The sequence below is a fragment of the Noviluteimonas gilva genome, assembly GCF_009740395.1.
GTDB lineage: Bacteria > Pseudomonadota > Gammaproteobacteria > Xanthomonadales > Xanthomonadaceae > Noviluteimonas > Noviluteimonas gilva.
In genome coordinates this window covers 1-53,636 of sequence record NZ_WOXT01000006.1, presented here as the reverse complement: position 1 = coordinate 53,636, position 53,636 = coordinate 1, and the positions used below count along the sequence as shown (strand labels likewise).

The window sequence follows — 53,636 nt, the reverse complement described above, 5'->3', positions numbered from 1 at the left end:
TGGTGTCGGTGTCGATGTCGTATGCGGTGTTCATGGCGTGGTTCCTGCGTGTAATGCGATGAGTCGTTCGAGTGCTGCCACCGCGATGGCAGGTCCATTTTCTGCCTGCATGCGTTCGCCCAACGCCCGTGACTTTGCGCGCACGTCGCTGCGACTGGCAAACGCGATGCCATCCGCGAGTTCGCGCGCGCTGCAGCGATGCCCGTTGAGCGGCCTTGGGGCGACGCCCGCGTTTGCCAAACGGTCGCCCCAGAACGCTTGGTCGCCGGCGAAGGCGAGCACGACCGATGGAACGCCCGCACGCGCGGCCGAGTGACTCGTCCCCGAGCCGCCGTGGTGGATTACGGCCGAGACGCGCGGGAACAGCCAATCGTGCGGAACGTCGTCGACGACGAAGAAATTGGCGGGGAGTGTCGCGTCGTGTCCCGCCCAACCCGGGTGGAGGAGCACGCGTCGACCGCCGACGCCCTCCACGACGCACCGCATGAGCCGGTCGCGATCGAACCCGACCATGCTTCCGAAGCCGACATACAGCGGCGCCTCGCCAGCGTCGAGCCAGGCGCGCAGCGCATCCGGCGGCAACCAGTCCTTGCTCGGCGCGATCCACTGCCCGCTGACGAACGTGGTGTCCGGCCAATCCGGCGCCGCGGGCACGAGCGAGGGCGACACGCCGTAGAGCATCGGATGCGTCGTCCAGGCAGCGTCGCGACGCGGCATGTCGAACGCTTCGGCGCGCGCGCGATTGGTGGATCGCTTGAACGCACGCCAGAGCACTTCGTTGATGAGCAGATGGCTCGTGCGATTGAGGACTCGCGGAACGAAGCGCGAGGGCACGAAAGGCGCGGGAAACGCGGAGGTCGGGGAAAACGGAATGAAGCCCACCCCGATGGCAGGGCGCCGCAGGTACTCGGCCGCGGACAGGCCCGTGAATGCCGCGAGGCCGGACACGAGGATCGCGTCGGCATCGCGCGCCGCGTGCACGATTTCGCGCAGCCATGCGGTCGCATGCGTGTTGGCGATGTGCGCCAGCGCCTTCGCCATGCCCTGGACGCCACGATCGTTCGCGACGACGGCGTCGATTCCCGCCTGCGGATCGTCGACGCCCTTGATGTCGCCGGAGAGCGCCGAGGTTGGCACGCCCAGCGCATCGGCGTGCCGCAAGGTGGAACGGTCGGCGAGCAGGTGGACCTGGTGTCCGGCGTCGATGAGCGCGCGACTCAGCGCCGCCAGTGGGCGCACGTCGCCTTCCGTGCCGTAAGTGGCGATGACGAGCTTCATGGGTGGGGGAGACTTCATGATGGAGTCTAATAGTGGAAGCAAAAGGTGGTCCCCAGCACTACTGAGTGCGAGCCAAAGCTAGTTGTGCAGAAAAAACAGAGGCAAGCTCTTCCAATGCAAGTTGGGCGGGCGCGAGCTTCTTAAAGCGTGCTCTCATCTTCCTCATTGACGGCGAGTAACTCTTGGTCATGGAAGCGACCTGCTCTCCGGTGTTCAGGTCCACTGCTTGGATTTCGACTGAGGCACCGCCTCGATCAAACGGCAAGAACAGCAAGAGGGCCGAGGCAGTGTTCAGGGCTGGCGAGACGGTATCAACGGCAGTGATATGCGCTCGGATCTTCAGCGGACGCACCGCGGGTTGGTCATTGGGCAGCGCCGCTAATAGTGCTAGGCGCAAGTGCTCCAACAAGGCTGTCTTTTCGGCTTCACTGATTTTTTTGGACGGTTCTACCGACCACTCGACCTGCACCAGGTTGTCTGCTGGCTCCCCACCGATTGCAGTAGCACCTAAGGGAGTCGCTTGGGTCGTAAAACTGCTGACTAGCAATAGGGACAAGAGGGCGCGCAGCACCAGAGGTTTAATCTTCATGCGTCCTCCAAGGACCTAAGTTGGAAGCGGATCAGGAATGGTCAGGCTCGAAGAGGCTGTCGAGGCGGCCTCGGGCATAGCGACAAATGCGGACGACGAAGCTCCGATGGCGTCACGAGCGGGAACTCCAGGGCACCCGCTAAGGGTCCGCCAGGCCGCCAGATTTATTGCCTACGAATTGGCGACGCGCTCATCCGCGGATGGTCTGGTACAGCCGCTCGCTCGTGCAGGACGGCTGCCGGCCAGCGTGATGAACAGGATCTGGCGCAGGCGCTGGTAGGCCGCGATGGCTTCGCTGCAGCCTCTCAGGCCGGTCGTAGCGCGCATCAGGCCTTTGGGAGATCGACGCGGGTCGGGCATTGATACCGCTCATGAGCGCGGCAATGACCGCCGCGTGCGGGCGCCCGGCCCATCGATGCGGAGCGGCCATCCCCGGCTTGTCGTCCGGCCTGTTCGACGCACGAAGGCCACGAACCTGAGGGTGTGCCCCCGCGCCGCGCTTCGATGGGACATCACCCCAGGTAATCAGCGAACTCCCTCTACGCACGGATGGACAATGTCCGCTTCTGGCCCATAGCAGTCGGTCATGGGGTGACCGCTAACGACCCAAAGCGGACATTCCCGACCACGCGGCTCAGCCAGTCTCGTTCCCGGGAGACCTCATTTGATGCTGATGCCTCTGCGTTCCAACTCTTGCAGCAACGAAGCTACTCCCGACTTCATCTCGTGCATGCGCACGTACCCACGAGTGGTTTCGATTCGATGCCACCGTGCCATCTCGGAAAAACTTACGCCGCGTAGTTCGTCCCAAGCGAAGGATCGATTCTTGCGCCACGGCGAAAACGCTTCGATCCCACTGTCCGAATAGACAATGCGGACGCCGAAGCTCTCAAAAAGTAGGTAAAGGGCCGGGAATCCGAAAGTGGCGGCGATCATGAGCATCGCAATCCGGTCCTTGGGCTCCACGAAAAACGACCCAACGAGCGGAGCCAGCGTGACCAGTCCAGAAAGAACAGCAAAGCTCCTGACTCCCACGCCGTAGCCGATGGTCGTTCTGCCGTCGACGGAAATTGCGTGCGGGGATGCAAGCCGCAGTAGCAATGAGATGACGGCTGTAACGGCAATTGGGATTAAGAGGGCTGTCAGGTCCATTGGGAGATTGTAATGGGCATGAAGGGGCGATTCGGGGAGTCTCCGGCGATGTCCGCTTTTGGCCGAAAGCGGACATCGCGCTTGGGGAGAGGGTCGTGAAGCAACGAGAACCCCGACCAATGCATTGCGAACTTCGACTGAGATGTCAGCGGACGTCTCGCGAAGGACCGCGAACGACTACGAAGGCTGGATGGATGTCTCCGGAGAGATCGCGGACGCCTGCGAAGAGAGCAATGCATGTCTCCTCAGAGATCAGTGACTTCGACCGAGAGGTCAACAGACTTCTCCATAGAGATCGTGGACGTCTACCAAGATGTCCCTTGACGTCTCGGGAGAGGTCACGAAGGTCTTCGGAGAGGTCGCGGATGCCTTCGAAGAGGTCGGTAGCGTCTCCCGAGACGTTGCGGACCTGGAGCAACGCTTTCCGACAGCGTTCGCACTCCTGCAGGACGCGAGATTTGTCCCGCATCCGGACGAGCATTCGTCTGATTGGTTGCCCGCAAAGACGATTGCAGGATCGCCCACAGAGCCTGAGAAACTCTTGATTGGCGGTTGCCTCTGGCGGCCGTCCTTCGACGTTGCGGTTCTGCGTCGGGAGGGGGCGGAATACCAGACCCCAATGGGGGAATAACGCCCGGCCGAATCATCCGGTTTTCTCAGCCTCCCGACTCCTTCGTGCCGCTAGTTCAGCACGAAGGCCTCAACGCTGATCGACGGAGGTTCCCATGCGCCCTCAAAAGCCGACCGTGTTGGTCGTTGCCGAGTCATCCCAGCTCACGCTCATCCAGATGCGCGATCACATGCGCTTGCTCTCTCGCCTCACCGAAACCGGCACCGCGGCGAGTTCCTATGACAATTTGTTCCGTCCGGATGCACTGGCGTGGTGGTTCTCGCGCCTCGCACGAGACCTGGAGGAACTCCTCAAAGGGATCCGCTACGACCACGAGCTTGCGTCAAGGCATGCAGCAGCCCCCGCTCTCAACGATCGGCGAGTGCGAAGCGCGCTTCGCACCCCCCAAAGAACGCTCGAGCGAAAGCCCCTTGATCGAAGCGACCCGCAAGGTGATGCCCCAGCGTGGTGTGTTCCGAACTCTTTCCCAAAAAAGTTTGGAACACACCACGTTCGGGCGGCGCGCTAACGCTGGTGTAGCGCGCTCTCGCAGCGAAACCTATTCGCGCGGCGGCGTAACCTTCTTCGCCTCGCTACCAAAATCCCCCTGCGCATCCGCCGCCAGATAAGCGAACACCGCATAGGCCGCGACGTTCTGCGCGAGCGCCTTCGGATCGATCTTGTCGAGCGTGTCGTCCGGCGTGTGGTGGTAGTCGAAGTAATCCGTGCCGTCCTGGCGCAACGCGGCCCACGCGAGACCATTGCCAGCGAACGGGCTGATATCCGGGCCCGGGCCACCTTCGCCCGGCGTGTACGCGATGCCGAGCGGCGCGAGCACGTCGGCGATCTGCTTCACCGCACCCAGCGCACGCTCCGGCGCGCCCGTGCTGAACGCATAGATACGGCCGGCACCGAAGTCGCTTTCCGCGCCGATCTGATGCTTGCGCACGTCGGGACCATGCTTCTCCGCATACGCACGACCACCGTACAAACCCTGCTCCTCATTGGCGAATGCAACCACACGAATCGTGCGCGCCGGGCGCTGCTTCATGTCGCCGATCAACTTGCCCGCGCCCATCGCGATGGCCACGCCCGCGCCGTCGTCGATCGCGCCGGTGCCGAGGTCCCACGAATCCAGGTGACCGCCGATCACGACGACTTCGTCGGGCTTGCTGCGGCCGCGCATTTCGCCGATGACGTTGTACGACGTCGCCTCGCCGGTCCAACCGACATCGAGCGCGACCTTGACGCGGATCGGCTTGCCGAGCGCGACCAGGCGCGAGAGTTGTTCGGCATCCGGCGTCGCCAGCGCGGCCGACGGAATCGGCGTCAGGCCGTCGTCGAAACGCGTGATGCCGGTATGCGGATTGCGATGCGAATCGGTGCCCGCCGAACGCATCAGATACGCCGACGCGCCAGCCTTCGCTGCCGCCGACGGACCACGTCCGCGGATCTGCGAACCCATGCCGTAACCGCTGCCGTCCTTCGCGCGTTCCATCGGCACGTCGATGAAAGCGATCTTGCCTTTCAGCGAACCGGCGGGCGCTTCCTGCAGCGACTTCAGATCGGCGAAGCGCACGACCTCGCCTTCGACCGTGCCACCGGGGCTGCCGCCGAGCGCGGTAAGCGTGAGCGGCTGCGCGTGGTCGCCGAGGACCTGCGCGTGTTCGCTGGTGCGCACCCACTTCGGGAACGTCACCGGCTCGGTCCACACCTTGTCGTAGCCGAGCGACTTGAACTTCGCGACCGCCCACGCGACTGCGCGCGCGTCGGCTTCGCTGCCCGCCATGCGCGGGCCGACTTCGGTCGTCAGCGATTCGACGATCTTGTAACCGGTGTCGTCGGCGACGGCCTTGTCGCGCAATTGCGTGGCGTGCTGGATCGCCGCCGGAGAAATGGTTGTCGTCTGTGCCGCGGGCGTCGCGGCCTGGGCGGCGGCGATCGAGGCGGCGAGGACGGTGGCGAGCATCGTCGGGACAAGGCGCATTGCGGACAGACCCCAGGCTTGCGGAAAGACTGCGAGCGTAGCAGCGGACCCCTGCGATGCAGGGGTGCTGGTGGTCATGTTGGGGGGGTACTGCCTCGCGTTATCCCCCCCAATCGCGCGGTGCGCGATTGACCCCCCTTGGAAGGGGGGTGACTGCTCAACGCGTCTTCAGGGAATCGCGGATTTCGCGGAGCAACAGCACGTCTTCGGGCGTCGCGGCTTCGGGCGCGGGTTCGCGCACGCGGTTGTAGGCCTTCAGGACGAGGAAGATCACGAAGGCGATCAGCAGGAAGTCGATCACCGTCTGCAGCACCAAACCGTACTTGAAGGCGACTTCGGCGGTGAGGACCTTGCCGGTGGCGTCGGTGACGCCGGGCGTGACGACGTACTTCCACGCGGCGACGCTCGCACCGCCCGTGATCATCGCGATGATCGGCATGACGAGGCCTTCGACCAGCGCGGTGACGATCTTGCCGAACGCCGCACCGATCACGACGGCGACCGCGAGGTCGACGACGTTGCCGCGTGCGATGAACGCCTTGAACTCCGTGAGCATGCCCATGCGCAGTCCTCCCCGGCGACAGGCCGGCGACCACGAGGTTAGCGCAGGGGCGGGTCGATGCGACCGTGAAGGGCCAGCACGTCGTCGACGCGGGCCGTGAAGACGTCGCCGGGCTGCAGCGGGCCGACCCCCGCGGGCGTGCCCATGAAGACCAGGTCGCCTGCCTTCAGCGCGTAGAGGTTCGACAGCTCCGCGAGGATCTCCGGCACGTCCCAGATCAACTGGTCGAGCGTGGAGGCCTGGCGCTGCGTGCCGTTCACTTCGAGCGAGATGCGGCGCGGGGCGAGGGGTTCGAGGGTATCGGCGCGCACGAGCTCGCCCACCGGTGCTGAGAAGTCGAAGCCCTTGCCCGTATCCCACGGCAGGCCCTTGGCCTTCGCGGCCGATTGCAGGTCGCGGCGTGTCAGGTCCAGGCCGACGGCGTAGCCGAAGACTTGCGCGTCTTCGCCGAGTGCGACGACGAGTTCGACTTCGTGGTGCAAGTCGTTCGTGCCCGGCGGATACGGCACGACGCCATCGAGGACGACGGCGTCGGCGGGCTTGGCGAAAAACACGGGCGTGCCGCGTTCGGCCTTCGATGCGGGAACCGCGGCGCCCATTTCCTTCGCGTGGTCGGCGAAGTTGCGGCCGACGCAGTAAACGCGACGCACGGGGAACGTACCGCCGCCGCGCACCGGGATGCGCACCGGCGCGGTCGGCGCGACGACGTCGCTCATGCGGAGGGGAGGGCGTGCTTGTCGTTGCGGACGGCGCGATATTCGCCGTCGATCACGCGCGGATCGCGCTGCACGCGCGACGCGCTGCGCGACTTCCACAGCTTGATCAGCAAGCCGGCGGAAATCATCGCGACACCGACGACGACGCTCACGGCGACCAGCGCGACGAGCAATGCGACGCCAACCAACCCGAACAACACGCGCAACCACGGGCGACGCGGCTTGCGCGGCGCGAACGCGTTGCGGAATGCGGTGGAGTCGAAGCGGTGCGTGAATGCGATCATCGTCGGGGGCCGTGACACAATGCGGCAGTGCCGGGGCGGCGAGTATCCGGCCCCCATTCGCCAAGCGTGTGAGGACTTCGTTAAATCGTGACCTCCGCCGACGAACAACGCGACGCACTTCTCCGCTTCGACCAACTCGAAGACGGTGGACTGCATGAAATCGAGGCGCGCCTGGAAGGCAACGACGCCGAATCGCTGATCGTCCTGCGTGAAGGCGACGCCGTGCGCGCGTGGCTCAACGTGTGTCCGCATGCGGGCCGTCGCCTCGATTGGGCGCCGGGTCGCTTCCTGAAGGACAAGCAGGGCCGCCTGGTGTGCGCGGTGCATGGCGCGACATTCGAGTTGCAGGGCGGCGAATGCATCGCCGGGCCGTGCCGGGGTGCCGCATTGCGCACAATTCCCGTCGTCGTGGAAGACGGGCTCGTGCGCGTCGTCAGAACATGACCCGCTTCAGAACATGATGTTCACGGCTGCGACGATCACGATCAGGTAGACCAGCGACAGCGGCGCACCCAGCCGCCACAGATCGCGCGGCTGGTAACCGGCGGGGCCGGTGATCATCGACATCACCGGATTGGACGCGGTCATGAAGTTGTTCGACGCCGACAGCGCGACGAGCAACGCGAACGCAGTGGGATTGCCGCCCGCGGCCAATGCGAGGTTGATCGCCATCGGCACCATCACGATCGTTGCGCCGACGTGCCCGATGACCAGCGAGAACAAGGTCGTCAGCAGGCACAACACGATTTCGACGATGACCAATGGCAAATCTTCGGGCAGCTGTTCGATCGTGTGCCCCGCGATCCACGCCGCCGCGCCGCTGGAATCCATCGCCCATCCCAAGGGAATCAGGCAGGCCATGACGAAGACGGTCTTCCAGCTGATCGCCGAATAGGCTTCGTCGATGTGCAGCACGCCGGCGACGAGCATGCCCGCCACGCCGGTCATCAGCGCGATCGACACCGGGATGCGCGTGGACAGGGCGAGCAACATCGTCACCACGAAGATGCCGATCGCGAGCTTGAACTTGTGCGGACGCTGCTCGCCCTTCGGGTAGTCGGTGACCACCACGAAGTCCTTGTTTTCGGCGGCCTGCGCGAGGTCCTGCCAGATGCCGTGCAGCACGAGCATGTCGCCGGCGCGCAGGCTGAGCTGGCGCACGTTTTCGCGATGCACGGTCTTGTCGCGGTTCACCGCGAGCAGGCTGATGCCGTATTGCTTGCGCAATTGCAGTTCGGCCTGCGACTTGCCGATGTATTGCGAGGTCGGCGGCACGACGGCTTCGGCGATGCCCGCGCGGCTGGGATTGAACAGATCGCCGAAGGTGCGCAGGCGCGTGCTCATGCGCATGAAATTGTTCTGCGCGAAATCCGCGACGACCTGGCGCTCGCCCATCGCACCGATCACGCTGCCGACCCAGATGCGCGCATCGGCCGGCGGTGCCAGGCGCGATTCGTTGCCGGTCTTCAGCGCGAGCAGCAACGGTGCGCCGCGCAAGGCTTCGGCTTCGCCCAGCGACATGCCCACGAGCGGGCTGTCGGCGGAGACCGTGAGTTCGTACACATCGCCTTCGATGCCGTAGGCCTGCGCGAAGTAACTCTGCGTGCGCGCCGGCGTGACGCCGCGGTCGATGTCGTACTGCTCGAGTTGCTTGTCGCCGAAGTAGCGGAAGTACAGCAACCCCGCGCCGAGCAGCGCCAGGCCGATCGGCATCGGCGCGAACATGTGCAGCGGTTCGAGCGTCGCGGCACCGGAAGGCAGGTTGGCGTTCGACGAGACCAGCAAGTCGTTGAGCAGGATCAGCGGCGAGGTACCGACCATCGTCAGCGAGCCGCCCATCACGATGGCCACGGCCAACGGCAACAGGAAGCGCGACAAGGGCAGGCCCGTGCGCGAACTCAGGCGCGAGGCGACGGGCAGGTAGAGCGCCATCACCGACGGGTTCTGCATGAAGGAGGAGTTGAGGCCGGCCACCGAGTTGGTGAGCAGGAGCAGGCGCTCCTCCATGCCTTTCGAACGCCGCAACAACCAGGCCGCGAGGCGATTGAGCGCGCCGGTGCGGTCCAGGCCCGCGCCGAGGATCATCGTGGAAATGACCGAGATGACCGCGTTGCCGGAGAAACCGCCGAACAGATCTTCCGGCGCGACGAGCCCGGTGAGGCCGAGCAGCACGAGGACGACCAGCGCGACGACGTCGGCGCGGATGCGCTCGAACAGGAACATCACCATCGTGAAGCCCACCAGCCCGAGCACGAGCTTCATGTCGGTGGTGAGCATCAACGCGGTGTCGTTCACGCGTTCGTTTCCCCTGGCCCGCCGGTCGCGGGCACTGCGTCGTACAGAAGGTCCCACACCCCATGCCCGAGCTTCTGGCCGCGCGTCTCGAAATGCGTCTGCGGACGCCATTCGGGGCGGGGCACCGTCCCGCGCGGGCCGGCGCGATTGGCCAGCCCGGGGGTCGCATCGAGCACGTCCCACATCTGCTCGGCATAGTCCTGCCAATCGGTCGCAAGGTGCAAGCGCCCCGTGGGCGCGAGCTTGCGCACGAGCAGCGCGGCGAACTCGGGGTTCACCAGGCGACGCTTGTTGTGGCGCTTCTTGTGCCAGGGATCGGGGAAGTAGATGCGCACTTCGTCGAGGCTGGCGTCGGCGATCTCGTGCTGCAGGACTTCGACGGCGTCGTGGTGATAGACGCGCGCATTCTTCGCATCGTCCGCGGCCAGCGCGTTGAGCAGGCGGCCTACGCCCGGGGCGTGGACTTCGATGCCGATCAGGTCGCGGCCCGGGTCGCGTGCCACGGCGTAACGAAACGCCTCGCCGTTGCCGAAGCCGATTTCGAGCACGCGCGGCGCCTTGCGGCCGAAGGCGGCGTCGAAGTCGCGCGGCGTGCCCGTGTAGTCGAGACCGAAGCGCGGCCACTGTTCGTCGAACGCGCGCTGCTGCGCAGGCGTGAAGCGCCCCTGCCGCAGCACGAAGCTGCGAACCTTGCGGTTGCCAGGTTCCTTGGTGAAGGGCTTTTTATCGACGGGATCGGCTGGCATTGATCAGGCAATCAACCGATCAGGCCATCGACGGGGCTCGAGGCCGAGGCGTAACGCTTGCGCGGAATGCGGCCGGCGCGGAACGCGGCGCGGCCCGCTTCGACAGCGAGCTTCATCGCATGCGCCATCAGGATCGGATCCTTCGCGCCGGCGATGGCGGTGTTCATCAGCACGCCGTCGCAGCCCAGTTCCATCGCGATCGCCGCATCCGACGCGGTGCCCACGCCGGCGTCGACGATGATCGGCACCTTCGCGTTCTCGACGATTTCGAGCAGGTTGTATTTGTTCTGCACGCCCAGGCCCGAACCGATGGGCGCGGCGAGCGGCATCACCGCGACGCAGCCGATGTCTTCCAGGCGCTTGGCGAGGATCGGATCGTCGGAGGTGTAGACCATCACGTCGAAGCCGTCGGCAACGAGGCGCTCGGCGGCGGCGAGGGTCTGCACGACATCCGGATACAGCGTGCGCGCATCGCCGAGCACTTCGAGCTTGACGAGCTTGTGGCCGTCGAGCAGTTCGCGCGCAAGGCGGCATGTGCGAATCGCGTCGTCGGCGGTGTAGCAGCCCGCGGTGTTGGGCAGCAGCGTGAATTGCTCGGGCGGCAACGCATCGAGCAGGTTCGGCGCGTTCGGATCCTGGCCCAGGTTCATGCGACGGATCGCGACGGTGACGATTTGCGCGCCCGCTGCATCGGTTGCGCGGCGGGTCTCGTCGAAATCCTTGAACTTGCCCGTGCCGGTGAGCAGACGGGAACGATAACGGCGGCCCGCGACGACCAGGGCGTCGTCGGCCGCGAAGGCGGAGGTGTCTTGCATCCGTGAATGGTAACGCCGTTCGTCGGTCAGGGCGTTCCGAAGATCGTCAATCGTGGGGATTTGCGCACGGGGTGTCCTGTGTTCACCGGGGGGTGCGTAAGGCTGGAGGAGCGGCACCGATTACGAAGACGGGCTCACCCCTGACCCGGCCGACGCAATCACACCGCTGCGCGCGATGCCCATCGCGCGGTACGCCACGGCACACCCGCGCGAAAGCCGGGGTCGCAAAGCTACGGGTCCTCCGGCACTCCCCCTGCCGCGGACAGCCGGGTTCCCGATACCGCACGATGGTGTCATCGCGCGTCTTTTTTCTAGCCGCCGCCGAGCGCGTGGACCACTTCGACCCGGTCCCCTTCGACGAGCGCATGCGTCGCGTGCACACCTCGCGGCACGATCTCGCCGTTGACTTCCACCGCCACGCGGCGGCCCGCGAGGCCTTCGGCCTCCAGCAATGCGGCGATCGTGGCACCCGAGGCGAGGGTCCGCGTCTGTCCGTTGAGCAGAATGTCCATGCGCGCATTCTCGCTCGGGGCGTGGCAGAGTTCACGCACCATACCCAACCGTGTGCCCTGGAGCGTTCGATGAAGCAGACCCACCGGGCGTTCAAGCCCGTCCGCAGTCTCCTTGCTGCCGCCCTCGCGCTGGCCGCGCTCCCCGCCGCCGCGCAGACCTACACGCAGACCGTGTTCTTCGGCGACAGCCTCACCGACTCGGGGTGGAACCGCCCGGCGCTGGTGCAGATCGGTGGGCCCGCGGCCGCGATCACGGGCAAGTTCACCACCAACCCGACGCTGGTCTGGTCGGAGTGGCTGGCCGACTACTACGGCACCAACGCGGCCAGCGGCAACCAGGGCGGCACCAACTGGGCCGTCGGCGGCGCGCGCACGGGCACCGACAGCGCGAGCCCGCTCGGCGCGATCCCGTCGCTCAGCACGCAGATCACCAACTATTTGACGGCCACCGGCGGCGTCGCCGATTCGCATGCGCTGTACACGGTGTGGGGCGGCGCGAACGATCTGTTCGCGATCGCCGGCGGCGCACCCGCGCAGACGACGATGCTCCAGGCGGTCGGTTCGCAGGTCGGCAATGTGGCCGCGCTGACCGGCGCCGGTGCGAAGTACATCCTCGTGCCGACGGTGCCGGACCTGGGCGCCACGCCCGCGTTCGCCGCGCAGGGCCCGGCCGCATCGGCGGGCGCCACGCAGTTGTCGGTGACCTACAACAACGCGCTGTTCTCGACGCTGTCCTCGCAGGGCCTGCGCGTCATTCCGCTCGATACGTTCAACCTGCTGCGCGAAATCATCGCCTCGCCGCAGGCTTACGGTTTCACCAACACCACCGGCACCGCGTGCCAGCCGCAGATCACCGCGCAGTCGCTGACGTGCAACCCGGGCACGCTCGTCTCGCCCGATGCCGCGTTGACCTACGTGTTCGCCGATGGCGTGCATCCGACCGGCGGCGCGCACGCGATCCTCGGCCAGTACGCGATCTCGGTGCTCGAAGCGCCGCGCCAGATCGCGCTGCTTCCGTACACCGAGCAGTTGATCGGCAAGTCGCGCGCGGAGATGGTCGCCTCGCACATGCCGGTCAAGCCGGCCGAAGACGGCGCGCACTGGTGGGCGAACCTGCGTGGCGACACGCAGCGTTACGACGCACCGGGCGATTACGACGGCACGGGTCCGGCGCTGTTGTTCGGCGTCGACTGGGCCAGCGGCGACTTCGTGTACGGCGGCTTCGCCGGTTTCGGCCGCAATGACTTCGACTACGGCGGCCGCAAGGGCGACTTCTCGCAGGACGACCTGACCATCGGCGGCTTCGCCGGCTGGTTCTCCGGCAACGTGTGGGTCAACGCGCAGTTGAGCTGGACGAGCGTCAGCTACGACGTCACGCGCAACGTGCAGCTCGGCCCGGTCGTGCGCGTGTACGAAGGCTCGCCCGATGGCGAGAACCTCACGTTCGGCGCATCGGCGGGTTGGGATTTCCACTCCGGTTCGCTGACGCACGGCCCGGTGGTTTCGGTGCTCGCGCAGCGCATCGACGTCGATGGTTACACCGAAAACCGCATCGACGCCGCGGGCCTGGCCTTCCCCGACCAGAACTACGATTCGCTCGTCGGCGCCGCCGGTTGGCAGGCGCGCTTCGAGGTGTCGCCGACCGCCGTGCCGTACGCGAAGTTCACGTGGGAACACGAGTTCGAAGACGCGCCGGAAGAAGCGTTCGCGCAATCGCTGACCATCGCCGGCACCCTGCCGTACGCCGTGCCGAACACCGAGCACGACGAAAACTACGGCACGCTGGTGCTGGGCGTGCGCACGGAGCTGTTCGGCGTCGACACCGACATCGGTGCGACGGCGAGCGTCGGCCAGGAAGCCGGCGACAACGCGACGGTGTTCGTGAGCGTGGGCAAGCGGTTCTGATCGCAGCGACATCGCAGGTAACGACGAGGCCCGCGCAAGCGGGCCTCGTTGTTTGAAGCGTGCCCGCTGTGCGGAAAACGATGGGCTAGTGCGAAGCTGGCTTCGCACCCACCAATGAAGCACATGCGAAGCGCCCGATCGAAGCGGCCCGCAAGGTGATGCCCCAGCGTGGTGGGTTTCGGATTTTTTCCCAAAAAAATTCGGAACCCACCACGTTCGGGCGGCGCGCCAATGATTTCCCGCCGCCTGAAACGAAAAACGACGGCGCAAGGCCGTCGTTCCGATGTGTGGAGCGGGTGATGGGAATCGAACCCACGCTAGCAGCTTGGGAAGCTGCAGTTCTACCATTGAACTACACCCGCGTCAGGCGCGAGTCTATGCCCGGCGGCAGGCGGCTGGCAACGCGCGGGGCCGGGGATTCCCGTTCGTCGCGGACTGCCGACGGTCCTTCATTCCGATAACGCTCGCTCGTTTATGCTGCGCGCCCTCGGTCGGGTAGAGCGCCTGACCGCATTCTTTCCCCCGGAGGCCAGGTGGCCGCACGCGTCGTGCTCGGTTGGCGGGAGTGGTTGTCGTTGCCGGCGCTCGGCATCGTCTCCATTCGCGCGAAAGTGGATACCGGCGCGCGCAGCTCCTCGCTGCACGTGGACAACCAGTGGCGCTTCGTCGAAGGCGGCGTGCCATGGGCCGGCTTCCGCATCGCCACGGGCATGATCGGCGGGCAGGTCATCGAGGCGCAGGGGCCGATCAGCGACGAGCGGGAAGTCACCGACTCGGGCGGCAACCGCAGCCGGCGCGTGTTCCTGCGCACACCGCTGGTGCTGGCGGGCGTCGAACGTGAGGTGGAAATCAACCTGACCGATCGGCGTGGAATGCTGTTTCCGATGCTCCTCGGCCGCACGGCGCTCGCCCGTGCGTTCACCATCGATCCCGCCCGCTCTTTCCTGCACGGAAAACCCCCCGCATGAAACTCGCGATCCTCTCGCGGAACACGAAGCTGTATTCGACGCGGCGCCTGGTCGAGGCCGCGCGCGAGCGCGGGCACAGCGTGCGCGTGCTCGATCCGCTGCGCTGCTACATGCGCATCGCGGTCGACGGCTTCGCGATGCACCACCAGGGCAAGCCGCTCACCGGCTACCACGCGGTCATCCCGCGCATCGGCGCATCGGTCACGCGCTACGGCACGGCGGTGTTGCGCCAGTTCGAACTGATGGGGACCACCACGCCCAATCCGTCGGACTCCATCCTCAAGGCGCGCGACAAGCTGCGCTGCCACCAGATCCTCGCCGCCGAAGGCCTTGCGCTGCCGGCGACGGTGTTCGGCGACAACCCCGACGACACCTCCGACCTGCTCGCGATGCTCGGCCCCACGCCGCACGTCATCAAGCTCAACGAAGGCACGCAGGGCGCGGGCGTGATGCTCACCGAAAAACTCTCCGCCTCGCGCAGCGTGATCGAAGCCTTGCGCGGGCTTTACGCCAACTTCCTCGTGCAGGAGTTCGTCGCCGAAGCGAAGGGCGCGGACTTGCGCTGTTTCGTCGTCGGCGATCGCGTCGTCGCCACGATGAAGCGCCAGGCACCGAAGGGCGACTTCCGTTCGAACCTGCATCGCGGTGGCTCGGCGAAGGCGGTCACCGCCACGCCGCGCGAGGAAGAGGTCGCCCTTCGCGCCGCCAAGCTCCTCGGGCTGGGGGTGGCGGGCGTGGACCTCATCCGGTCCCGCCGCGGCCCGCTGATCCTGGAGGTCAACGCTTCGCCGGGTCTGGAAGGCATCGAGGCCGCCAGCGGCGTCGATATTGCAGGCAGCATCATCGAATACGTGGCCAACGGCGGCAAACGGTCGGGAACGCACAAGCGGGCGCCCACCACGCGGGCCGCCTGAGGATCAGCGGATTATCGAATTTTTAACGCCATTCGACCGCTGGTTTTAACGCCGGTTTAATCGCCCCCTGCGTAGCCTTTCCCTACCGCGAATCTGTCGTAGACCGCTCGGCCCGCCGCATCGGACGAAGCAGATTACGGTCATCGGGGCTTGATTTGGCCCAGGCACGCAAAACGTGCCTGGGCCTTTGTTTTTGGGAAGATGCGCCCAACATCGACACTACCGTCGCTTGCCGCTCTGGCAGAATCGCGACGGCCCCCCCGCCGAACCTGCAGGACAAAGCCCGGATGCGCATCCTCGTCATCGAAGACAACCAGGACATCGCCGCGAACCTCGGGGACTATCTCGAGGACCGCGGGCACACGGTGGACTTCGCCGCGGACGGCGTCACCGGCCTGCACCTGGCGGTGGTGCACGACTTCGATGCGATCGTGCTCGACCTCAGCCTGCCGGGCCTCGACGGCCTGGAGGTCTGCCGCAAGCTGCGCAACGAAGCGCGCAAGCAGACGCCGGTGCTGATGCTCACCGCGCGGGACTCGCTCGACAACAAACTCGCCGGCTTCGACTCGGGCGCCGACGACTACCTGATCAAACCCTTCGCGCTGCAGGAAGTGGAAGTGCGCCTCAACGCGCTCGCCCGCCGCGGTCGTGGCGTGCAGACGCGCGTGCTCAATGTCGGCGACCTGGAATACAACCTCGACACGCTCGAAGTGCGCCGCGAAGCCAAGCTGCTGCAACTCAACCCGACCGCGCTCAAGATCCTGCAGGCGCTGATGGAAGCCTCGCCGGCGGTGGTCACGCGCCAGGAACTGGAGACGCGCGTGTGGGGCGAGGAATTGCCCGATTCGGATTCGCTGCGCGTGCACATCCACGGCCTGCGCGCCGTAGTCGACAAGCCCTTCGGCACGCCGCTGATCCAGACCCGCCACGGCATCGGATACCGGATCGCCGCACCCGATGCCAGCGCCTGAGATAACGCGACGCCCGCGCCGTTATCGGCGCCAGCTCCGCAGCCGCATCATCTTGTCGTTCGTCCTGCTCGGGTTCGGGCTGACGGCGCTGTTCGCCTACGCGGTGGACAAGGTGCGCAACCAGGTCGAAGACAAGCTCGTCGTCGACCTGATGAACCGCAACATCGATCTGTACGCGCAGCAGTACGCGCGCGATCCGCAGAACCCGAGCCTGCCGGTCGACCAGATTCGCGCGTTCGCGTTCACGCCCGACAAGTTCGAGAGCGTGCGCCAGAACCAACCGCAATGGTACGAACTGCCCGACGGCATCCACCAGCTCAGCGGCGTCGACGACGACGGGCAGGCGTTCTCCTACAAGCTCGCGGTGCGCAAGACGCCGACGGTCTGGTTCTTCCTCGCCTACGACATGACGCAGACGATGCGCGGCGCGGAGCAATTCAACCGCGGCATCTACGGCGCGGTCGTGGTGTTCACGCTGCTCTCGTTGCTGGTGGGCTGGTGGGCGGCCTCGCGCGTCATGAGCCCGGTGTCGGAACTCGCCAATCGGCTCAAGGGCTCGGGCCGCAGCAGCGAACCGGTGTCGCTGGCCGAACACTTCCCGAACGACGAAGTCGGCCAGCTCGCCTCGGCGCTGGATGACTACGCCGCGCGCCTGACCGAAGTCGTGCAGCGCGACCGCGAATTCAACGCCGACGTGAGCCACGAGTTGCGTACACCGCTCGCGGTGATCCGCGGTGCCACGGAGTTGCTGCTCTCGCGCCCTGAACTCGACGAACGCATGCAGGCGCGCCTGCGCCGCATCCAGCGCGCCGAACAGCAATGCACCGATCTCATCAGCGCGCTGCTGCTGCTGTCGCGCAACGAGCGCGGCCACGGCGCGACCGACGTCAGCAAGGTCGCCGAGCAACTCCTCGACATGCATCGCGCGCAGTTGGGCGGCAAGGCGCTCGTGCTGCGGATGGAAGGGCAGGGCGGCCTGGTCGTCGATGCGCCGGAAGCCGCGGTGGCGGTCGCGCTCGGCAACCTGATCGGCAACGCGGTGAAGTACACGCTGGAAGGCGAGGTCATCGTGCGCATGCGGCCCGATGGCGTCGAAGTGATCGACTCCGGTCCCGGGCTCAGCGCGGAAGAAGCCGCGCGGCTGTTCGAGCGCGGCTATCGCGGCACGCACGCCGAGCATTCGCAGGGCGCGGGCATCGGCTTGTCGATCGTGCGCCGGCTGTGCGCGCTGTACGGATGGGATGTGCGCGTGGTGCCGGGGGAGGTGCAGGGGGTGATTGCGACGCTTCGGTTTGGGGATGTGGTGCGGTAACCCCCCCCCGACGCGCGCCTTGCGCGCGTCACCCCCCTTGCACGGGGGGTATCAGCAGGGACGCTTACGCGTCTACATATTCCAACCAACCGTACTTGTCTTCGGTCTTGCCGTTGAACAGGCCGAAGAAGAGTTCCTGCATGCGGCGCGTCACCGGGCCAGCGCGGCCGATGCCGACCTGGCGGCCGTCGACGGAACGGATCGGCGTGATTTCCGCCGCCGTGCCGCACATGAAGAGCTCGTCGCACAGGTAGAGGTATTCGCGCGGGATGTCGCGCTCGACCACCGGGATGCCGACTTCGCGCGCGAGCGCCATGATCGTGTTGCGCGTGATGCCGTTGAGCAATGCGGCGCTGATCGGCGTGGTGTGCAGCGCGCCGTCGAACACCAGGAACAGGTTTTCGCCCGCGCCTTCGCTCAGCAAACCGGTCGACGCCAGCGCGATGCCTTCGCCGAAACCGAGGCGACGCGCTTCGCGTGCGACCAACTGGCCCGACAGATAATTACCGCCAGCCTTCGCGCCCGCGGGAATCGTGTTGGGAGCGAAACGCTGCCAGCTCGACACGCATGCATCGATGCCTTCTTCGAGCACGCCGTCGCCGAGATACGCGCCCATCTTCCATGCAGCGACCGCGACGTCGGTCGGCGTATCCGCCGAAAGCCCGAAGCCACCGAGGCCGCGGAACGCGACCGGACGCAGGTACGCCTTGCCCAGGTCGTTCTTCTTCAACACTTCGCGGCACGCGGCGTTGATCTGATCGACCGAGTACGGCATCGGCATGTCGTAGATGCGCGCGGAGGCCATCAGGCGACGGTTGTGGTCGGTGAGGCGGAAGATCGCCGGGCCCTTGGGCGTGTCGTACGAACGGATGCCTTCGAACACCGACGAGCCGTAGTGGATCGCGTGCGACATGACATGCGTGGTGGCGTCTGCCCAGGGCTTGATGGCGCCGTTGTGCCAAATCCATTCGGGATAGACCATCGTCATGCCGGCAGCTCGCTTGCGTGGGGAACCGCAATTGTAAGCGGCCGGCGGCCTAGAGGCTCACCCACCAGCAGCCGTAATGGCGCCGCAGGCCCAGCACGGTGCGTGCGGGTGTGATGCTCTGCGGCAGCGTCTGTTCCAGGCGCAGGCCGACCGGCGGGCGGCGGACGGTGGTGCGCGGCACGTCGCCGGCATCGCCCGTGAGGGCGCCCTCGGATTCCGGATCGGCCGAGATCGGCTGGATGTCGAGCAGCGGGCGATGCGCGATCTTGTCCAGGCGCTCCATGATCGACAGGGCCGTGGCATCGGAGACGCCGACCCAGTTGTAGATGCCCGATAGCCGGTTGGCGTCGCCCTGTTCGATCGCGGTGCGGATTTCGAAGACGAGGTCCTGCAGCGTTTGCGTGCAGCCGCCCATGTAGAGGCGATTGCTCTTGGAGACCTCTGCCGCCATGCTGGGGTTGAGCGTCGGCGGCGCCGGCGGTTCGGTTGCGCCGAGTGCTTCGCACTTCTGGTCGGTGTAGAGCGGGCGACCGTCGGGCGAAATGCATTTGCGCACTTGCCCATGCGCCGCGTGCGGCCACAGGCACGCGAGGGCGAACAGGGAAAGCAGGAGCAGCATGCGCATCGCGACAGCCTACCCCCGGCGGCTGGGCCGCGACAGCCTAGAAGCGCACGAACCAGCACCCGCCATTGGGAACTACGTCGAAGTCCTCGATCGTCGCGTGCATTCCGTCGCCGAATTGCAGCTGCATCACGCCGCCCGACGAGACCGGGGCACCGCGACCGGCGTCCGCGGTTTCCATCCAACCGCCGATCTGCGCGTCGTAATACTGCACGTCGACCAGGCTGCGTTTGGTCAGCGCTTGCAGGCGCTTCATCGTCGCATTGGCACTGCGCTGCGACATGCCGACCCAATGGAAACTCTCGGCGATGCGGTTTACGTCGCCTAGTGCGAATGCGCCGCGCAGGTCCATCGCCAACTGCGTCGTCGTGCGCGCGCAGCCGCCCTGGTGGGAGCGACGGCCAATGGCTTCGCGCGCTGCGCGCATCGTGGCGGTGGGTGCGCGGGGTGCATTTCCGTTCGAAATGAAGGCGACTTCCACGCCCGTGTAGCGCGCTTCGGTCGCGCTTTCGCGCACCAGGCGCGTCGCGAGTTCGCCGCGCATCGCCACTGCGCGCGCGCCGATGCTGCGACACGGTTTATCGGTATAGAGCACGTTGCCGTCGGCCGTGATGCATTGCTGCACGGCCGGTGGTGGCGCGGCGCGCGCGACATTCGGCGCGACGGCCGCTGCTGCGCACGCAAGCGCAAGACACATCCCTGTGTTGATCGATCGAAGCATGGCAGCCGTGCCCGCGTGGAAATCCACGCGCAGCATCTGCGTGCCTGCGTCAACGCATCGTTGCTGAACACGCCAAAAAACGGCGCAATCGTCGAAACTCAGTCGAGCAGTTCGATGACGTTCAGCGTCGGCTTCGAGAGATTGAGTGTGTAGAAGTGCAAGGCCGGTGCGCCGCCGTCGATGAGGCGTGAACACAACTGCGCCACGAACTCCGCCGCGAATGCACGGATGCTCTCGCTGTCGTCGCCGTAGGCCTGCATGCGCTTGCCGATCCAGCGCGGAATCTCCGCGCCGCAGCTTTCCGAAAAGCGTCGAAGCTGCGTGAAGTTGGAGATCGGCATGATGCCGGGCACGATCGGAATGGTGATGCCGAGCTTGCGCGCATCGTCGACGAAGCGGAAATACGCATCGGCGTTGTAGAAATACTGCGTGATCGCACCGTCGGCGCCCGCGTCGGCCTTCGCCTTGAAGTGGCGCAGGTCGGCGAACGGATCATCCGCTTGGGGGTGCATTTCCGGATAGCAGCCGACTTCGATGTGGAAGAAGCCGTCGTGCTCGGCGCGGATGAATTCCACCAGGTCCGAGGCGAAGCGGAAGTCGCCCATGCGCGCCATGCCCGAAGGAATGTCGCCGCGCAATGCGACCACGCGCTTGCAACCCAACGCACGGTAGAGCTTGAGCAGCGAGCGCAGTTCCTCGCGCGTGCCGCCCATGCAGGAGATGTGCGGCGCGGCGTTCAACCCGTGCGCTTCGCGCAGGCGTTGCACCGTTTCGGGCGTGTACGACAGCGTCGAACCGCCGGCACCGAAGGTGCACGAGACGTAGTCGGGCGAACGCGTCTTCAACCGGCCCGCGGTGCGGTCCAGTTGCGTGCGTTGCTCGTCGGTCTTGGGCGGGTAGAACTCGAAGGAGATCGGAACGCGCAGGGCCATGTGTGGATCCGTGCCGAGGGTTTGAAACGAAGCGGGCGACCCTTGGGCCGCCCGCTCGCGCGACTCAGTAGCGGTAGTGCTCGGGCTTGAACGGGCCCTGCACCGACACGCCGAGGTAGTCGGCCTGTTCCTGCGTGAGCGTGGTCAGCTTGACGCCGATCTTCTCCAGGTGCAGGCGGGCGACTTCTTCGTCGAGGTGCTTCGGCAGGCGGTACACCGTCTTTTCGTAGGTGTCCTTGTTGGCCCACAGGTCGATCTGCGCCAGCGTCTGGTTCGAGAACGAATTGGACATGACGAAGCTCGGGTGGCCCGTGGCGCAACCCAGGTTCACCAGGCGGCCTTCGGCCAGCAGGAAGATCGCGTTGCCATTGCCGAAGATGTACTTGTCGACCTGCGGCTTGATGTTGATGTGCTGCGCGCCGGAGGCATACAGCGCGTCGACCTGGATCTCGTTGTCGAAGTGGCCGATGTTGCAGACGATCGCCTGGTCCTTCATCGCCTGCATGTGCGCAAGCGTGATGACGTCCTTGTTGCCGGTCGTGGTGACGTAGATGTCGCCGCGGCCGAGCGTGCTTTCGATCGTGTTGACTTCGAAACCTTCCATCGCGGCCTGCAGGGCGCAGATCGGATCGATTTCGGTGACGACCACGCGGGCGCCGTACGCGCGCAGCGAATGCGCCGAACCCTTGCCGACGTCGCCGTAACCGCACACCACCGCGACCTTGCCCGCGAGCATCACGTCCATCGCGCGCTTGAGGCCGTCGGCCAGCGATTCACGGCAGCCGTAGAGGTTGTCGAACTTCGACTTGGTGACCGAGTCGTTGACGTTGATCGCCGGCACCAGCAGCTTGCCCTGTTCGGCGATCTGGTAGAGGCGGTGCACGCCGGTGGTCGTCTCTTCGGAGACGCCCTTCCAATCCTTGACCACGTTGGTCCAGAAGCCGGGGCGCTCCTTGGCCACGCGCTTGAGCAGGTTCTTGATGATCTGCTCTTCGTGCGAACCCGAGGCGGTGTTCACCCAGTCCGAACCCTGTTCGAGCTCGTAACCCTTGTGGATCAGCAGCGTCACGTCGCCGCCGTCGTCGACGACCAGCTCCGGACCCTTGCCGCCCGGGAAGGTCACCGCATCGAGCGTGCAGTCCCAGTATTCCTCGAGCGACTCGCCCTTCCACGCGAACACCGGCGTGCCGGTGGCGGCGATCGCGGCGGCGGCGTGGTCCTGCGTCGAGAAGATGTTGCACGAGGCCCAGCGCACGTCGGCGCCGACGTCCTTCAACGTCTCGATCAGCACGGCGGTCTGGATGGTCATGTGCAGCGAACCGGTCACGCGCACGCCCTTCAGGGGCTTGGCGGCGGCGTGCTTGCGGCGGATGGACATCAGGCCCGGCATCTCGTGCTCGGCGATGTCGATTTCCTTGCGGCCCCAGTCGGCGAGCGAGATGTCGGCGACCTTGTAATCGTGGGCTTGCTTGACTTGCGCGTTCATGGCGTTTGCTCCGTAAATCGAGCGGGCGCCGTTGCTTGGTGCACCCCGTCGAGCCTGGCCGTGCCTATCCACGGTCGCAGCGCCCCTCGACGAAGCAGGACGCGCGGCATCGCGCCGCGCGCCCGATTTTCGTGTCACTTACTTCTTCAGGCCGCCATCCTTGCGCAGCTCGTCGGCCTTGTCCGTCTTCTCCCAGGAGAACGCGGTGGCCTTGTGCTTCTTGCCGTTGCCGTCGACGTACTCGACCTGCGTGGGCTTGCGGCCGAAGTGGCCGTACGAAGCGGTGGCCTGGTACACCGGGTGGATCAGGTCGAGCATCTTGACGATGCCGTACGGGCGCAGGTCGAAGTGCTTGCGGATCAGCTTCTCGATCTTGTCGTCCGAGATCTTGCCGGTGCCGAAGGTGGTGACCGAAATCGACGTCGGCTCGGCCACGCCGATGGCGTAGGAGACCTGCACTTCGCACTTGTCGGCCAGGCCGGCGGCGACGATGTTCTTGGCGACGTAACGCGCGGCGTACGCGGCCGAGCGGTCGACCTTCGAGGGATCCTTGCCCGAGAACGCGCCGCCACCGTGGCGGGCCATGCCGCCGTAGCTGTCGACGATGATCTTGCGGCCGGTCAGGCCGCAGTCGCCCACCGGGCCGCCGATCACGAAGATGCCCGTCGGATTGATGTGCACCTTGTTCTTCGGCAGCTTGTCGAGCCAGTTCTTCGGCAGCACCGGCTTGAGGATGTGCTCGTACACGCCCTCGACCAGGTCCTTCTGCTTGATGCCCGGATCGTGCTGCGTGGACAGGACGACGGCATCGAGGCCGACGATCTTGTTGGCTTCATAGCGCAGCGTGACCTGCGACTTCGCATCGGGGCGCAGCCACGGCAGCTTGGAATTCTTCGCCTTGCGCACCTTGGCCTGCTGTTCGACCAGGCGGTGCGAGTAATAGATCGGGGCCGGCATGAATTCCGGCGCCTCGTTGCAGGCGTAGCCGAACATCAGGCCCTGGTCGCCCGCGCCCTGTTCTTCCGGCTTCTTGCGATCCACGCCCGCGGCGATGTCCGGCGACTGCTTGCCGAGCATGTTGATGATCGCGCAGGTGTGGCCGTCGAAGCCGACGTCGGAGTTGTCGTAGCCGATGTCGTTGATGACCTTGCGCGCGAGCGACTCGATGTCGACCCATGCGCCGGTCGTGACTTCGCCGGCGACGATCGCCGCGCCCGTCTTCACCATCGTTTCGCAGGCCACGCGCGCGCGCTTGTCCTGCGCGAGGATCGCGTCGAGGACGGCGTCGGAGATCTGGTCGGCGATCTTGTCCGGGTGGCCTTCGGACACCGATTCGGAGGTGAAGAGGTAGCTGGAGCTGGTCATCGCTGCGTATATCCTTTAATGCGGATGAAAGGATGAGGGCGCGCATTGTACAGGCGCGCGGACCGGATTGGGGAGTTTGCGCCCCTCCCGCAGTTAAATGAACACCATGCTTTGACGGGAAGGAGACAGGCGGCGGCAGGCTAGGATCGCCGCCATGGATTCCATCACGCATCTTTTCATCGGCGGCGCCATCGCCGCGGCCCTCGCACCGCCCACGCAACGCCGCGCCGCCCTGTTGGCGGGCGCCGCGCTCAACTCCTTGCCCGACATCGATGTCCTGCCGCTGCTGCTCACCGACGACCCTGTCGTTCGACTGACCTGGCATCGCGCGGCGACGCATTCGCTGCTCGTACTGCCGCTTGTGGGATTGCTGCTGTGGGCGTGGTTCCGGTCGCGGGGCGGGCGCGTGGCGGCGGCGCCGATGCGATGGTTCTGGATCATCCAGCTGTGCCTGATCACCCATCCGTTGATCGACGCATGCACCGTCTACGGCACGCAATTGTGGTGGCCGCTGCCGGTGCCGCCGACGATGTGGTCCACGCTCTTCATCATCGATCCGATGCTCACCGTGCCGTTGGTGATCGGGTGCCTGGTTGCGGCCTGGTTCGGCGCGCGGCCGCAGGCGCAGCGCGCGGTGGTGGCGTCGCTCGCGATCGCGGTGGGGTATGTCGGCTGGTCGTTCGTCGCCAAGGCGATGATCGAACGCGAGGCGCAGTCTTCGCTCGCCGCGATCGGGCTGGGCGATGCGCGGCGGTTCTCCGTGCCGATGCCCTTCAATACGTTGCTGTGGCGCGTGGTGGCGATGACGCCGGACGGATTCGTCGAAGGCGAGCGCTCGCTCGTCGCCGACCGCGGGCCGATCCACTTCACGCACTTTCCCTCCGACACGGGCGCGCTGGATGCGGTGCGCGATGCACCGCAGGTCGCGCGGCTGTTGTGGTTCAACCATCACTTCGCGAAGGCGCAGGTGCGCGACGGCAAGCTCGTGCTCAGCGATCTGCGGATGGGCTCGGAGCCCGATTACAGCTTTCGCTTCGCCATCGCGAAGCTCGACGGGGATGAGTGGCGCGCGATTCCCGCACAACAGATGAAGTGGCCGTGGGAAGCCTCGCGGCGCCTGGGCACGATGTGGACGCGCATCTGGCGTGCGCCGCCGACGACCGCGTCGGCGCCGGCGCATGTGCAGGGCAGCGACTGACGCTGCGCGTAAGAGCGTTCGCGTTGTCGACGGGATGGATCGTGCAGACATCGGATGCACGCGTTGCGCATGCTCGCGCCGTGGTCGACGTCAGTGTGCAGCCGCCCGTCGTGAGACGCGCCGACGAACACATTCCCCTGCAAAGACCTGTGACTCCGTAGTTTCGGACGTCGCGCACGACGCCAACCACTTCTCCCTCCCCTGCGAAGGCAGGGGAGGGCCGGGGAGGGGTTTCATCGGGTGGAGGCGTCGCTAGGCGGCCACGAGCCAACGGGCGGAATCACCTGCAATCAACGCATCAAAGTAATCACGCGTCAGCGCCACCTGCATCTCCGCGCTTTCCGCGCGGTTCACCACGTGGCGGAAGGCGTGGTTTTCCGGACGGTCCTTCGCATACCAACCCAGGTGCTTGCGTGCGATGCGCACGCCGGAGAGTTCGCCGTAGAAGGCGTGCAGCGCTTCCAAGTGGCCGAGCAGCACGTCGCGCACTTCGACGAGCGAAGGCGGCGGCAGCGTTTCGCCCGTTGCCAGGTAGTGCGCGATCTCGCGGAAGATCCACGGCCGGCCTTGCGCCGCGCGGCCCACCATCACCGCATCGCATCCGGTTTGCGCGAGCACGAAGGCGGCTTTCTCCGGCGAATCGACGTCGCCGTTGGCGACCACCGGGATCGACAGCATCGCCTTGATTTCGCCGATCGTGTCGTACTCGGCCACGCCACCGTATTGCTGGTCGCGCGTGCGGCCGTGCACCGCGAGCGCGGCGATGCCGCTCTCCTGCGCGATGCGCGCGATCACCGGCGCATTGCGCTGGTCCGCGGCCCAGCCTGTGCGGATCTTCAGCGTGACCGGCACGTCGACGGCCTTCACCACGGCTTCGAGGATGCGCGCGACCAAACCTTCATCGCGCATCAACGCCGAGCCCGCCCACGCGCTGCAGACCTTTTTCGCCGGGCAGCCCATGTTGATGTCGACGATCTGCGCGCCGTGGTCGACGTTGTAGCGCGCGGCATCGGCCATCACCTCCGGCACCGTGCCGGCGATCTGCACGCTGATGGGCGCGGGTTCACCGTCGTGGTCCATGCGGTGCACGGACTTGCTGGTCTTCCAGAAGCGCGGATCGGACGTGGTCATCTCCGACACGCACAGGCCCGCGCCGAGCTGCTTGCACAACACCCGGAACGGCTTGTCGGTCACGCCCGCCATGGGGGCGAGGATGACCTTGGGGGTCAGGAGGTGCGGGCCGATTTGCATGGGGGGATTGTACTTCTGCCTCGCGTCATCCCCCTCGAATGCGCGTTGCGCATTCGATCCCCCTTGGAAGGGGGATGAAGGCCGCGGGTGGGTCAGAGGACGGCGGCCACTGACTGTTCGTCGACGTTCGGAATGATTTCGGCCTGGCCCGTGCCGCGCCAGAGGATGAAGCGCAGCCCGCCCGCGGCGGCCTTCTTGTCCAGGCGCATGCGTGCGACGAGGGCGGGGGACGACAAGCCCGCGGGCACCGCGACCGGCAAGCCGAAACGCGTCAGCAGACTTTCCAGGTGCGTCGCGTCCGCATCGCTCGCCAGGCCCAGGCGTGCAGACAAACGCGCGGCGCACACCATGCCGACCGCGACCGCTTCGCCGTGATTCAAGCCGCCATAGCCCTGCTCACTCTCGATCGCATGCGCGAACGTGTGCCCGAAATTGAGCAGCGCGCGCTCCCCGCGTTCGAACGGATCCCGCGCGACGATCTCCGCCTTGTGCGCACAACTGCGCGCGATGGCCTCGGCCAGCGCATCGGCATCGCGCGCGAGCAAGTCTTCCGAATGCGCGTCGAGCCATTCCAGGAAGCCTGCATCCCGGATCGCGCCGTACTTCACCACCTCGGCCAGGCCCGCGCGCAGTTCGCGATCGGGGAGCGTCTGCAGCGTCGCCGTATCGGCGAACACCGCGCGCGGCGGATGGAACGCGCCGACGAGATTCTTGCCCTGCGGCATGTCGACGGCCGTCTTGCCGCCGACCGACGAATCGACCATCGCGAGCAAGGTCGTCGGCAATTGCACGCAATCGATGCCGCGCATCCAGCATGCGGCGACGAAGCCCGCCAGATCGCCGACCACGCCGCCGCCGAGCGCGACCACGCACGCATCGCGCGTGGCGCCGAAGTCGGCCAGCTCGCGCACGAGTTCGCCGAAACGCTCCAGCGTCTTCGCCGATTCACCGGCGGGGATGCACGACACGATGCAACGCAGATCGGGTCGCGCGGCCTGCAGCGCATCGACCACGCGCAGCGCATACAAGGGCGCGACATGCGCATCGCTCACGACGAAGACATGCCGCCCGCGCACGTGTTCGGCAAGCGCGGCGCCATCGCGCAGCAAGCCGTCGCCGATCGCGATGCGATAGGGCTGCGCGCCGCCGACATCGACGTGCCGCACGCCGCTCATGCCGCGGCCTCGCTGCGCTGCCACTTTGCGTCGACCAGGCGCGCGAGTTGCAGCGCCGCCTCGTGCGCGCTCATTCCGTCGGTCGAAAAGCGCAGGTCGGCGACATCGGCGTACAAGGCCGCGCGCTCCTCGGCGAGCGTGCGCAAGACCGCTTCGCGATCGGGGCGTTGCAGCAACGGTCGCGTGCGATCGCGCGCCAGCCGCTCGAGTTGGCCTTCGACCGAAATGTCGAGATGGACGACGAACGCGCCTTCACGCAGCAGCCGGCGATTGTCTTCCGCCAGCACCACGCCACCGCCGGTTGCGATCACGCCGGCGGGCGAATGCAGCACTTCGGCGAGCATCTCGCGTTCGCGCGCACGGAACCCGGCTTCGCCCTCGAGATCGAAGATCGTCGTCACTTTCGTCCCCGCGTGGGCTTCGATGGCCGAGTCCATGTCCGTGAAGGGCAGGCCCAGGCGCTCGGCGAGGCGGCGGCCGATCGAGGACTTGCCGGCCCCCATGGGGCCGATCAGGATCAGGTGCGGGGCGGGATTCATGCCGCCGATCTTAATGCGCGAGAATGCAGCCATGCGCGCCGACCTCCCCACCGACGTTCTTGCCACCTTCGACCACCTGTTCGCGCAAGCCGCGGCGGCGGGCGAACCCGACCCCACCGCCATGGTCGTCGCGACCGCCGATGCGCAGGGCCGCCCCTCGGCGCGCACCGTGCTGCTGAAGGCGCACGACGCGCGCGGCTTCGTCTTCTACACGCACCTGGACGGCCGCAAGGGCCGCGAGCTGCAGGGCAATCCGCAGGCCGCGCTGCTGTTCCACTGGCCGCGCGTGATGCTCGGCGTGCAGGTGCGGATCGAGGGCGAGGTCGAGATCGTCGACGACGCCGAAGCCGATGCGTATTTCGCTTCGCGCCCGCGCGGCAGCCAGTTGGGTGCGTGGGCCTCCGATCAATCGGAAACGCTGGCTTCGAAGGAAACCTTCGAAACCCGCCTGGCCGACGTCGAGCGCCGATTCGAAGGCCAGTCCGTGCCGCGCCCGCCGCGATGGAGCGGGTTCCGCATCGTGCCGCGCGCCGTGGAGTTCTGGTACGGCGCGCAGTTCCGCCTGCACGAGCGTCACCTGCACGAACGCGGCGACGACGGCACGTGGTCGACGCGCATGCTGTTTCCCTGATGCCGCCGTCCCGCATCGTCTGCCTCACCGAGGAACCGACCGAAACGCTGTACGCGCTCGGTGAGCAGGACCGCATCGTCGGCATCAGCGGGTTCACCGTGCGGCCGACCGCCGCGCGACGCGACAAGCCGAAGGTCAGCGCGTTCACCAGCGCGAAGATCGACGCGATCCTTGCGCTCAAACCGGATTTCGCGATCGGGTTTTCCGACATCCAGGCCGACATCGCGGCCGAGCTCATCCGCCATGGCGTCGAGGTGTGGATCTCGAACCATCGTAGCGTCGAGGGCATCCTCGATTACATCCGCCGTCTCGGTGCGATGGTTGGCGCGGCCGCGCGCGCGGAGGCTTATGCAGATTCATTACAGCGCCGACTCGATGCGATCGCAGCGGACGCGGCGAAACTCGATCGCCGCCCGCGCGTCTATTTCGAAGAATGGGACGAGCCGCCGATCACCGGCATCCGCTGGGTCGCCGAACTCGTGCGCATCGCCGGCGGCGACGACATCTTTCCCGAGCGCGCGATGGAATCGCTCGCGAAACAACGCATCCTGGAAGACAGCGACGAAGTGATCCGCCGCGCGCCCGACATCATCCTGGGGTCGTGGTGCGGCAAGCGCTTCCGCCCCGAACGCGTCGCCGCGCGCCCCGGCTGGGACGCGATTCCCGCCGTGCGCGACGGGCAACTGCATGAAGTGAAGTCGCCGATCATCCTGCAACCGGGGCCGGCGGCGTTGACCGACGGCGTCGACGCGATCGCGCGCATCGTGCGCGCGTGGGCTACTTCGCCACTTCGCGCGTAAAGGTGAGCGTGCGCGTCTGCGCACCGACCGGCGTGACCTGTACGGTGAACTGCAGCGTGTCGGGCGGGGTGATCGAGAAGGTGCCGACGTTGTCGAGCAAGCCGTCGCCGGTGCGCAACTCGCGCATCGGGATTTCGATCTTGCGGCCCTGCAGATCGCGCGCGGTGGCCGAGACTTTCGCCGGCACCGCGACGTCGCGGCCTTCTTCGCCCTGGCGCGTGGTGACCAACAGCATCCACGTTTGTTCGCCGCGCGGGATGCCGTAGGTCCGCGTCACTTTTTCGGGCAGCGCGAGCGTGTTCACCGCGGTGGCGTGGATGTGGAGATCGCCATCGTGCAGATCGGCGGGCGGCGGCGCCGCTTGCGCGGGCACGGGCGTCGAGCCGCCACCGCAGGCCGCGAGGACGCCGGCGACGAGCAACACGGCAGCGCGTTCAATCGTTCGCATCGGACAACTCCTTGCCGCGCACGGCGGCGGCGTGCACGGCGCGGTGCACGAGATCGCGGAAGCCTCCGGCTTCGAAGGTTTCGATCGCGGCATGCGTGGTGCCGTTGGGCGAGGTCACGCGCGCGCGCAATTCCGCTGCGCCCACGTCGCTTTCGACCAGCATGCGTCCGGCGCCGAGGATCGTCTGGAATGCGAGCACGCGCGCCGCTTCGGGCGACAGGCCTTCGGCTTCGCCCGCGGCCTGCATCGCTTCGGCGAGCAGGAACACGTAGGCCGGGCCGCTGCCGGACACGGCCGTGACCGCATCCATGCGCGCTTCGTCATCGATCCACACCGTGCGGCCGGCCGCGCCGAGCAACTGTTGCGTGCGCTCGCGCTGTTGCGCATCGACCAGTGCATTGGCGAACAGGCCGGTGACGCCCGCGCCGAGCAACGCCGGCGTGTTCGGCATCGTGCGCACGATGGGCAAGCCGCCGCCGAGCCAACGATCGAGCTGCGCGGTTGTGATGCCGGCGGCGATGGAGACGATCAGCGGGCGCGTGCGTCGCGCGATGGGCGCGAGCGCCTCGCACACTTCGCGCAACACCTGCGGTTTGACGCCGAGCACCCACATGCCGGCGGCGTTCGCGATGGGGGCGTTGTCCGCGGCGACGTGTACGCCGAAGTCCCGCGCGAGCGCGTCGCGCAGGGCATCGACCGGTTCGGCCACGTGGATCGCGGAAGCGGGCACGCGGGCGGGCACGAGGCCGCCGATCAGGCTGCGCGCCATGTTGCCGCCGCCGATGAATGCGATGGGGTCGTTCATCGCCGAAGTTTAGCTGCGCGGCGCACGTTCGCCGAACAAGGCCGTGCCCACGCGCACCATCGTCGCGCCTTCCGCGATCGCCAGGTCGAAGTCTTCGCTCATGCCCATCGACAGCGTATCCATCGACGGATGGCTGGCGGCGAGGGTGTCGAACAAGGTCTTCATGCGGGCGAAGGCGGCGCGGCGACGGTCCATGTCCTCCAGCGGCGCGGGGATCGCCATCAGCCCGCGCAGCGCGAGCCGGGGCGCCGCGGCGGCGACGGCATCGGCCAGCGCGCCGGCGTCTTCGGGCCGGCAACCGTGCTTGCTGGCCTCGTCGTCGATGTTCACCTGGATCAACACGTTGAGCGGGCCGCGCTCGTCGGGCCGGGCCGCGGCCAGCAGGGGCACGAGCTTGGCCCGGTCGACGGTCTGCACCCAGTCGAAGGCCTGCGCGGCGGTGGCGGCCTTGTTGGATTGCAGATGGCCGATCAGGTGCCACTCCAGGGTCGGATCCCGGAGTTCGGCTTGCTTGCCCTGCGCTTCCTGCACGTAGTTCTCGCCGAAGGCGCGCTGCCCGGCCGCCGCCAGGGCCGCGACCGCCGCGGCCGGTTGGCGCTTGGACACCGCCAGGAGGCGGGCTGGCCGACCGTACTGCCGAGCCGCGTTCTCAATACGTTGAACGACAGCGTCAAGGGCAGGGGTGAGCATCTCGTCGCAACCTCGTGATCGCCGCGGAATCCGCGGTTGACACCGCGGGGAGGGCGGCGCCCATACTGCCCGTGGGGGGTGCCAAAGCACCAGTCGTTCATCAGTTGGCACTTCAATCGCCGTGCGGGGGAGCACGTAAATGGATATCGCCGAACTTCTGGCGTTCTCGGTCAAGAACAAGGCGTCGGACCTTCACCTGTCCGCCGGCCTCCCGCCCATGATCCGCGTGGACGGCGACGTCCGCCGCATCAACATTCCTGCGCTGGACCACAAGCAGGTGCACGCGCTCGTCTACGACATCATGTCGGACAAGCAGCGGCGCGATTACGAAGAATTCCTCGAGGTCGACTTCTCGTTCGAGATCCCCGGCCTGGCGCGCTTCCGCGTCAACGCGTTCAACCAGAACCGCGGCGCGGGCGCGGTGTTCCGTACCGTTCCTTCCGAAGTGCTGACGCTCGAAGACCTCGACACGCCGCGCATCTTCAAGGAACTGATCGACCAGCCGCAGGGCCTGATCCTCGTGACCGGCCCGACGGGCTCGGGCAAGTCGACCACGCTGGCGGCGATGCTCGACCACGTGAACAAGAACGAGTACGCGCACATCCTGTCGGTCGAAGACCCGATCGAATTCGTGCACACCTCGCAGAAGTGCCTGATCAACCAGCGCGAAGTGCACCGCGACACGCACGGCTTCAACGAGGCGTTGCGTTCGGCACTGCGCGAAGACCCCGACTACATCCTCGTCGGCGAAATGCGCGACATCGAGACCATCCGCCTGGCGCTCACCGCCGCGGAAACCGGCCACCTCGTGTTCGCCACGCTGCACACCTCGTCGGCCGCCAAGACGATCGACCGAATCATCGACGTGTTCCCCGCCGGCGAAAAGCCGATGGTCCGCTCGATGCTGTCCGAATCGCTGCGCGCGGTGATTTCGCAGGCGCTGCTGAAGAAAGTGGGCGGCGGCCGTACCGCGGCGTGGGAAATCATGGTCGGCATCCCGGCCATCCGTAACCTGATCCGCGAAGACAAGGTCGCCCAGATGTATTCGGCGATCCAGACCGGCCAGGCGCACGGCATGATGACCCTCGACCAGCATCTCCAGGATCTCGTGAAGCGCGGTCTCGTGACGCGCCAGCACGCCAAGGAATACGCAAAGGACAAGCGACTGTTCGAATGACGGTCGGGAGCACACTTCTATGAGCAGCATCGATTTCACCTCGTTCCTCAAGCTGATGGCGCACCAGAAGGCGTCGGACCTCTTCATCACGGCCGGCATGCCGCCGTCGATGAAGGTGCACGGCAAGATCTCGCCCATCACGCAAAACCCGCTCACGCCGCAGCAGAGCCGCGATCTCGTGCTGAACGTGATGAATCCGCAGCAGCGCGAAGAGTTCGAGAAGACGCACGAGTGCAACTTCGCGATCGGCGTCGCGGGCGTCGGCCGGTTCCGCGTGTCGTGCTTCTACCAGCGCAACCAGGTCGGCATGGTGTTGCGCCGCATCGAGACGAAGATCCCGAGCGTGGAGGAACTCAACCTCCCGCCGATCATCAAGACGCTCGCGATGACCAAGCGCGGCATCATCGTGTTCGTGGGCGCCACGGGTACGGGTAAGTCGACCTCGCTCGCGGCGATGATCGGCTACCGCAACGGTAACTCGACGGGCCACATCATCACGATCGAAGACCCGATCGAATTCGTGCACAAGCACGAAGGCTGCATCATCACGCAGCGCGAAGTGGGCATCGACACCGACAGCTGGGATGCCGCGCTGAAGAACACGCTGCGCCAGGCGCCGGACGTGATCATGATCGGCGAGGTGCGTACGCGCGAAGGCATGGACCACGCGATCGCCTTCGCCGAAACCGGCCACCTGGTGCTGTGCACGCTGCACGCCAACAACGCCAACCAGGCGATGGACCGCATCATCAACTTCTTCCCGGAAGACCGCCGCGGCCAGTTGCTGATGGACCTTTCGCTCAACCTCAAGGGCGTGGTCGCGCAGCAGCTCATCCCCACGCCCGACGGCAAGGCCCGTCGCGTGGCGATGGAAATCATGCTGGGCACGCCGCTGGTGCAGGACTACATCCGCGACGGCGAGATCCACAAGCTGAAGGAAGTGATGAAGGAATCCACCAACCTCGGCATGAAGACCTTCGACCAGAGCCTGTTCGAGCTGTACCAGGCCGGCGAGATCTCCTACGAGGACGCCCTGCGTTACGCCGACTCGGCGAACGAAGTGCGCCTGCGCATCAAGCTCGCGCAGGGCGGCGACGCGCGCACGCTGGCGCAGGGGTTGGATGGCGTCGAGGTTGCAGAAGCGCGGTAACGTCAGTCCAACGCGTAAGGCAATTCATGAAGGGAGCGGGAAACCGCTCCCTTCTGCCATTTGGGCAACCTGTCGGCAAAACGACTGTACGCAACCTGCGTACAGTCGTATCATGGATGCCACCTTCGTAGAACTCCCGCCATTCCAGGGCGCGCTCGCCGGCTATCTGGATGACGGCGCCTTCCAGGCGCTGCAACAGTTGCTCCTCGCCGATCCGGAGGCGGGAGATCTGATTCCGGGCGCGGGTGGCCTGCGGAAGGTTCGCTTCCTGGACAAGCGACGCGGCAAGGGCAAGCGCGGTGGCTTGCGAATCATCTATTACTGGTGGCCGGCAGGTGCGCAGTTGTGGTTGTTTGCGATCTACGACAAGCGTGAAGTCCGTGATCTGACGCCGCTGCAGCGCACCTTCCTGAAGAAGCTCCTGATCTCCGAACGCAACGCGAGGCATTGACCATGGCGACCAAGCGCACGAAGAAAACCGCTCCCGCGCGTGTGGCCAAGCGGGCCGCGCCGCGCAAGAAGCGCGACCTGTTCGCGGAACTGGTCGAAGGCTTCGACGCATTGCGCGAAGCTCGCGAAGGAAAGCGCACCCTGCGCACGCACGTGGTGTCTTTGCGAACGGTGCCCGAGGTCAAGCCTGCCGAGTTGATCAAGCTCCGCGAGGCCCTGGACTTGTCGCGCCCCGTCTTCGCCGACTTCCTGCGCACCAATCCCCGCACCCTCGAGAACTGGGAGCAGGGCCGCGCGCGTCCGAACGCGCAGGCCGCGGTCCTCATTCGCCTCGTGCAACGGTATCCCGACACGGTGCAGCGCCTCGCGACGCTCTAGCCGTCACCGGGGGTAGAATCCCGCCCATGCAAGCCAGTCCGACGCCACTTGCCAATCGGTTGCTCATCGCGCTCCCGGCGCTCACCGACCCGCATTTCGCGCGGAGCGTGGCGCTGGTCTGCCAGCACGATGCCGAGGGCGCCATGGGCGTGGTCGTCAATCGCCCGTCGGAGTACACGCTGGGCGATGTCTTCGAACAGATGGGCATCGACAGCGAGAACGACGACCTGCGCGGGCAGATCGTGCTGTCCGGCGGCCCCGTGCATCCCGAACGCGGCTTCGTGCTGCACGACGGCGGCGACGGCTGGGATTCGACGATGCAGATCGGCGATGCGCTCTATGTCACCACCTCGCGCGACATCCTCGAAGCGATGGCCGGCGGCGGTGGCCCGTCGAATGCCATCGTCGCGCTCGGGTGCGCCGGATGGGGCGCGGGGCAACTGGAACAGGAATTGATCGAAGACAGTTGGCTGACCGTGCCGATGGATCCGGGCCTGCTGTTCGCAACGCCGCTGGGCGCGCGCTGGCAGGCCGCGGCCGGCAGCATCGGCGTGGACCTCACGCAGATGGCCGACCACAGCGGGCACGCCTGATGAAACTCGATGGCACCGTGCTCGGGTTCGATGTCGGCATGCGGCGCATCGGTGTCGCCGTCGGCAGCGCGTTCGGCAGCGGTGCGCGCGCGCTCGCGGTGATCGACGTGCATGCGCATGGCCCCGACTGGGCCGCGATCGATCGCCTGCGCGCCGAATGGCGTCCCGATGGTCTGGTGGTCGGCGATCCGATGACCATGGACGGCGGCGACCAGCCGATCCGTCGCCGCGCGCTCGCCTTCGCGCGCGAACTGCATGGGCGTTATCGCTTGCCCGTCGTGCTTGTCGACGAACGCGCGAGCTCGATCGAAGCCGCGCAACGCTTCGCCGCCGATCGCGCCGAAGGCCGCAAGAAACGCCGCGACGCCGCCGCGCTGGACGCCGTGGCCGCCGCGGTGATCATCGAACGCTGGCTCGCCGCGCCGCAGGACGCGATTCGCGTCGACGACAGCATCGAAATGCTGCCCAATGGCAGCCCTCCCATTCTCACCACACAGAGCGGAGCCGCCGAGTGACCGTTGCCCAGGTGGATGCGCAGGGACGCCTGCGCCATTTCCTCACGCTCGAAGGCCTGCCGCGCACGGTGCTCGTGCGTTTGCTCGACCTCGCGCAGAACTTCGACGACCGCCGCGGCGATGTCTCGCTGCGCAGCACGCTGGTCGGCCGCACGGTGTGCACGTTGTTCTTCGAACCGTCGACGCGCACGCGTTCGAGTTTCCAGATCGCCGCGCAGCGCCTGGGCGCCGACGTGCTGACCTTCGATGCATCCACCTCCTCGACGAGCAAGGGCGAAACCGCGCGCGACACCATGCGCACGCTCGAAGCGATGGGCGTGCACGGCTTCGTCGTCCGCCACAAGGAAGACGGTGCGGTCGCGGCGCTCGCCGGCGAAGCGCGCCCGGGCACAGCGCTGATCAACGCCGGCGACGGCCGCATCGCGCATCCCACGCAGGGCTTGCTCGACATGCTCACCATTCGCCAGGCGAAGGGTGCGGACTTCTCGCAACTGAAGGTCGCCATCGTCGGCGACGTGAAGCATTCGCGCGTGGCACGCACCGACCTGCATGCGTTGCGCACGCTCGGTGCCGGCGAAATCCGCGTGTGCGGGCCGCAATCCTTGCTGCCGACGGATGCGACGCTCGATGGATGCGTCGTGACCGAAGACTTCGACGCCGCGCTCGAGGGCGTCGACGTCCTGATGATGCTGCGCCTGCAACGCGAACGGATGGAAGAAGGCCTCGTCGGTTCGCTCGACGCCTACCACCGCGATTACGGTCTGACCGCGACGCGCCTGCGCCGCGCGGCACCGGAAGCCGTCGTGCTGCATCCGGGCCCGATGAATCGCGGCGTGGAAATCGACGACGACGTCGCCGACGGCCCGCAGTCGCTCATCCTCCGCCAGGTCGCGAATGGTGTGGCCGCGCGCATGGCGGTGCTGGAAGTGTTGCTCGGAGCCTAAATCTCCGGGGCATTTAACCGGGGACCAACTGACCTTTAGTTGCGCTTGAAGTTCAAGTGCGTTCCGCACGCAATGAAAATTGGCGGATCCCATTCGCGGTGCGTTCTACACAACAGTGAGGTTAGAGATGAGTAGGCTGCCTCGGACATTTGCTTTGGTCGCCCTTTTTTTTGGTTGCGTTTCGTGTTCCTTGCTAAACGCGACTGCATCGGAAATTACTAACGCGGGGCGTGGCTCAAGCGAAACCGCGCCTGTCCTGCCGACTACGCGTTCTTCGTCTGAGGCGGCATTGGTACCAGACGGCAGGGTGAAATCTGGAGAAGGTAAGAATCCGGTCGCGATTGCGCCTTCAGAGAAGGAACTCATCGCCCTTCGCGAGCAAAATGAACTTCTTAGGGGTTTCCAAGACAAGTTGCTCAACACTGTCCTTTGGTCCCTTGGTGTTGTCGTGACGCTTACCCTGCTGCTGCTAGGTTTCAGTTGGTTCACGAACAAAAAACTTTACGATGAGGACAAGGTCGCGCTGCGAAAGGAATTTGATGAGAAGATCGAGCAGATGCAAGACCGCGTTGAAGCAGCACTCTCGCTAAAGGTTGCTGAGAACTTGTCAGTGGTCGATGCCAAAATCCAATCCGCAGTAGCAGAGCTGCGAACAAGGGTTTCTCAAGTCGTTGCTCAGGTTGACGCAGTCGACGCGCGAACTGCCAGGTTGGACATCACCCTCTATGACTTGAAGCGCGTCGAGGAGTGGATGTGGGCATCCCGTAAAGTCCCTGTCAACTTGCTTATTACTCAGAGTCAAGCGCTAGAAATAGCCAATAACGTAGGCAACAAACTTGCCGTCGGACTCACGCTGCAACGAATTGCTAAGACTCTAAACGAACAATTCCTTCAGAAAGATGGGCCAGCTCTGCCGGCGTTCATTCGCGACGGCTTGCTTGCGCGACTATCTGAATCAGCAAAACTCGACGAGATCGCGGCAAACGAGGTCATATCGTTGGTTGGCACCATAAAGGTTGAGGCCGACGAGCGGAAATCGTCCGAAGAGTAGTCTCGGTTGAAATGCCGTTGAGGCGCTTGATCAGCGCAACAACACCAGCGTCGCCAACCCCAGGAACGCGAGGAAGCCCATCACGTCGGTGACGGTCGTCAGGATCACGCCGCCTGCGAGCGCCGGGTCGAAGCCCATGCGCCGGAGCGTGAGCGGCACCAGCACGCCGGCAGTCGCGGCGAACACGAGGTTGACCGTCAGCGCCGAGGCGATGACGAGCGAAAGCACGCCATCGCCGAACCAGAAGAACACGATCGCGCCGAGCACGATGCCAAGGCTCAAGCCGTTCATCAGAGCGACGCGCAATTCCTTCCACAGCAGCACCCGAACGTTCGACGCGCCGACCTGGCCGAGCGCCAGGCCGCGCACCATCAGCGCGAGCACCTGCGTGCCGGCGTTGCCGCCCATGCCGGCGACGATGGGCATCAGCACGGCGAGCGCGACGATCTTCTCGATCGTGCCTTCGAACTGACCGACCACGCTCGCGGCGAGGAACGCCGTGCCGAGATTGATCGACAGCCACAGCAGGCGGCGGCGGAACGCGCGGCGCACCGGCGAGAACAGGTCCTCGTCCTCGTCCAGGCCCGCGGCGCCGAGCACCTGGTGTTCGGCTTGTTCGCGGATGATGTCGACGACGTCGTCGATGGTGATGCGGCCGAGCAGGATGTTGTTGTCGTCGACGATCGGCGCGCTGATCCAGTCGTGGTCGGAGAATTGCCGCGCGACTTCGTCCGACGACTCGTCCACGCCGAGCGCGGGTTGTTCGTCGTCGATCAGCTGGTTGATCGGCGTGCCCGGTTCGTGCGTGAGCAGCGCCTGCAGCGCGATGCGGCCCAGGTACTGATGGCGCCGGCTGACGACGTACAGATGGTCGGTGTGGTCCGGCAGCTCGCCGCGCAGGCGCAGGTAACGCAGGACGACATCGACGGTGGTGTCGGTGCGCACCGTCACCACGTCGGGGTTCATCAAACGGCCGGCGGTGTCCTCGTCGTAGGACAGCACCTGTTCCAGGCGCTCGCGGTTCTCGCGGTCCATCGACTTGAGGACTTCGTCGATGACGGTGTCCGGCAAGTCTTCGACCAGGTCGGCGAGATCGTCGATGTCGAGGTCTTCGACGGCCGCGACGATTTCGTCGGGGTCCATCTCGGCGAGCAGGCTTTCGCGCACGTCGTCGCCGACGTGGACCAGCACTTCACCATCGTCTTCGGGATCGACGAGCCCCCACACCACCGTGCGCTTGGCGGGCGGAAGCGATTCGAGGAGGTTGCCGATCTCCGCAGGAGACAGCGTGTTGACCAGGCGCCGCACGGGGCCGAGGCGGCCGCTGTCGAGCGCGTCCGATAACAGACGCAGCTGTCGTGCGGTCTTCTCGTGGCGGATCGCTTCGGCCATTCGGGGTCCGTTGGCGCGTCGCACACGAGGGCGCGACAGGGTCAGGCGTTCATGGCGCGAATTATGGCCTGCGCGGGATGAAGGCGCCTACCCCTGTTGAATGGATTTCGCGAATCGGTTGTCTTCCAGCCAGTCCTCGATGCTCCGGCGGTCCCGTGCGCGCAGCAGCGCGGGGGCGTGCGCCCGCAACGCACCCAGGTCGCAATTGCGGATCGCTCGGCGCAGTTCGAGCAGCGTATTGGGGTGCAGGCTGAATTCCCCGAGGCCCAGGGCCAGCAGCAGGGGCGCGAACGTCGCATCGCCCGCCATCTCGCCGCACACGGCCACCGGCTTCCCGCGCTTGTGGGCGATGCGGATGATCTGGTGCAGCAGCCGGATCAGCGCCGGATGCAGCGGCGTGTAGATCTCGCCCAGCGCCTCGTTGTTGCGATCGGCGGCGAGCAGGTACTGGATGAGGTCGTTGGTGCCGATCGAAAGGAAATCCACCGCGCCCACGAAGCCGGGCAGGGCGATCGCCGCGGCGGGCACTTCGATCATCGCGCCGAGCGGGATCACGTCGGCGACTTCGTGGCCTTCGCGCCGCACTTCGGCCAGCACCTTCTTCAGCAGGCGGCGAACGGAAACGATCTCCTCGCGGCTGCTGATCATCGGCACGAGCACGCGCACCGGGCCGTAGCCCGAGGCGCGGACGATCGCGCGCATCTGCGTGCGGAACAATTCTTCGCGCGCGAGCGACAGCCGCACGCCACGCAGGCCGAGCGCGGGATTGGGTTCGCCTTCGAGCACCAGGCCGCTGCGATCGGCCTTGTCGGCGCCGAGGTCGAGCGTGCGGATGGTGACCGTGCGGCCCGTCATGCCGAGCACGACATCGCGATAGGCGCGGAATTGTTCTTCCTCGTCGGGCAGCTCCATGCGCTGCAGGAACAGGAATTCGGTGCGATACAGGCCCACGCCCGCGGCGCCGAGCGCATGCGCTTCGGCGACGTCCGCGCGCGATTCGGCATTCGCCCACAGCTTGATGTCGACGCCATCGATCGTGCGCGTGGGTTCGCGGCGCAGGCGATTGAGCTGGCGGCGTTCGCGCACCTGGTCGCGCATGCGCGAGCGATGGCCGCGCAGGTCTTCGGCGTTGGGTTCGAGAACGACGAGTCCGCTCGTGCCGTCGACCGCGAGCACGTCGCCGTCGTTCACCCGCAACAGCGCCTGCGCGGCGCCGACGACCAACGGAAGATGCAGGCTGCGCGCAAGAATCGCGCTGTGCGACAACGCGCTGCCGCCCGCGGTCACCACCGCCATCACGCCCTGCGCTTGCAACTGCGCGAGTTCGGCCGGCGCGATGTTGTCGGTGACCAGGATGTCGCCGGCAAGGCCTTCGACGGGAATTTCGCGCCGATGCAACGCGACGTGGATGCGCCCGATGACCTGGTCGATGTCGTCGATGCGGCTGCGCAGGTACGCGTCGTCCATCGTGGTGAAGACGTTCGCGATGCGGTCGCGTTGCAGGCGCAGCGCGTAATCGGCGCTGTAGCGGCCCGTGCGGATCAGGTCATCCAGGCCCTGCAGCAATTCCGGGTCGTCGAGCAGCAGCGCGTGCAGATCGAGGAATTCGCCGACTTCCTGCGCGAGCGCGCCATGCAGGCGCTGGCGCAGCACGCGCATTTCGCCGCGCACGATGTCGATCGCGCCGTGCAGGCGTTCGAGTTCGGCCTCGACCGCATCGGCTTCGATGTGTTCTTCGCGAACGTCGAGAACGTGGGGCAGGCGCACCCGTGCACGGCCGAGCGCGCTGCCGCGCGATGCGCCGTGACCGGGCAGGACCTGCCGCATCAGCCGCCCTCGTCGAAGAGGCGCTCGAACAGGTCCGAGACGGCGGCGGCGGCTTCGGCTTCGTCGTCGCCATCCACGCGCAGCACGACGGGCGTGCCCTGGCCGGCGGCGAGCAACATCACGCCCATGATGCTCTTGGCGTTCACTTCGCGGCCTTTCGCCGCGATCGTCGCGCCGCAGCGATAGCCCGACAGCAATTGCACGAGCTTGGCCGTGGCCCGCGCGTGCAGGCCCAGCTTGTTGGCCACCAAGAGCTCGCGCTCGATCATGCGGTTCCCTGTTGCATCGGCTCAGGCGTCATCATGGATCACGCCGTTGCGCGCGCCCGCGCCGGCGACGTTCGGAATCTCTTCGAGATCCATTTCTGCGTAATTCATCACGCGCAGCAGCATCGGCAGGCTCAGCGCCGACACGCGCTTGACCGGCGTGCCGATGCGCGCAAGCTTCGCGGCGAGGTTGCTGGGCGTGGCGCCGTACAGGTCGGTCAGCACCAGCACGCCCTGGCCACCATCGACGCGCCGCAGCGCGGCGCTGGCCAGGGGCAGCAGCGCGTCCGGGTCGGCGTCGAAGGGCACTTCGAACGCTTCGGTCTTCAGCGGCAACTGGCGCAATAGGCGCGTGGCCACCGACAGCATGGCGCTGCCGATGCCTTCGTGGGTGATGAGCAGGACGCCGACGGTCATGGCGGCAGGTTAGTGCAAGTCAGTCCAGCTCGCGATGGTGCACCGCAACTTCGGCCCAACCACGCTCGCGGGCGTGCCGCGCCAAGCGCTCGGCCAGGTAGACCGACCGATGGCGCCCACCCGTGCAGCCGAAGGCGACCGTCACGTAGCTGCGCGTGTCCGATTGCAGGCGCGGCAGCCAGGTATCGAGGAATTGCGCGATCTCGCCGGCGAATTGCACGACGTCCGGCTGCGCCTCCAGGTAATCGCTGACGTCCTTGTCGCGACCCGACAGCGGGCGCAGGCGTGCGTCCCAATGCGGGTTGGGCAGGCAGCGCGCATCGAACACGAAGTCCGCATCCGGCGGCACGCCGCGGCGATAGGCGAAGGATTCGAACAGCAGCGACAGGGTCGACGCTTCGCCCAGGCCGAACTCGGTGATCACCAGGCGCCGCAGCTTGTGGACGTTGAGCGCGCTGGTGTCGAGCACGACATCGGCGATCTGGCGCAGCGGCTTGAGCGCCTGGCGTTCCAGCGCGATCGCATCGGCCAGCGCCAGGCCGAGATGGCTGAGCGGATGGCGGCGGCGCGTGTCGGCGTAGCGGCGCAGCAGGACGTCGTCTTCGGCGTCGAAGAACAGCAGCTTGGGATCGAGCCCGAGCCCGCCGACTTCCGACAACACATCGGGAATCACGCCCAGGTCGCCACCGCTGCGCACGTCGAGACCGACGGCGAGTTTTTCCGGACGGTCTTCGCCGCGCATCACGCGCCGCACGAATTCCGGCAGCAGGTCCGCGGGCAGGTTGTCGACGCAATAGAACCCGAGGTCTTCGAGCGTGTTGAGCGCGACCGACTTGCCCGAACCGGACATGCCGCTGACGATCATCAAACTCGGCACCGGCTGCGCGGGCGGGGCGGGTGGAACGGGAGGCGGCGTACTCACTCGTCAGCTGGACCGTTCGAGGAAATGGGAATGGCGCGCCATGAAGGCGGCCGCGGGATCGACGCCCTTCGCGCGCAGGATGTGCCCGCGCGCGGCGGCTTCGGTCAGCACCGCCAGGTTGCGGCCGGGCATGACGGGCAGGGTGATCTGCGGCACGTCGAGATCGAGCAGGCGGCGCACGCTCAGATCCCCGGTGATGCGTTCCATGCCCGCGGCCTGCGGTTCCAGGTGCGGCTTGGTCAGGTGCACGATCAGGCGCAGGTACTTGTTCTTCTTCACCGCGGTGTCGCCGAACATCTGGCGCACGTTGAGCACGCCCAGGCCGCGCACTTCCAGCAGGTCCTGCAACAACTCCGGGCACGTGCCGTCGAGCACGTCGGGTGCGATCTGCGTGAACTCCGGCGCATCGTCGGCGACGAGGCGATGGCCGCGCGTCACCAGTTCCAGCGCGAGCTCGCTCTTACCGGATCCCGACTCGCCGGTGATCAGCACGCCGATCGAATAGATCTCCATGAACACACCGTGCAAGGTCACGCGCGGCGCGAGCGTGCGCGCCAGGTGGTATTGCAGATGGTTGAGCAATTCGTGTCCGCGGCGCGGCGAGAGCCACAGCGGTGTTTCGGATTCCTCCGCCGCTTCGCGCAGGTCTTCGGGAACGCGTTGTTCCTTGCTGATCACCAGCGCGAGCGGGCGCGCCTGCATGATGCGTTCGATCACTTCCCAGCGCGCGCGCGAATCCAGCCCGTCGAGCCACTGCAGTTCCTCGGTCCCGAGGATCTGCACCTTGTTGGGATAGATGATGTTGAGATAACCGGCCAGCGAAGGACGGCGTGCGACGGTCTCGACCGATTCGAGCACGCGCATCGCACCGGACTGGCCGGCGACCCATCGCAAGCCCAGTCGTTGCTGGTGCAGGTCGAACAATTCCTGCGCCGCGATCCGCTGCGTCATGGAGTGCGTACCGCTTCGTCGAGCGCGAACGCCGGGACCAGCAACACCCTGCGCAGCGCCGTGACGTCGGGCGCGGTGCGCAGGGCATCGCGGAAACCGGCGTCGGCGAATTGCTCGGCGATCTGCGCGAGCAACTGCAGGTGTTCCTGCGTGAAATGTTCCGGCACGGCCATGGCGAACACGAGGTCGACGTGCTCACCGTCGCTGGCGCCGAAATCGATCGGCTCGCGCAAGCGCAGGAACGCGGCGCGTGCGTGGTCGAAGGCGTTGGTGCGGCCGTGCGGAATGGCGATGCCGTGCCCGATCGCCGTGCTGCCCAGGCGTTCGCGCTTGCGCAGGCTCTCGGCGATCGCCTGCGTACCCGCAGGCGATGCGTCGGAAAGCAAACTTGCCGCAGCGTCGAGCACGCCGTCGCGGTCCCCTGCCTGATCGAGCAGGACGACGCGTTCGGCGGCGAGCAGCGACTGGAACGGCATCGTTTGCGGGTCAGCCGAGACGCGCGGCGTCCCCGCCGCGGTGGGAATCGATGATCTTCTCCTTGTGCTTCATGAGAAGGCGATCGAGCTTGTCGGCAAGCAGGTCGATCGCGGCGTACATGTTCTGTGCGGTCGCATCGGCGTGCAGCGTGCGACCGGCGATATTCACGTTCGCCTCGGCGCAATGGTCGGTGCGCTCCAGGCTGAGTTGCGTGCGGACATCGATCGGCTGGTCGAAGTGTCGGGAAAGTCGTGAGAGCTTGGATTCCACGTAGTCGCGCAGGGCAGGCGTGACTTCGAGCTGCTGGCCGTAGGTGTCGATGCGCATCGCGGACCTCCTTTGCTCACTTCGGAAAGACAGGATACGCCCGGCGGCCGTGAGGGGAAGTAGGCGGCCGCCGGGCCGGGATTCAACCGATTCGCAGGCGGTCCTGCGACGAGGGAATGCTCATGGCTTCACGGTACTTGGCGACCGTCCGGCGCGCCACGGGCACGCCGGTGGCCTTCAGGCTCTCGGCCAGGCGGGCGTCGGAGAGCGGTTTGCGCGGGTCCTCGGCCTCGACCAGCCGGCGGATCATCGCCTGGATGGCCGTGCTGGAGGCCTCGCCGCCACTGCCGGTGTCGATGCCGGAGGCGAAGAAGGCGCGCAGGGGGATCGTGCCGCGCGGCGTGCGCACGAACTTGCGCGCGATCGCGCGGGAGATCGTCGATTCGTGCAGGCCCACTTCGCCGGCGACTTCGCGCAGCGTGAGCGGCCGCAGCGCCTGGTCGCCGAATTCCAGGAACGCCGATTGCTGGCGCAACAGGCAGCGCATCACCTTGAGCAGCGTGTCGCCGCGCGCTTCGAGCGACTTGAGCAACCAGCGCGCTTCCTGCAGGCGACCGCGCAGATAGACCGCGTCGGTTTCGCTCGCCGAACGGATCATGCGTTCGTAGCCGCGATGGATGGAGATGCGCGGCCGCGCGCCGGAGGCCAGCGCCACGCGCCATTGGCCTTGCTGGCGCCACACCACGCAATCGGGCGTCACGTAGGTATCGGCCGACAAGCCGCCCATCTGCGCGCCGGGGCGCGGGTCGAGCGAACGCAGCACGTGCACGGCTTCTTCGATTTCCGCGAGCGGGCGATGCAGTTCGTTCGCAAGGCCCGCCAGGCCAATGCGCGGCAGGCGTTCCAGCGGGCCGTCGGCCATCTTCTTCGCGAGTTCGCGCCCGGGCGTATCGTCGGGCAGCAACGCGAGTTGCAGCTGCAGGCATTCGTTGAGCGAACGCGCGCCGACGCCCGGCGGATCGAAGCGCTGCACCTGGTGCAGCACCGTCAGGATTTCGTTGTGTTGCGCGTTGATCGCGGGCAGCAGGCTTTCGGCGATGGCTTCGATCGTTTCGCGCAGGTAGCCGTCGTCGTCGATCCCTTCGATCACCGCCACGCCGATCGTGCGATCGCGCGGCGAGAGGTGACTCAGGTGCAACTGCCACAACAGGTGGTCGTGCAGGGTTTCGGATTCGGCGACCTGTTCGGCGAGCGGTTCGTCGTCGCTGTCCGCCGGGCCGATGCGCTCGTACCAAGGCTCGTCGCCGTCCCACGGCGAGGCGTCGGCGGGCGGTGCGTCGTCGTGGTCGGCGCCGTTGCCGTTCGCGTTGTCGCCCGGCAGGGGCTCCTGCGGCGCGGCTTCTTCCCAGTCCAGCAGCGGGTTGCTCTCCACCGCGCTGGCGATCTCGATCTCCAGTTCCGCGGTCGACAGCTGTAACAAACGAATGGCCTGACGCAACTGCGGCGTCATGACCAAATGTTGTCCCAGCGATGTCTGGAGGCGGGGCTTCATGTCGAGTCCAACGGTGCCGGTGGGAACCGACGGCCGGACGCGACGGACCTACAGGCGGAAAGCTTCGCCCAGGTACACGCGGCGGACGTCGGGGTTCGCCAGCAGCGCGTCCGGCGCCCCCTGCGCGAGCACGCTGCCTTCGTTGAGAATATACGCGCGGTCGCAGATGCCAAGGGTCTCGCGCACGTTGTGATCCGTGATGAGCACCCCGATCCCGCGCGATTTCAGGTGGCGAACGATGCGCTGGATCTCGCCGACGGAGATCGGGTCGACGCCGGCGAAGGGTTCGTCGAGCAACATCAGGCGCGGCTTGGCGGCCAGCGCGCGGGCGATTTCGACGCGGCGGCGCTCGCCACCGGAGAGGCTGGCGCCCATCTGGCCGGCGACGTGGCCGATCTGGAGTTCGTCCATCAGCGACTCGAGCTCGCGCTCGCGCCCGTTGTCGTCGAGGTCTTCGCGCAGTTCGAGCACCAGGCGGATGTTGTCGGCGACCGACAGTTTCCGGAACACCGAGGGTTCCTGCGGCAGGTAACCCACGCCCAGGCGTGCGCGCGTGTACATCGGATCGCCGGTGATATCGCGCCCATCGAGCACGATCTGCCCGGCGTCGGCCGGGACCAGGCCCACGATCATGTAGAAACAGGTGGTCTTGCCCGCGCCGTTGGGGCCGAGCAGGCCGACGACTTCGCCCGCGTCGAGCGTCAGGCCGAAATCACGGACGACGGCGCGCGTGCGATACGACTTGCGCAGCCCTTGCGCGACCAGCATCAGCGACTTCCCTGCTGCTTGGGCTGGAACTGCATGCGCACGCGGCCCTTGTCGCCTTCGCCGGTGCCCTGCACCTGGCCCGAGCGCATGTTGTACGCAATGCGCCCACCGGAAATGTTGCCGCGGCCCGGCTGGTCGATCAGCGCATCGCCGGTGAAGACGACGGTGTCGGTGGCCATGTCGTAGTCGACGTTCTGCGCGCGCGCCTTGATCGTCGAGCCGTCGTCGAGTTCCTGCGTGAGATTCACCGGGCTGCCCGTGAACTGGACGCGGCGGATGTCGCCGTTGGCGCGATGCACCACCGCGCGGCCCGCCTGGATGACCATCGTGCCCTGCGTGATGTGCACGTTGCCGGTGAGCACGCACTGGCCGGTGTCGCTGATCGAACAGTCGCTGCCGTCGGCCTCGACGTTCATCGGCTGGCTGCGGTCCGACGTGCGCGCGCCGGCGAGGGCGGCGACGCCCAGCAGCGACAGCGCGAACCAGCGCAGCAAATCAGGGCGACGGGACAGACGACGACGGGACATAACGGGCCTTTACGTTCGACGAGAATCGGACGCGCTTGGTGTCGAGCCGCGCATCCATGCCTTGACCCCGCAGTATAGAGCCGGGCTGGACGACCGTGACCGTCCCCGGAGCGGTGGCCCGGTTGGTCAGCGGAAAAACGTTCATGCGGTCGGTGTTGATCGTCACGCGGCGCTCGGCGCCGCTGGCGGTCCGCGCATCGACCGCGCCGATCAGCCGCAGTTCGTCGCCGTCCGCGCTCACCCAACCGGTGTTCGAACGCACTTCCCAGCCGGCTTCACGCGTGGGGACCTGGCCTTCGGCGGGCGCGACGGGGATGAAGAAGACGGGTGTCTGGATCGTCATCGTCTGGTCGCCCGGGCTGCGCGTGAGCTTCGGCGCCTGCAGCGTGAAGGACTCCCGGCCCTGCTTGTCGAGCACGATGGCCTCGAAGTCGGTCAGCACGTAATCCGAGCGCCCGTTGTCGGCGCTGCCGCCGCGATCCTTCGGACGGTGCTTCCACACCGAGATGCCCATCGCCACCGCGACGACGAACAACACCATCAGCAGCCAGCCGCGTCTGCTCACGAAGACTTCTCGACGCGCACGCCCGTGACCACCGAGATGTCGGCCAGCAAATCTTCGGCGTAACCCTGCGCGGCGAGCAGCAGGTCGCAGACTTCACGCGCCGCGCCTTCGCCACCGCGCGCGTGCGTGCGCCAGTGCACGCGATCGCGCGTCCACGCATGCGCCTGCGCCGGCGCGACCGACAGGCCGACCTGCAACATCACGCGCAGGTCCGCGAGGTCGTCGCCCATGAAGCACACCTGGTCGAGCGTGAGCCCCATGCGCTTGGCGATGCCTTCCACGCACGCGAGCTTGTCGCTCACGCCGGTGTGCGACTCCACGCCCAGTTCCGCCGCGCGCTTCTCCGCCGCCGCGCTCGCGCGCGCCGTCACGAAGGCCACCTTGATGCCCTTGTGCTGGATCAACTTCAACCCGAGCCCGTCGAACACATGGAACGCCTTGGATTCGTTGCCCGCGCTGTCGATGATGAGCCGGCCGTCGGTGAGCGTGCCGTCGACGTCGAAGCAGGCCAGGCGAATGCGCTGCGCGCGTTCGCGGATGTCGGCGGGGAAGTCGTTCAGGTGCGAATAGTTCATGTCAGACGACCCGGGCGCGGAGGAGATCGTGGATGTTCAGCGCGCCGACGACGCGACGCTCTGCGTCCACGACGAGCAGGGCGTTGATCTTGTGTTCTTCCATCAATTGCGCGGCTTCGACGGCGAGCGCGTCGGCGCCGATGACTTTCGGCGAACGCGTCATCACCGACGCGATCGGCGTCGAACGCAGGTCGATGCGCGCATCGTCGAGCGTGCGGCGCAAATCGCCGTCGGTGTAGAGGCCGAGCAGGTGGCCTTCGGCATCGACCACCGCGCTCATGCCCAGGCGCTTGCGGCTCATCTCGACGAGCGTTTCGCTGAGCGTCGCGGTTTCGCGCACGCGCGGCACGTCGTCGCCGGCGTGCATGACGTCGCGGATGTGCAGCAACAGGCGACGGCCCAACGCGCCGGCCGGATGCGAGCGTGCGAAGTCTTCGGCAGTGAAGCCACGCGCTTCGAGCAGCGCGACCGCGAGCGCATCGCCGAGCGCGAGCGCGGCGGTGGTGCTGGCGGTGGGCGCGAGCGCGAGCGGGCAGGCTTCGGCGGGCACGCTGGCATCCAGGTGCACGTCGGCTTCGCGCGCGAGCGACGAACCGGGGCGGCCGGTCATCGCGATGAGCAGGTTGTTCTGGCGCTTGAGCCCCGGCAGCACGGTGAGCAGCTCGTCGCTTTCACCGGAGTAGGAGAGCGCGAGCACGATGTCGGCGTCGGTGATCATGCCGAGGTCGCCGTGCGCGGCTTCACCCGGATGCACGAAGAAGCTCGGCGTGCCGGTGGAGGCGAGGGTCGCGGCGATCTTGCGCGCGACATGCCCCGACTTGCCCATGCCCGTGCACACCACGCGGCCGCGGCAGGCGAGGATCGCCCTGCAGGCCGCGGTGAAGGCACCGTCGAGCCGGGCCGCGACCGCTTCGAGGCCCTGGACCTCGATGGCGATGACGCGGCGGCCGCTGGCGGCAAAGTCGAAGTCGGCGTCCTGGGGGGCGGCGGCCTGGATGGGAGTCGCCATGGATGCGGATGCTCCGGGGCAGGCGGAAGACCGGGGTGGCGTTCCGCTAAACTGAAGGACGCAGTTTACAGGACCGCCCCGCAATGAATGCCGACATCATCCGCCAGCTGATCGAGCAAGGCCTGCCGGGCGCGAAGGCGCAGGTGCAAGGGGAGGATGGCGTGCATTTCGAAGCCACCGTCGTGTCCGAAGATTTCCGCGGCAAGTTGCCGCTCGCCCGCCATCGCATGGTGTACGCCACGCTCGGCGATCGCATGGGCGGCGAGATCCACGCGCTGGCCCTCAAGACGCTCACGCCCGAAGAGGCGAACGCCTGACATGCAGAAGATCCAGATCGAGGGCGGCGCGCCGCTCAACGGTGACGTGCAGATTTCCGGTGCGAAGAATGCGGTGTTGCCGATTCTTTGCGCGACGTTGTTGGCCGATGAGCCTGTCGAGATCAGCAACGTGCCGCATCTGCACGATGTGGTGACGACGGCGAAGTTGTTGGCCGGGCTCGGCGCGGAGATCACCGTCGACCAGGGGACCATCGGCAAGGGCAGCGAGAGCGGGATCGTGGTCGATCCGCGCAGCGTGAACAGTCATGTCGCGCCGTACGAGTTGGTCAAGACGATGCGCGCGTCCGTGCTCGTGTTGGGGCCGTTGCTCGCCAAGTACGGTGCGGCCGAGGTGTCGTTGCCCGGTGGGTGCGCGATCGGTTCGCGGCCCGTCGATCTCCACATCAAGGGGATGGAGGCGCTCGGTGCGCAGATCACGGTCGATCACGGTTTCATCAAGGCGCGCGCGGATCGGTTGAAGGGCGGGCGAATCGTGTTCGACATGGTCAGCGTCGGCGCGACCGAGAATGTGCTGATGGCGGCTTGTTTGGCGCAGGGTACGAGCGTCATCGAGAACGCGGCGATGGAGCCGGAGATCGTTGATCTCGCGGACTGCCTCAATGCGATGGGTGCGCAGATTGAAGGCGCTGGTAGTAATCGCATCGTGGTGCACGGTGTGGAGCGGTTGCATGGTGCGAAGCACGCGGTGGTCGCGGATCGGATCGAGACCGGTACGTTCTTGGTTGCGGGTGCGATGACTGGTGGGCGGATCACTGCGCGCCGTACGCGTCCGGAGACGTTGGACGCGGTGTTGGAGAAGTTGATGCAGGCGGGGGCGTCGATCGAGGTCGAGGGGGATCGGATCACGCTCGATATGCAGGGGCGTCGGCCGAAGGCGGTGAACATCACCACCAATCCGCATCCTGCGTTCCCGACCGACATGCAGGCGCAGTTCATGGCGATGAATTGCATCGCTGAAGGGGTGGCTGTGATCAATGAAACGATTTTCGAGAATCGGTTCATGCACGTGCAGGAGTTGCAGCGCCTCGGTGCCGACATTCGCGTCGAGGGGCATACGGCGATCGTGCGCGGTGTCGAGAAGTTGAGCGGCGCGCCGGTGATGGCGACGGATTTGCGTGCGTCTGCGTCGCTGATTCTTGCGGGATTGGTGGCGGATGGCGAGACGGTGATCGATCGTATCTATCACCTGGATCGTGGGTACGAGAACATCGAAGAGAAGCTCTCTGGCTTGGGTGCGCGCATCCGACGCGTCGGCTGACCACCTCCCCTCCAGGGGAGGTCAAAAAGAAACCCGCCGCATGGCGGGTTTCTTTTTGGGTGGGGTAAATCCGAGGTGCAGTACGCAGAACCATCGTCTTTGTTGTTTGTGCACCGCCACCAGCTAGGCGCATCGCCGCGCCGCATTGAAGGCCACATTGCTCCGCTCCACCTCCCCTCCAGGGGAGGTCAAAAAGAAGCCCGCCATTCGGCGGGTTTCTTTTTGGGTGGGGTAAATCCGAGGTGCAGTACGCAGAACCATCGTCGTTGTTGTTTGTGCACCGCCACCAGACCGGCGCATCGGCGCGCCGCATTGAAGGCCACATTGCTCCGCAAGAGCTCACGCTCCGCAATGTGGCCTTCAACGCGACGTCCGCTGCGCACCACGCTTTGGGTTGCTCGACAGCACTTGTTGAATGGGTGCGTTGTGCGCTGATGGATGCGCGCCTACAGCCAGCACACCAGACGGGCGGCGCCTTGCCCGTCGAGGACATCTCGGAGCCGAGCTCCGGTCGCGCGTTCTCCTGGATGTCCTCTCTCGGGCTTCGGCGCCTTCGCGGCGACCGGCCTTTTAGCGCGCACGCTCCTGGAGTTCAGCGGACCAATACACTTTTTTCAGGGCGCGGCCGATGCTGCGTTCGACGCGCTTGAACACCCAAACGAACGAGTGCGAGCGCAGCGCCTTGTCGAATCCGCTCGCGGCGGTCGTGCCCGGCTCCGCGAGGCGCCCCATCACGCGCATGTATTCGCGCAACTCGACAAGTTCGAGGTGCGATTTCTCCGGGAGGACATAAACCGCAGGCGGAAGCTGCGGGCGTGCTGCATCTTGCATGGGAACCTCCATCGATTCATTGCCTCGCGCCGGAATGGCGCGAAGGTGTCAGGAGGTGAAATTCCGCTAACGGCAACGGCCGTGGCTATTCCCCCTTGCGAGGTCTTTTATTCGCCACCCTCCCGACGCAGAAGTCGCGTCGGTTCGCCTTTCGACGAGCAGTCCGTTATTAGGGAGGTTTCAGGCTCCTGAGAACAGCCTGCGCCGTCCCGCGTCGTACGCATACGCGACGGCAACGAGGACAAAGCCGGATCGTTCTGTCGAAGCGCTTGAAAGGTCTTCCGACAAGCGTTGGAGGTCTTCGCGGAGGGGTCGGAAGCCTTCGCTAAGGCGTGCGATGCCCTTCGCCAAGGAGTGCCAAGTCTGAGCGAAGGTGTTGGAACGCTTCGCGAAGGCGTGGGAGATCTTCGCTTATGCCTCTCAGACCTTCGCTAAGGCGTTCGTGATGCTTCCGAAGGCGTTGGAGGTCATTCGATAAGACCGCAGTGGCTTGCGTTGAGACCCCGGAGGCTTGCGTTAGGGCCCCGGAGGCTTGCGATAGGGCCCCGGAGGCTTGCGATAGGGCCGCGGAGGCTTGCGATAGGGCCGCGTACGCTTGCGATAGGACGTCGAACGCTTGCGCTAAGACCACAGGGGCTTGCGCCAGGACCGCAGCGGCTTGCGCTAGGACCGCAGCGGCTTGCGCAAGGACCAAGGTGGCTTGCGCTAGGAGGACAGTGGCTTGCGCTAGGACCACAGCGACTTGCGCCAGGACCACAGCGGATTGCGCTAGGACCGCAGTGGCTTGCGCTAGGACCTCAGAGGCTTGCGAAAGGACCTCAGAGGCCTGCGTTAGGCGTTCGCGTCCTGGCGCTTGAATGGCGTTTCGCGAAACCGTCCGCTTCTAGTCGAAAGCTGCCATCGGTTGCCGGTGACCGCTTTCGACCCAAAGCGGACATGCGGCAGAGGGGGCGTTAGTCTCCAGCTTCACCCCCGCCAGTTCCGTCTATGACGTTGACAAGTTCCATGCGTAGCTTGTTCGCTCTCAGCGTTGCGGCAACCCTGACTGGCTGCGCCACCAAAGGTCCGGCGGCACCGCCGGATAATGCGTCAAGCCCAGATGCAGTGGGCGCCGTTACGTACTACGACCGCAATCATGACGGAGCTGTTGATTTCGAGTTTCATGACTTCGTGTGCTGCGATCGTAATTGGGCGCTCGTTGATGCTGACTTCAACGGCCAGTACGACTTACTTGTCAAATGGGGCTACGGTTTGACTAGAGAGCCGGCCCTAAAACCTGTCCCCCGAGATGTTCTGATCTCGCCTGGGGAGCCGCCTGTTCCACGCTGGTAGGCAATACCCATGTCCGCTCTTGGCCGAAGGCGGTCATTCGGCATGGACGTCCGCTTTCGACCCAAAGCGGACATTCAACGTGCCTGCGCTCCGGATCCGCTCGACTTGTTAGCTGGTCTCCGCCTGAATACCCTTCGCCGTTACTTCACGAGGCCGCAAATGGAATCCTGGGCGTCGGTTCTTATCGGTGGACGCGTTGATGCCGTCGAGCAATGGGAAGCCCTCCCTTGCGTCGTAATGCTGTCCAATGGATATCGAGTGCAAGTCGAATCGCTATGGCGTTTGCTTTTAGCGGAGTCGCTCGTGCTTACCAGCCGCGACAATGGCCAGCTTTTTTGGCGAAATGCGCCGGTGCACGCCATTACGGAGCTTTCGACAAACCTGGTCGGACGCACGTTGACTGAAGTGCAAGTCACAAAGGGCACGGCCGACCTTTCGCTGCAGTTTGGTACCTGCACACTTCAAGTGATAGCCGATTCGAGCGGCTACGAGGCTTGGCAAGTGGAAGCGCCGACGGGAACCTTGGCGGTCGGTCAAGGTGGCGGCAATGTTGTCGTTTGGGACCAGTAGCGAATGTCCGCTTCTGGCCGATAGCGGTCAGTCGGAAATTGGTAGTCTCGCCCCGTTGATCTTCGCCGACGTGACGGAACGGTAGACGTACTGCCACAGCAGTCCCAACGGGGTTTCTCCGCTGGGTGCAGGTTCGATCCCTGCCGTCGGCGCCAGCGATGTCCGCTTCTGGCCAAAAGCACACACCCGCGCCGATGGAGTTGGGGGGGGGCCAATTAGCGCCCCCCCCCCCGTTTTGTCACCGGTGGAAAACGCCCCTGTGCGGCG

The 53,636-nt window shown here is 66.2% G+C and carries 59 protein-coding genes, 2 tRNA genes, 1 pseudogene and 2 riboswitches (1 of these 64 running past the window's edge); of the genes and pseudogenes, 22 read left to right on the top strand and 40 right to left on the bottom strand.

All coding sequences use genetic code 11. The annotated features are described in order from the left end of the window. The 4 genes from GN331_RS15820 to GN331_RS15805 form a co-directional block, all read right to left on the bottom strand. Positions 1–34: the 5' portion of a cupin domain-containing protein gene (locus GN331_RS15820; RefSeq protein ID WP_156643265.1), read on the bottom strand. It extends 332 nt beyond the left edge of the window; 34 of the gene's 366 nt are visible here — the first part of the coding sequence; it begins with the start codon at positions 32–34; the stop codon falls past the left edge of the window. Next, positions 31–1,278: a glycosyltransferase gene (locus GN331_RS15815; protein WP_156643264.1), complete on the bottom strand. Its 1,248-nt coding sequence runs from the start codon at positions 1,276–1,278 to the stop codon at positions 31–33. Before GN331_RS15815 ends, GN331_RS15820 begins: the two co-directional genes overlap by 4 nt. Positions 1,279–1,336: 58 nt before the next feature. Continuing rightward, positions 1,337–1,867 (bottom strand): DUF3313 family protein, encoded by a 531-nt coding sequence (locus GN331_RS15810; RefSeq protein ID WP_156643263.1) that lies wholly within the window; start codon positions 1,865–1,867, stop codon positions 1,337–1,339. A 660-nt stretch (positions 1,868–2,527) separates the two neighbouring features. Continuing rightward, positions 2,528–3,019 (bottom strand): PH domain-containing protein, encoded by a 492-nt coding sequence (locus tag GN331_RS15805; protein ID WP_156643262.1) that lies wholly within the window; start codon positions 3,017–3,019, stop codon positions 2,528–2,530. A 725-nt stretch (positions 3,020–3,744) separates the two neighbouring features. On the opposite strand from GN331_RS15805, the gene GN331_RS17050 reads away from it, so the two are divergent. After that, entirely contained in the window at positions 3,745–4,158 is a 414-nt protein-coding gene (locus GN331_RS17050; RefSeq protein WP_425489309.1) for an XAC0095 family protein, read from the top strand. Positions 4,159–4,188: 30 nt separating this feature from the next. Here GN331_RS17050 and GN331_RS15800 read toward each other — a convergent pair whose 3' ends face one another. The 4 genes from GN331_RS15800 to GN331_RS15785 all read right to left on the bottom strand — a co-directional run bounded on the left by GN331_RS15800 (position 4,189) and on the right by GN331_RS15785 (position 7,178). After that, positions 4,189–5,598, bottom strand: a complete 1,410-nt coding sequence (locus GN331_RS15800; RefSeq protein ID WP_231734556.1) for a M28 family peptidase — start codon at positions 5,596–5,598, stop codon at positions 4,189–4,191. Positions 5,599–5,773: 175 nt separating this feature from the next. Then, the gene (gene mscL / locus GN331_RS15795; protein WP_156643260.1) at positions 5,774–6,178 is read right to left on the bottom strand and encodes a large conductance mechanosensitive channel protein MscL; all 405 of its coding nucleotides are present in this window, start codon (positions 6,176–6,178) and stop codon (positions 5,774–5,776) included. A gap of 38 nt (positions 6,179–6,216) precedes the next feature. Further along, positions 6,217–6,894 (bottom strand): fumarylacetoacetate hydrolase family protein, encoded by a 678-nt coding sequence (locus GN331_RS15790; protein WP_156643259.1) that lies wholly within the window; start codon positions 6,892–6,894, stop codon positions 6,217–6,219. Beyond that, on the bottom strand, positions 6,891–7,178 hold the full coding sequence (locus GN331_RS15785; protein ID WP_156643258.1) for a hypothetical protein: 288 nt from the start codon (positions 7,176–7,178) through the stop codon (positions 6,891–6,893). Before GN331_RS15785 ends, GN331_RS15790 begins: the two co-directional genes overlap by 4 nt. Before the next feature lie 87 nt (positions 7,179–7,265). Between GN331_RS15785 and GN331_RS15780 the strand changes: the two genes are divergently transcribed. Then, on the top strand, positions 7,266–7,622 hold the full coding sequence (locus GN331_RS15780) for a Rieske (2Fe-2S) protein (RefSeq protein ID WP_331713520.1): 357 nt from the start codon (positions 7,266–7,268) through the stop codon (positions 7,620–7,622). A gap of 6 nt (positions 7,623–7,628) precedes the next feature. Here GN331_RS15780 and GN331_RS15775 read toward each other — a convergent pair whose 3' ends face one another. The 4 genes from GN331_RS15775 to thiS all read right to left on the bottom strand — a co-directional run bounded on the left by GN331_RS15775 (position 7,629) and on the right by thiS (position 11,546). After that, positions 7,629–9,455 carry an SLC13 family permease gene (locus GN331_RS15775; RefSeq protein ID WP_156643378.1) on the bottom strand — a complete coding sequence of 609 codons (1,827 nt, stop codon included), beginning with the start codon at positions 9,453–9,455 and terminating at the stop codon, positions 7,629–7,631. A 14-nt stretch (positions 9,456–9,469) separates the two neighbouring features. Continuing rightward, the gene (trmB, locus tag GN331_RS15770; RefSeq protein ID WP_156643257.1) at positions 9,470–10,219 is read right to left on the bottom strand and encodes a tRNA (guanosine(46)-N7)-methyltransferase TrmB; all 750 of its coding nucleotides are present in this window, start codon (positions 10,217–10,219) and stop codon (positions 9,470–9,472) included. Positions 10,220–10,230: 11 nt separating this feature from the next. Then, positions 10,231–11,034, bottom strand: coding sequence for a thiazole synthase (locus GN331_RS15765; RefSeq protein ID WP_156643256.1), 804 nt, complete (start codon positions 11,032–11,034; stop codon positions 10,231–10,233). A gap of 188 nt (positions 11,035–11,222) precedes the next feature. Then, a riboswitch (cyclic di-GMP riboswitch) is annotated at positions 11,223–11,313 on the top strand. Between the two features lie 32 nt (positions 11,314–11,345). Beyond that, positions 11,346–11,546, bottom strand: coding sequence for a sulfur carrier protein ThiS (gene thiS / locus GN331_RS15760; protein ID WP_197427190.1), 201 nt, complete (start codon positions 11,544–11,546; stop codon positions 11,346–11,348). Positions 11,547–11,615: 69 nt separating this feature from the next. On the opposite strand from thiS, the gene GN331_RS15755 reads away from it, so the two are divergent. After that, the gene (locus tag GN331_RS15755) at positions 11,616–13,451 is read left to right on the top strand and encodes an autotransporter domain-containing protein (protein ID WP_156643254.1); all 1,836 of its coding nucleotides are present in this window, start codon (positions 11,616–11,618) and stop codon (positions 13,449–13,451) included. 288 nt (positions 13,452–13,739) lie between these two features. On the opposite strand, the gene GN331_RS15750 is transcribed toward GN331_RS15755, so the two are convergent. Further along, positions 13,740–13,813: transfer RNA gene (locus GN331_RS15750), tRNA-Gly, on the bottom strand. A gap of 171 nt (positions 13,814–13,984) precedes the next feature. Here GN331_RS15750 and GN331_RS15745 point away from each other — a divergent pair. From GN331_RS15745 to GN331_RS15730, 4 genes are all read left to right on the top strand, one after another. Next, positions 13,985–14,419, top strand: a complete 435-nt coding sequence (locus GN331_RS15745; protein WP_331713519.1) for an ATP-dependent zinc protease family protein — start codon at positions 13,985–13,987, stop codon at positions 14,417–14,419. Beyond that, positions 14,416–15,333, top strand: coding sequence for a 30S ribosomal protein S6--L-glutamate ligase (gene rimK / locus GN331_RS15740; RefSeq protein WP_156643253.1), 918 nt, complete (start codon positions 14,416–14,418; stop codon positions 15,331–15,333). Before GN331_RS15745 ends, rimK begins: the two co-directional genes overlap by 4 nt. 287 nt (positions 15,334–15,620) lie before the next feature. Further along, positions 15,621–16,304 (top strand): response regulator transcription factor, encoded by a 684-nt coding sequence (locus GN331_RS15735; RefSeq protein ID WP_156643252.1) that lies wholly within the window; start codon positions 15,621–15,623, stop codon positions 16,302–16,304. Next, positions 16,291–17,616, top strand: coding sequence for a sensor histidine kinase (locus GN331_RS15730; protein ID WP_156643251.1), 1,326 nt, complete (start codon positions 16,291–16,293; stop codon positions 17,614–17,616). The genes GN331_RS15735 and GN331_RS15730 overlap by 14 nt, the downstream gene beginning before the upstream one ends. 64 nt (positions 17,617–17,680) lie before the next feature. On the opposite strand, the gene GN331_RS15725 is transcribed toward GN331_RS15730, so the two are convergent. From GN331_RS15725 to metK, 6 genes are all read right to left on the bottom strand, one after another. Continuing rightward, positions 17,681–18,604, bottom strand: a complete 924-nt coding sequence (locus GN331_RS15725; RefSeq protein WP_156643250.1) for a branched-chain amino acid transaminase — start codon at positions 18,602–18,604, stop codon at positions 17,681–17,683. 49 nt (positions 18,605–18,653) lie between these two features. Then, positions 18,654–19,229: a hypothetical protein gene (locus GN331_RS15720; RefSeq protein ID WP_156643249.1), complete on the bottom strand. Its 576-nt coding sequence runs from the start codon at positions 19,227–19,229 to the stop codon at positions 18,654–18,656. 37 nt (positions 19,230–19,266) lie between these two features. Then, a complete protein-coding gene (locus tag GN331_RS15715) occupies positions 19,267–19,923 on the bottom strand; it encodes a hypothetical protein (protein ID WP_156643248.1) in 657 nt (218 codons plus the stop codon). Between the two features lie 122 nt (positions 19,924–20,045). Continuing rightward, positions 20,046–20,879, bottom strand: coding sequence for a methylenetetrahydrofolate reductase [NAD(P)H] (metF, locus tag GN331_RS15710; protein WP_156643247.1), 834 nt, complete (start codon positions 20,877–20,879; stop codon positions 20,046–20,048). Between the two features lie 64 nt (positions 20,880–20,943). Beyond that, complete coding sequence (gene ahcY / locus GN331_RS15705) at positions 20,944–22,365, bottom strand: adenosylhomocysteinase (protein WP_156643246.1); 1,422 nt, start codon at positions 22,363–22,365, stop codon at positions 20,944–20,946. 16 nt (positions 22,366–22,381) lie between these two features. Continuing rightward, positions 22,382–22,459, bottom strand: a riboswitch (S-adenosyl-L-homocysteine riboswitch). A gap of 44 nt (positions 22,460–22,503) precedes the next feature. Continuing rightward, positions 22,504–23,730 (bottom strand): methionine adenosyltransferase, encoded by a 1,227-nt coding sequence (metK, locus tag GN331_RS15700; protein WP_156643245.1) that lies wholly within the window; start codon positions 23,728–23,730, stop codon positions 22,504–22,506. Positions 23,731–23,884: 154 nt separating this feature from the next. Here metK and GN331_RS15695 point away from each other — a divergent pair, with 154 nt between their 5' ends. Then, entirely contained in the window at positions 23,885–24,928 is a 1,044-nt protein-coding gene (locus GN331_RS15695; RefSeq protein WP_156643244.1) for a metal-dependent hydrolase, read from the top strand. A 252-nt stretch (positions 24,929–25,180) separates the two neighbouring features. Here the strand turns inward: GN331_RS15695 and dusB are convergent, their stop codons facing one another. The 3 genes from dusB to GN331_RS15680 all read right to left on the bottom strand — a co-directional run bounded on the left by dusB (position 25,181) and on the right by GN331_RS15680 (position 27,893). Further along, positions 25,181–26,179, bottom strand: coding sequence for a tRNA dihydrouridine synthase DusB (gene dusB, locus GN331_RS15690; protein WP_156643243.1), 999 nt, complete (start codon positions 26,177–26,179; stop codon positions 25,181–25,183). Positions 26,180–26,271: 92 nt separating this feature from the next. Further along, positions 26,272–27,354 carry a 3-dehydroquinate synthase gene (gene aroB, locus GN331_RS15685; protein ID WP_156643242.1) on the bottom strand — a complete coding sequence of 361 codons (1,083 nt, stop codon included), beginning with the start codon at positions 27,352–27,354 and terminating at the stop codon, positions 26,272–26,274. Continuing rightward, positions 27,351–27,893 (bottom strand): shikimate kinase, encoded by a 543-nt coding sequence (locus GN331_RS15680; RefSeq protein ID WP_156643376.1) that lies wholly within the window; start codon positions 27,891–27,893, stop codon positions 27,351–27,353. Before GN331_RS15680 ends, aroB begins: the two co-directional genes overlap by 4 nt. A gap of 31 nt (positions 27,894–27,924) precedes the next feature. Between GN331_RS15680 and pdxH the strand changes: the two genes are divergently transcribed. Further along, on the top strand, positions 27,925–28,524 hold the full coding sequence (gene pdxH / locus GN331_RS15675) for a pyridoxamine 5'-phosphate oxidase (protein WP_156643241.1): 600 nt from the start codon (positions 27,925–27,927) through the stop codon (positions 28,522–28,524). Then, a complete protein-coding gene (locus GN331_RS15670; protein ID WP_156643240.1) occupies positions 28,524–29,324 on the top strand; it encodes a cobalamin-binding protein in 801 nt (266 codons plus the stop codon). Before pdxH ends, GN331_RS15670 begins: the two co-directional genes overlap by 1 nt. On the opposite strand, the gene GN331_RS15665 is transcribed toward GN331_RS15670, so the two are convergent. From GN331_RS15665 to GN331_RS15655, 3 genes are read right to left on the bottom strand one after another with little or no spacing between them, the layout of a single operon-like run. After that, positions 29,302–29,772, bottom strand: a complete 471-nt coding sequence (locus tag GN331_RS15665) for a DUF4426 domain-containing protein (RefSeq protein ID WP_197427189.1) — start codon at positions 29,770–29,772, stop codon at positions 29,302–29,304. The two genes, GN331_RS15670 and GN331_RS15665, sit on opposite strands and share 23 nt — an antisense overlap. Next, positions 29,759–30,577: a pyrroline-5-carboxylate reductase gene (proC, locus tag GN331_RS15660; protein WP_156643238.1), complete on the bottom strand. Its 819-nt coding sequence runs from the start codon at positions 30,575–30,577 to the stop codon at positions 29,759–29,761. The genes GN331_RS15665 and proC overlap by 14 nt, the downstream gene beginning before the upstream one ends. Before the next feature lie 9 nt (positions 30,578–30,586). Beyond that, positions 30,587–31,267, bottom strand: coding sequence for a YggS family pyridoxal phosphate-dependent enzyme (locus GN331_RS15655; RefSeq protein WP_156643237.1), 681 nt, complete (start codon positions 31,265–31,267; stop codon positions 30,587–30,589). Positions 31,268–31,406: 139 nt separating this feature from the next. On the opposite strand from GN331_RS15655, the gene GN331_RS15650 reads away from it, so the two are divergent. The 8 genes and pseudogenes from GN331_RS15650 to GN331_RS15615 all read left to right on the top strand — a co-directional run bounded on the left by GN331_RS15650 (position 31,407) and on the right by GN331_RS15615 (position 37,525). Beyond that, a complete protein-coding gene (locus tag GN331_RS15650) occupies positions 31,407–32,444 on the top strand; it encodes a type IV pilus twitching motility protein PilT (protein WP_036171932.1) in 1,038 nt (345 codons plus the stop codon). A 19-nt stretch (positions 32,445–32,463) separates the two neighbouring features. Continuing rightward, complete coding sequence (locus GN331_RS15645; protein ID WP_156643236.1) at positions 32,464–33,594, top strand: PilT/PilU family type 4a pilus ATPase; 1,131 nt, start codon at positions 32,464–32,466, stop codon at positions 33,592–33,594. A gap of 112 nt (positions 33,595–33,706) precedes the next feature. Continuing rightward, complete coding sequence (locus GN331_RS15640) at positions 33,707–34,045, top strand: toxin (protein ID WP_156643235.1); 339 nt, start codon at positions 33,707–33,709, stop codon at positions 34,043–34,045. A 2-nt stretch (positions 34,046–34,047) separates the two neighbouring features. Then, positions 34,048–34,422 carry a helix-turn-helix domain-containing protein gene (locus GN331_RS15635; protein WP_197427188.1) on the top strand — a complete coding sequence of 125 codons (375 nt, stop codon included), beginning with the start codon at positions 34,048–34,050 and terminating at the stop codon, positions 34,420–34,422. 26 nt (positions 34,423–34,448) lie between these two features. Beyond that, entirely contained in the window at positions 34,449–35,015 is a 567-nt protein-coding gene (locus GN331_RS15630) for a YqgE/AlgH family protein (RefSeq protein ID WP_156643234.1), read from the top strand. Continuing rightward, positions 35,015–35,449: pseudogene (ruvX, locus tag GN331_RS15625) on the top strand (Holliday junction resolvase RuvX); the annotation flags it as partial. The gene GN331_RS15630 and the pseudogene ruvX, both read left to right, overlap by 1 nt. Positions 35,450–35,526: 77 nt before the next feature. Further along, positions 35,527–36,474, top strand: a complete 948-nt coding sequence (locus tag GN331_RS15620; RefSeq protein ID WP_331713518.1) for an aspartate carbamoyltransferase catalytic subunit — start codon at positions 35,527–35,529, stop codon at positions 36,472–36,474. 307 nt (positions 36,475–36,781) lie between these two features. Further along, positions 36,782–37,525, top strand: coding sequence for a hypothetical protein (locus GN331_RS15615; RefSeq protein WP_156643232.1), 744 nt, complete (start codon positions 36,782–36,784; stop codon positions 37,523–37,525). 30 nt (positions 37,526–37,555) lie between these two features. On the opposite strand, the gene mgtE is transcribed toward GN331_RS15615, so the two are convergent. From mgtE to GN331_RS15545, 14 genes are all read right to left on the bottom strand, one after another. After that, the gene (gene mgtE, locus GN331_RS15610; protein WP_156643231.1) at positions 37,556–38,917 is read right to left on the bottom strand and encodes a magnesium transporter; all 1,362 of its coding nucleotides are present in this window, start codon (positions 38,915–38,917) and stop codon (positions 37,556–37,558) included. 87 nt (positions 38,918–39,004) lie between these two features. Further along, positions 39,005–40,744 carry a phosphoenolpyruvate--protein phosphotransferase gene (ptsP, locus tag GN331_RS15605; RefSeq protein WP_156643230.1) on the bottom strand — a complete coding sequence of 580 codons (1,740 nt, stop codon included), beginning with the start codon at positions 40,742–40,744 and terminating at the stop codon, positions 39,005–39,007. Beyond that, entirely contained in the window at positions 40,744–41,013 is a 270-nt protein-coding gene (locus tag GN331_RS15600) for an HPr family phosphocarrier protein (RefSeq protein WP_156643229.1), read from the bottom strand. The genes ptsP and GN331_RS15600 overlap by 1 nt, the downstream gene beginning before the upstream one ends. Positions 41,014–41,034: 21 nt before the next feature. After that, the gene (locus GN331_RS15595) at positions 41,035–41,427 is read right to left on the bottom strand and encodes a PTS sugar transporter subunit IIA (RefSeq protein ID WP_156643228.1); all 393 of its coding nucleotides are present in this window, start codon (positions 41,425–41,427) and stop codon (positions 41,035–41,037) included. A gap of 19 nt (positions 41,428–41,446) precedes the next feature. Next, positions 41,447–42,292 (bottom strand): RNase adapter RapZ, encoded by an 846-nt coding sequence (gene rapZ / locus GN331_RS15590; protein ID WP_156643373.1) that lies wholly within the window; start codon positions 42,290–42,292, stop codon positions 41,447–41,449. Positions 42,293–42,352: 60 nt separating this feature from the next. Then, entirely contained in the window at positions 42,353–43,300 is a 948-nt protein-coding gene (hprK, locus tag GN331_RS15585) for an HPr(Ser) kinase/phosphatase (RefSeq protein WP_156643227.1), read from the bottom strand. Beyond that, positions 43,297–43,776 carry a PTS sugar transporter subunit IIA gene (locus tag GN331_RS15580; protein ID WP_156643226.1) on the bottom strand — a complete coding sequence of 160 codons (480 nt, stop codon included), beginning with the start codon at positions 43,774–43,776 and terminating at the stop codon, positions 43,297–43,299. The genes hprK and GN331_RS15580 overlap by 4 nt, the downstream gene beginning before the upstream one ends. Before the next feature lie 10 nt (positions 43,777–43,786). Continuing rightward, entirely contained in the window at positions 43,787–44,104 is a 318-nt protein-coding gene (hpf, locus tag GN331_RS15575) for a ribosome hibernation-promoting factor, HPF/YfiA family (RefSeq protein ID WP_156643225.1), read from the bottom strand. Between the two features lie 82 nt (positions 44,105–44,186). After that, complete coding sequence (locus tag GN331_RS15570) at positions 44,187–45,596, bottom strand: RNA polymerase factor sigma-54 (RefSeq protein ID WP_156643224.1); 1,410 nt, start codon at positions 45,594–45,596, stop codon at positions 44,187–44,189. 48 nt (positions 45,597–45,644) lie between these two features. Further along, positions 45,645–46,364 carry an LPS export ABC transporter ATP-binding protein gene (gene lptB, locus GN331_RS15565; protein ID WP_156643223.1) on the bottom strand — a complete coding sequence of 240 codons (720 nt, stop codon included), beginning with the start codon at positions 46,362–46,364 and terminating at the stop codon, positions 45,645–45,647. After that, positions 46,364–46,891 (bottom strand): lipopolysaccharide transport periplasmic protein LptA, encoded by a 528-nt coding sequence (gene lptA, locus GN331_RS15560; RefSeq protein WP_156643222.1) that lies wholly within the window; start codon positions 46,889–46,891, stop codon positions 46,364–46,366. The genes lptB and lptA overlap by 1 nt, the downstream gene beginning before the upstream one ends. After that, entirely contained in the window at positions 46,860–47,456 is a 597-nt protein-coding gene (lptC, locus tag GN331_RS15555; RefSeq protein ID WP_156643221.1) for an LPS export ABC transporter periplasmic protein LptC, read from the bottom strand. Before lptC ends, lptA begins: the two co-directional genes overlap by 32 nt. Then, positions 47,453–48,031 carry a KdsC family phosphatase gene (locus GN331_RS15550; protein WP_156643220.1) on the bottom strand — a complete coding sequence of 193 codons (579 nt, stop codon included), beginning with the start codon at positions 48,029–48,031 and terminating at the stop codon, positions 47,453–47,455. Before GN331_RS15550 ends, lptC begins: the two co-directional genes overlap by 4 nt. A 1-nt stretch (position 48,032) precedes the next feature. Further along, positions 48,033–49,040 carry a KpsF/GutQ family sugar-phosphate isomerase gene (locus GN331_RS15545; protein ID WP_156643219.1) on the bottom strand — a complete coding sequence of 336 codons (1,008 nt, stop codon included), beginning with the start codon at positions 49,038–49,040 and terminating at the stop codon, positions 48,033–48,035. Between the two features lie 83 nt (positions 49,041–49,123). Here GN331_RS15545 and GN331_RS15540 point away from each other — a divergent pair, with 83 nt between their 5' ends. Together GN331_RS15540 and murA are read left to right on the top strand one after the other, a co-directional pair. Then, entirely contained in the window at positions 49,124–49,357 is a 234-nt protein-coding gene (locus tag GN331_RS15540) for a BolA family protein (protein WP_156643218.1), read from the top strand. 1 nt (position 49,358) lies between these two features. Further along, a complete protein-coding gene (murA, locus tag GN331_RS15535) occupies positions 49,359–50,636 on the top strand; it encodes a UDP-N-acetylglucosamine 1-carboxyvinyltransferase (RefSeq protein WP_156643217.1) in 1,278 nt (425 codons plus the stop codon). A 570-nt stretch (positions 50,637–51,206) separates the two neighbouring features. On the opposite strand, the gene GN331_RS15530 is transcribed toward murA, so the two are convergent. After that, positions 51,207–51,467, bottom strand: coding sequence for an XAC0095 family protein (locus GN331_RS15530; RefSeq protein WP_156643216.1), 261 nt, complete (start codon positions 51,465–51,467; stop codon positions 51,207–51,209). A 1,374-nt stretch (positions 51,468–52,841) separates the two neighbouring features. Here GN331_RS15530 and GN331_RS15525 point away from each other — a divergent pair. Both GN331_RS15525 and GN331_RS15520 read left to right on the top strand, forming a co-directional pair. Next, positions 52,842–53,369 carry a DUF6188 family protein gene (locus GN331_RS15525; RefSeq protein ID WP_197427187.1) on the top strand — a complete coding sequence of 176 codons (528 nt, stop codon included), beginning with the start codon at positions 52,842–52,844 and terminating at the stop codon, positions 53,367–53,369. Positions 53,370–53,433: 64 nt separating this feature from the next. Further along, positions 53,434–53,524 (top strand) — tRNA-OTHER (locus GN331_RS15520). Positions 53,525–53,636 lie beyond the last annotated feature (112 nt).

Bases quoted from the DNA above. Each gene is read 5' to 3' on its own strand.
- GN331_RS15680 (WP_156643376.1), bottom strand. From the start codon at position 27,893: ATGAATCCCGCCCCGCACCTGATCCTGATCGGCCCCATGGGGGCCGGC.
- GN331_RS15600 (WP_156643229.1), bottom strand. From the start codon at position 41,013: ATGATCGAGCGCGAGCTCTTGGTGGCCAACAAGCTGGGCCTGCACGCG.
- GN331_RS15810 (WP_156643263.1), bottom strand. From the start codon at position 1,867: ATGAAGATTAAACCTCTGGTGCTGCGCGCCCTCTTGTCCCTATTGCTA.
- mscL (WP_156643260.1), bottom strand. From the start codon at position 6,178: ATGGGCATGCTCACGGAGTTCAAGGCGTTCATCGCACGCGGCAACGTC.
- hpf (WP_156643225.1), bottom strand. From the start codon at position 44,104: ATGCGCATCGACACCTACGGCCAGCAGCTCGAAGTCACGCCTGCCCTG.
- GN331_RS15785 (WP_156643258.1), bottom strand. From the start codon at position 7,178: ATGATCGCATTCACGCACCGCTTCGACTCCACCGCATTCCGCAACGCG.
- GN331_RS15595 (WP_156643228.1), bottom strand. From the start codon at position 41,427: ATGACCGTCGGCGTCCTGCTCATCACCCACGAAGGCATCGGCAGCGCC.
- GN331_RS15540 (WP_156643218.1), top strand. From the start codon at position 49,124: ATGAATGCCGACATCATCCGCCAGCTGATCGAGCAAGGCCTGCCGGGC.
- metK (WP_156643245.1), bottom strand. From the start codon at position 23,730: ATGACCAGCTCCAGCTACCTCTTCACCTCCGAATCGGTGTCCGAAGGC.
- GN331_RS17050 (WP_425489309.1), top strand. From the start codon at position 3,745: ATGCGCCCTCAAAAGCCGACCGTGTTGGTCGTTGCCGAGTCATCCCAG.
- GN331_RS15735 (WP_156643252.1), top strand. From the start codon at position 15,621: ATGCGCATCCTCGTCATCGAAGACAACCAGGACATCGCCGCGAACCTC.
- GN331_RS15665 (WP_197427189.1), bottom strand. From the start codon at position 29,772: ATGCGAACGATTGAACGCGCTGCCGTGTTGCTCGTCGCCGGCGTCCTC.
- GN331_RS15695 (WP_156643244.1), top strand. From the start codon at position 23,885: ATGGATTCCATCACGCATCTTTTCATCGGCGGCGCCATCGCCGCGGCC.
- GN331_RS15570 (WP_156643224.1), bottom strand. From the start codon at position 45,596: ATGAAGCCCCGCCTCCAGACATCGCTGGGACAACATTTGGTCATGACG.
- lptA (WP_156643222.1), bottom strand. From the start codon at position 46,891: ATGTCCCGTCGTCGTCTGTCCCGTCGCCCTGATTTGCTGCGCTGGTTC.
- GN331_RS15730 (WP_156643251.1), top strand. From the start codon at position 16,291: ATGCCAGCGCCTGAGATAACGCGACGCCCGCGCCGTTATCGGCGCCAG.
- GN331_RS15670 (WP_156643240.1), top strand. From the start codon at position 28,524: ATGCCGCCGTCCCGCATCGTCTGCCTCACCGAGGAACCGACCGAAACG.
- GN331_RS15645 (WP_156643236.1), top strand. From the start codon at position 32,464: ATGAGCAGCATCGATTTCACCTCGTTCCTCAAGCTGATGGCGCACCAG.
- GN331_RS15635 (WP_197427188.1), top strand. From the start codon at position 34,048: ATGGCGACCAAGCGCACGAAGAAAACCGCTCCCGCGCGTGTGGCCAAG.
- GN331_RS15815 (WP_156643264.1), bottom strand. From the start codon at position 1,278: ATGAAGCTCGTCATCGCCACTTACGGCACGGAAGGCGACGTGCGCCCA.
- aroB (WP_156643242.1), bottom strand. From the start codon at position 27,354: ATGAGCGGCGTGCGGCACGTCGATGTCGGCGGCGCGCAGCCCTATCGC.
- lptB (WP_156643223.1), bottom strand. From the start codon at position 46,364: ATGCTGGTCGCGCAAGGGCTGCGCAAGTCGTATCGCACGCGCGCCGTC.
- rimK (WP_156643253.1), top strand. From the start codon at position 14,416: ATGAAACTCGCGATCCTCTCGCGGAACACGAAGCTGTATTCGACGCGG.
- thiS (WP_197427190.1), bottom strand. From the start codon at position 11,546: ATGGACATTCTGCTCAACGGACAGACGCGGACCCTCGCCTCGGGTGCC.
- mgtE (WP_156643231.1), bottom strand. From the start codon at position 38,917: ATGGCCGAAGCGATCCGCCACGAGAAGACCGCACGACAGCTGCGTCTG.
- trmB (WP_156643257.1), bottom strand. From the start codon at position 10,219: ATGCCAGCCGATCCCGTCGATAAAAAGCCCTTCACCAAGGAACCTGGC.
- ptsP (WP_156643230.1), bottom strand. From the start codon at position 40,744: ATGCGGCAGGTCCTGCCCGGTCACGGCGCATCGCGCGGCAGCGCGCTC.
- metF (WP_156643247.1), bottom strand. From the start codon at position 20,879: ATGGCCCTGCGCGTTCCGATCTCCTTCGAGTTCTACCCGCCCAAGACC.
- GN331_RS15525 (WP_197427187.1), top strand. From the start codon at position 52,842: ATGGACGTCCGCTTTCGACCCAAAGCGGACATTCAACGTGCCTGCGCT.
- GN331_RS15790 (WP_156643259.1), bottom strand. From the start codon at position 6,894: ATGAGCGACGTCGTCGCGCCGACCGCGCCGGTGCGCATCCCGGTGCGC.
- GN331_RS15550 (WP_156643220.1), bottom strand. From the start codon at position 48,031: ATGAACTATTCGCACCTGAACGACTTCCCCGCCGACATCCGCGAACGC.
- GN331_RS15800 (WP_231734556.1), bottom strand. From the start codon at position 5,598: ATGCTCGCCACCGTCCTCGCCGCCTCGATCGCCGCCGCCCAGGCCGCG.
- hprK (WP_156643227.1), bottom strand. From the start codon at position 43,300: ATGACGCAGCGGATCGCGGCGCAGGAATTGTTCGACCTGCACCAGCAA.
- GN331_RS15655 (WP_156643237.1), bottom strand. From the start codon at position 31,267: ATGCTCACCCCTGCCCTTGACGCTGTCGTTCAACGTATTGAGAACGCG.
- dusB (WP_156643243.1), bottom strand. From the start codon at position 26,179: ATGCAAATCGGCCCGCACCTCCTGACCCCCAAGGTCATCCTCGCCCCC.
- ahcY (WP_156643246.1), bottom strand. From the start codon at position 22,365: ATGAACGCGCAAGTCAAGCAAGCCCACGATTACAAGGTCGCCGACATC.
- GN331_RS15805 (WP_156643262.1), bottom strand. From the start codon at position 3,019: ATGGACCTGACAGCCCTCTTAATCCCAATTGCCGTTACAGCCGTCATC.
- GN331_RS15530 (WP_156643216.1), bottom strand. From the start codon at position 51,467: ATGCAAGATGCAGCACGCCCGCAGCTTCCGCCTGCGGTTTATGTCCTC.
- GN331_RS15630 (WP_156643234.1), top strand. From the start codon at position 34,449: ATGCAAGCCAGTCCGACGCCACTTGCCAATCGGTTGCTCATCGCGCTC.
- GN331_RS15720 (WP_156643249.1), bottom strand. From the start codon at position 19,229: ATGCGCATGCTGCTCCTGCTTTCCCTGTTCGCCCTCGCGTGCCTGTGG.
- GN331_RS15725 (WP_156643250.1), bottom strand. From the start codon at position 18,604: ATGACGATGGTCTATCCCGAATGGATTTGGCACAACGGCGCCATCAAG.
- murA (WP_156643217.1), top strand. From the start codon at position 49,359: ATGCAGAAGATCCAGATCGAGGGCGGCGCGCCGCTCAACGGTGACGTG.
- GN331_RS15715 (WP_156643248.1), bottom strand. From the start codon at position 19,923: ATGTGTCTTGCGCTTGCGTGCGCAGCAGCGGCCGTCGCGCCGAATGTC.
- GN331_RS15580 (WP_156643226.1), bottom strand. From the start codon at position 43,776: ATGCCGTTCCAGTCGCTGCTCGCCGCCGAACGCGTCGTCCTGCTCGAT.
- GN331_RS15765 (WP_156643256.1), bottom strand. From the start codon at position 11,034: ATGCAAGACACCTCCGCCTTCGCGGCCGACGACGCCCTGGTCGTCGCG.
- proC (WP_156643238.1), bottom strand. From the start codon at position 30,577: ATGAACGACCCCATCGCATTCATCGGCGGCGGCAACATGGCGCGCAGC.
- GN331_RS15650 (WP_036171932.1), top strand. From the start codon at position 31,407: ATGGATATCGCCGAACTTCTGGCGTTCTCGGTCAAGAACAAGGCGTCG.
- GN331_RS15755 (WP_156643254.1), top strand. From the start codon at position 11,616: ATGAAGCAGACCCACCGGGCGTTCAAGCCCGTCCGCAGTCTCCTTGCT.
- rapZ (WP_156643373.1), bottom strand. From the start codon at position 42,292: ATGATCGTCAGCGGCATGTCCGGTTCGGGCAAGTCGGTCGCGCTCAAC.
- GN331_RS15545 (WP_156643219.1), bottom strand. From the start codon at position 49,040: ATGGCGACTCCCATCCAGGCCGCCGCCCCCCAGGACGCCGACTTCGAC.
- pdxH (WP_156643241.1), top strand. From the start codon at position 27,925: ATGCGCGCCGACCTCCCCACCGACGTTCTTGCCACCTTCGACCACCTG.
- GN331_RS15640 (WP_156643235.1), top strand. From the start codon at position 33,707: ATGGATGCCACCTTCGTAGAACTCCCGCCATTCCAGGGCGCGCTCGCC.
- GN331_RS15775 (WP_156643378.1), bottom strand. From the start codon at position 9,455: ATGCTCACCACCGACATGAAGCTCGTGCTCGGGCTGGTGGGCTTCACG.